Genomic DNA, 57,671 nt, shown 5'->3' with positions numbered 1-57,671 from the left:
AGTAAAACAAAGGGTTGAGTTGCGATAAGTGGTTTACCTTCATCACCTATTGATAATCGAGTAGCGGGTATCGCAAGTTTTTCAACAAAACGATGACAATTACCCGAGCGACTCGAAAAGTAGATTAATGATTGGTTTGTCATCTCAATTCCTAAGAAACTAGGCTGTTTATCATATCAGGACGAAAACCTGACCAATGTTGATCGCCAACAATGACCACTGGGACTTGCTGGTAGCCTAATCGCTTAACTAGTTCAAAGGCTTGAATATCTAAAGTAAGGTCAATAATTTGGTAAGGAATGCTTTTTCTGTCTAGGGCTTGATAGGTAGCATTACACTGAACGCAGTTGGGTTTACTATAAATGATAATCTGAGCCATGTTAGTCACCGTTTCATTTTTTGAAAGTATTAGGAAGAGTGTTACTTATGGATAAATACTATATATAGATTTAAAATTTATCAACCACACAATATATAGTGTGAATAAAATATTGAATGATAATTATTCTAATTATCAGCTAGGTTGTTATTAACATTGAGAATAAAAAATAATGCGCTTGATGGTGCAATTAATCACACTGAGAAAAAAGATTATTGCAAAGTAGAAATGACACAGTTTATAACTGTATATACATTCAGGTAATTGAATCCAACTAAGGAGATAATATGTTTCATCAATATTTAGCTTCACCGGAAAAATTTCCTAAACCGTGGATACATATTGCGGCTGATGATGTAGGGATAACCAGCCTCTATTTTGTGGATGAAAAAACGGAAAAAGAGCAAAAAAACGTGCATTCCAAGCTATGCGCTAAAGAATTAAAAGAATATTTTAGTCACAAAAGAAAATTTTTTACGGTGACATTAAATCCACAGGGAACTGAGTTTCAAAAAAAAGTCTGGCAACATCTTAGTGATATACCTTATGGCGAGCGTTGGAGCTATAAAGATTTGGCGCTAAAATTAGGTTCTGTTAATTATTGTCGTGCGGTTGGAATGGCTAATTCACGTAATCCAATTTCGCTAATTGTCCCTTGTCATCGAGTATTAGGGCACGATGGAAAGCTAGTGGGGTATACTGGAGGGTTAGATATTAAAGGTTGGTTGCTCAATCATGAGAAGTAATGTCTAAATAATTAACTCTTGACGATTTTAATGGGCGATAAAATGACCATCGATAAGAATAATTGGTCGATTTAAAGGCAATTAAACCTATAAATAATATTTTTTTGCATTTTTTATCAATTTTCGTGATCTAGGTTGTAGACAAGTTACTTAGATATCTGATGTACTGAGCATGATACATCGTGTGTCTATTTTATTTTAAAGGTAATATTTGATGTCTAAAGTTAAAGGTAACGTTAAGTGGTTCAACGAGTCTAAAGGTTTCGGTTTTATCACTCCAGAAGATGGTAGCAAAGATGTGTTCGTTCACTTTTCTGCTATTACAAGCGACGGTTTCAAAACCTTAGCTGAAGGTCAGAGAGTTGAATTTGAAATCACTGAAGGTGCTAAAGGCCCATCTGCTGTTAACGTTGTCGCTCTGTAATTTAAACAACTAAAACGAACAGCTATCAACTCGCTCTGGTTAATATCGGAGCGAGTTTTTTATTATCTAAAATTCAGTGCAAAAAGTTCGTTATTGGTAGGTAGTTAAAAAGCCTGAATGAACAGGCTTGCCCATTATTTAACTTCTTCACCCTTAGCTTGTAGATCAGCATGGTAAGAAGAGCGTACAAATGGCCCACAGGCTGCGTGGGTAAAACCCATAGCCATTGCTTCATCTTTCATTTCATCAAACTCAGCAGGGCTTACATAGCGTTTTACAGGCAGGTGGTGACGACTTGGCTGTAAATATTGTCCAAGTGTCAGCATGGTGACGCCATGGCGACGTAAATCGCGCATAACTTCGACAATTTCTGCGTTTGTTTCACCTAACCCAACCATAAGACCTGATTTGGTCGGAATGTCAGGGTGTGCTTCTTTGAATTTTTCCAGTAATTTTAATGACCAATCATAGTTTGCGCCGGGGCGGACTTGGCGATAAACCCGTGGGACATTTTCAAGGTTATGATTGAATACATCAGGTGGCGTTGCGGTTAATATTTCTAATGCACGATCCATTCGACCTCTGAAGTCGGGCACCAATGTTTCAATTTTGATATTAGGGCTTTTTTCACGAATAGCGCTAATGCAGTCAGCAAAGTGTTGAGCTCCACCATCACGAAGATCATCACGGTCAACAGAAGTGATAACAACGTAACGTAATGCCATATCTTTAATTGTTTGTGCAAGTTTTGCAGGTTCATTGGCATCTGGTGCGTTCGGGCGACCATGGGCAACGTCACAAAACGGGCAGCGGCGGGTACAAATCGCGCCTAAAATCATGAATGTGGCAGTACCATGATTAAAACATTCAGAAAGGTTAGGACATGAGGCTTCTTCACAAACAGAATGCAGGCCATTTTTACGCATGGCAGCTTTAATGCCTTGGATGCGAGTTGAGTCAGCAGGTAACCTAATTTTCATCCAGTCAGGTTTACGTAGAATCTCTTCACGTTCGGTAACGACGTTTTTGACTGGGATCAGCGCCATTTTATCGGCGTCACGATATTTAATTCCGCGTTCTATCAGAATGGGTTTACTCATAATATGCCGGTTCCAGTTATTTTTTGAGCTGATGGACAGGTTCTAATGCTTATATTTACCAGACTAGAATTATAGGTATTGATCATTCGAGTTTATAAGGATCTGTTACCTATCCATTAAAATTTATTTGAAAAATGTTAAAAAATTATAGCATTATTATTGAACAATATGAAATCCTAGTGTGTCACAGAATTGTTTAATTAGCACAGGTTGAACATCATTTAATGATGTTTCTGGAGCTAGAGCTTTAATCTGTGTCATTTTTAATTCGCTATAACCACAAGGATTTATACGATTAAAGGGTTCAAGATCCATATGGATATTTAATGCTAAACCATGAAATGAACAGCCTTGTCTTATGCGTAATCCTAAAGAACAAATTTTATCACCATTTACATAGACTCCTGGTGCATCGGGGCGCGGATAGGCTTCGATATGAAAATGAGCAAGGGTTTTCACTATAGTATTTTCAAGCGCAGTCACTAATTCACGAACGCCGATTTTATTGCGTTTTAAATCAATCATGACATACATCACTTGTTGACCAGGCCCATGATAGGTCACTTGTCCACCTCTATCACTTTGAATGACAGGGATATCACCGGGAGCGATGACATGCTCTGCTTTTCCAGCTTGGCCTTGGGTAAAAACGGGAGGGTGCTCAACGAGCCATACCTCATCACATGTATCTTGATGACGAGATTCCGTAAACTGGTGCATCGCATCAGAAACATCCTGATAAGGCGCAAGCCCTAATTGACGTATGATTATGTTTCTTTCTGACAAAGTTTTAACATCCAAGCGGTTTGTGATCCGTGATTTGTGGGCAGTATAACGCTGCAAAATTTATATCGCCAGTTTGTCTTGTTATAAATTTGTTATTTAGGTGCGGATGGCAAATTTAGATTGGACGATAATAACGAAAAAACCGAATAGCCAAGATGGTCTATTCGGTTTTTTTTAATGCCAACTAATTAAAGGACAACTTTAACGAGTTCTAATGCACCTAACTCAGTATATAAAGTTTCAACTTGTTCGATATGTGTCGCATTGATAGTTATCGATACAGAGTGATAAGTGCCTTTACTGCTCGGTTTAACTTCTGGGGAATAATCACCCGGAGCATGGCGTTGAACGACTTCTACAACCTGATCAACTAACTCAGGATGTGCCACACCCATTACTTTGTAAGTCAGCGGGCATGGGAAATCAAGCAGTTCACCTAATTTGGTTTTCATGGGCACTCCTAATTTTCGATAAATAGCGCCTGTCAGTTTAATGACAGGCTTTAAGATACCTTAATATATGGGGTTAACTTAATCTCAATTCAAGGGTTAGCTGAACCAGCGGTGGAACATCAGTTTAATGTAATCAATTAACCGACTGAAAAAGCCACCTTCTTCAACATTTTTTAAGACAGCTAACGGATGCTGCTCAACCGTTTTACCATCTAATTGGAAGCTAATCACGCCCACTTGTTGGCCTTTGGTGAGTGGAGCTTCTAATTCCGTGTTAGTTAATTCATAGCTAGCTTTCAAATCTTTCAAGCGGCCGCGAGGGATCGTCAGGAACAGATCTTCGGTCACGCCTAATTTCACTTCACTGTCATCACCAAACCATACGGGTGCTGTTGCAAATTCAACACCAGCTTGTAGTGGTTTTACTGTTTCATAGAAGCGAAAACCGTAAGTCAGCAATTTTTTACTTTCGGTATCGCGACCTTTGCTACTTTTTCCACCCATAACAACCGAAATTAAACGCATATCACCATCGGTAGCGGATGCAACTAAGTTATAACCCGCCGCATTGGTATGGCCTGTTTTGATGCCATCAACGGCTAGGCTCTTATCCCATAATAAACCATTGCGGTTGGTTTGACGGATATTGTTAAAGGTGAATTCTTTCTCTTTATAGATTTCGTATTCTTCGGGGACGTCACGAACAAGCGCTTGCCCAATCAATGCCATATCGCGAGCAGAGCTATATTGGCCATCAGCATCTAAGCCATGCACAGTTTCAAAATGGGTGTTTTTTAAACCAAGTTTGCCGACGTAGCCATTCATTAATTGAACAAAGTTAGTTTGATCCCCTGCAACATAATCTGCCATTGCGACGCAAGCATCGTTACCTGATTGCAAGTTAATGCCACGCGTCAGTTGCGCGACACTCACTCGGTCACCTGGTTTTAGGAACATCAATGAAGAGCCCTTAAAAACAGGATTGCCTGTTGCCCATGCATTTTCACTGACGGTAACCATATCATTGGCACCGATTTTTCCTGATTTGATAGCTTGGCCGATAACGTAACTTGTCATCATTTTAGTTAAGCTGGCGGGATCGCGACGTTGATCCGCATTATTTTCAGCGAGGACTTTCCCTGAATTATAATCAATTAAGATATAAGCTTCCGCATCAATATTAGGGACTGCGGGTATTGATGTATTTGGAAAAGCTTCATTTGCATTGGCAGTAGTGACAGTAACAAACAGCAGCGCAGAACCCAGTAAAGCCTGACGCGCGATGCGTGATGGGGAGACATTTTTCATGGTTGTATCATTACATCCGAAATTCGGTAAACACAAGGAGGCGCAGTGTAGCAAAAGTGCTGGGATGGATAAAAGAAGTACTTGCTTTGCGCCAATAATTTTACGTTAGTTTATACCTGTCATCTTTCAAGTTGTATGGTTTTATTGGTTATTGCCATACAACTTGAATTATGTAGAGTATATGACTCATTCTAAGGGGCAACCACCATGGATGCTTGATTTCTTTCAGATTGTAGGCGACCTTGGATTTCGACCGCTTTTTCTCTACTGGTAAATGGCCCTAATTGAACGCGATAAATACCGTTATAGGGTTGCAAACGTCCGGGTACACCAAATTGATTTTTCAAATCATTGAGCATTTTATTCGCATTATCTTGGCTGCTAATTGCACCTGCTTGGACTAAGAAACCACGTTCAGGCACTGTTTCAGTGGCTGCGGCTTGTGGTGCAGTCTCAGGCTCCGGTGTTTTCAGTGCCATATCAGGCATCGTCGGCTGCATAGGTTCACTAGGTTGTTGAACAGGCAATGCATTTTCTGGTGTAGGTAAATTTTCCATTACTGGGGTGCCCATTGGGCCTGCTCCGAGTTGTGGTCTACCTGGCAGCGCATAACTTTGCTTAATAAAATTAGAACCCACGGTTCCTGGCCCTGATAATGAACCATCTTGAGCAACTTGGATGGCATCAATTTTGATGCGTGTCGTCGGCATCAAATTTAAGCGATCAGCAGTAGCACGAGAAAGTGCAATGCTTTTACCTTGAACATAAGGGCCGCGGTCATTGACACGCACTACCATCATACGGCCATTCATCATATTGGTGATACGCACATAACTTGGTATTGGCAGTGTTGGGTGAGCGGCGGTTAGCTCAGCAGGATTAATTCGTTCACCGATAGCAGTCATATTTCCTGCGGATTCAGTGCCATAGATAGAGGCGTAACCAACTTGTGAAAACTGTGATGGGTCGCGAACAACTTGATATTGTTGACCATTACGTTGGTAGTCGCTATTTGCCGTTGGGTGATAAGGCTCATAATGAGGTTCTGCGCCAAGCACATCTTGTGTTTGCACATTTGTAGGTACATTTGTGGGTTGCTTGGGCTCTTCATTGACACAGCCCGCCAGTAGCGTGGCTGTGATGCCAAGTATAATCCATTGTAAACGCATACTAAGCCTCATATTATAAACTTTTAGAAAGAAATTTTCGGTGTGTATGGATAGACATGATAATACCGAACCCAGCCATTAACACAATCAAGGCCGATCCCCCATAACTTACAAGTGGAAGAGGAACGCCGACGACAGGTAATATACCACTGACCATACCAATATTGACAAACACGTAGACAAAAAGAATTAATATTAAGCCACCAACCATAACACGGCCAAATGTGTTTTGCGCACTTGCTGCAATATATAATCCTCTAATAATTAGAAGCATATATAGTGCAAGTAGAATTAATACACCTATCAGTCCGAGCTCTTCGGCTAATACTGCAAAAATAAAGTCGGTATGTCTTTCGGGCAAAAATTCTAGCTGTGATTGTGTTCCTTGTAACCAACCTTTCCCCATTAATCCACCAGAGCCAATTGCTATTTTAGATTGGATAATATGGTATCCGGCGCCTAACGGATCGGTTTCTGGGTCGAGTAACATCATGACGCGAGCTCTTTGATAGCCATGCATCAAGAAGAACCATAACAAAGGAATAAATGCGGCGAGCGCGACGGCCGCGACAGTGATCAATCGCCAACTCATACCGGCAAGAAAAAGAACAAACAGGCCTGAGGCTGCAACTAAAATAGACGTACCAAGATCGGGTTGTGCAGCGACGAGTAAAGTCGGTACGAAAATCAGCACTAGCGCTATCATCGTATTTTTGAATGAAGGAGGGCAAACATCTCGGTTCATAAATCGAGCAACCATGAGAGGAACGGCAATTTTTGCAATTTCAGATGGTTGAAAGCGAATAAAACCTAAATCAAGCCAGCGTTGTGCGCCTTTACTGATTTGCCCAAATACATCTACAAAAATCAATAAAATGACACAAAAAATAAATAAATGAGGTGCCCAATTTTCATACATACGTGGTGGAATTTGAGCCATAACAATCATGACAATAAAGCCAGTTGCGATTTGCCCTAACTTTCTTTCCATCATATCGACGTTTTGACCACTTGCACTCCACATAATAAAAGCACTGTAGGCGAGTAAGGCAAGTATGATCAATAACATAGGCAAATCAATGTGGAGACGCATTGATAGCGATATTTTTTTCTTATCGTCTGTCATATTATTTCATTTATCATCATAGAGTTAACGGTCTTCCTCAGCGCTAGCCTCTGAGCTTTTAACTTGCGTGGTATTATCACCTAAAAGTACATGGTCGAATATTTGACGAACAAGATCGCCTACAGCCGGACCCGCACCACCATTTTCAAGGATAATGGCTACAGCGATAGTCGGCTTGTCATAAGGTGCATAGGCAATCATTAGTTTATGGTCGCGTAAATGTTCCGAAAGCTTGCTCGCATTGTAGGTTTCATAGCTAAAGACTTGAGCGGTACCTGACTTGGCCGCAACTTTATAAGGCGTACCAATAAAGCTACGACGTCCGGTGCCGTTTGGTGCATTTGCAACGCCATACATGCCTTGTTTGGCCAGTTCCCAAAACCCAGAATGGATATCACCTATTTGCGTAGTTTCTTTATCTTCATATGGCACCATAGCATTACCTAATTTGGTACCATACAGTAAGTGAGGTGTTTTGACTTGCCCATCATTAATTAACGTCATCAATGCTTTAGACATTTGAATTGGCGTCGCAGTCCAATAGCCTTGTCCAATGCCTACAGGGATAGTATCACCTTGATACCAAGGCTTTTTATAGCGATTTTGTTTCCATTCACGAGTTGGCATTATGCCAGAATATTCTTCTAGTAGATCAATACCGGTATAGGTACCAAAGCCAAATCGCGTCATCCAGGCTGATAATCGGTCAATTCCCATGTCATAGGCGACTTGGTAAAAAAATGTATCCGCAGATTCAATGATGGATTTCATCACATTTAGTTTGCCATGTCCCCAACGTTTCCAGTCACGATAACGTTTCTCGGAGCCTGGAAGTTGCCACCAACCCGGGTCAAAAATAGTGGTGTTTGGCGTAATGACTTTTTCACTCAATGCAGCTACTGAAATAAACGGTTTAACGGTTGACGCAGGTGGATAGAGACCTTGAGTTGTTCTATTTATCAATGGCCTATCCGGGTTAGTTAGTAGTGCCTGATAATCTTTATTTGATATTCCATTGACGAACAGATTGGAGTCATAGCTAGGGTTAGAAACTAATGCAAGTATCTCACCATTACGGGGGTCTGTGACAACCACGGCGGCACGGCTGGTGGTGAGTAGTTTCTCGATATAAATTTGTAACTCAAGATCGATAGTTAAGTATATATCGCGTCCAGCCTGAGGGGGTTGCTCATGCAGCTGACGGATAACGCGACCGCGGCTGTTAACTTCAACTTCCTCATAACCTGTTTTACCATGCAATATATCTTCGTAATAGCGCTCGATACCTAATTTGCCAATATCATGGCTTGCCGCATAGTTAGGTAATAAACCTTCTTTATCAAGACGTTCAACATCTTTATCATTAATTTTAGCAACATAGCCGATAACATGGGTTAATGCAGAACCGTAAGGGTATGAGCGGCGTTGATAGCTTTTTACTTCAAGACCTGGGAAACGGTATTGATTGACAGCAAAACGAGCAACTTGTACTTCATCTAGCCGAGTTTTTAAGGCGATAGAGGTAAAGCGTCGGGAGCGTTTACGCTCTTTTTCAAAATTGGTGATATCTTCATCTGTGAGGCCAACTACATCCCTTAGTTTTTCTAAGGTATCTTGAAGGTTATCAACTTTTTCAGGGACAATTTCAAGCTGATAAAAGCTACTATTAAGAGCCAGTTGGGTGCCTTTTCTATCAAAAATAATTCCACGGCTAGGTGGGATAGGCACTAATTTTATACGATTGTCATTTGAACGAGTTTGGTAATCCTCATGACGTACGATTTGTAAGTGATACAAATTGGTGATGAGAATAGAGAGTAAAATGATAATAATGCCAAAAGCAATTAATGCCCGGCGAATAAATAAGACAGACTCAGCGGTATGGTCGCGAAAAGGGGTGTGTTGTGTTTTCATCCCATTACCATATTGAACATATTAAAACCTGACTATTCCCGATGATAAGGATGATTAGTCGTAATACTCCATGCCCGATAAAGACTTTCGGCAACAAGGACACGAACGAGAGGATGAGGTAGCGTTAGTTCAGATAGTGACCAGCTTTGTTCTGCTGCTGCTTTACAAGCAGGTGAGAGGCCTTCAGGACCACCGATCAACAAGCTAACATTACGGCCATCTTGCTTCCATTTATCTAACTGTACAGCAAGTTTTGGGGTATCCCACTTATCACCGGGAATATCGAGAGTAACGATTCGATTACCTTTACCTACCGCAGCGAGCATAAGCTCACCTTCTTTTTCTAGAATTCGCTTAATATCTGCATTTTTTCCCCGTTTCCCTGCTGGAATTTCCGTTAATTCAAACGGCATATCTTTGGGGAAACGATGGAGGTAATCCATAAAGCCGGTCTGTACCCAGTCCGGCATTTTTGTACCAACAGCAATGAGTTGTAATTTCAAACTCAGCTCCAAAGCTTTTCGAGTTCATACATGCGACGGCTTTCGTCTTGCATGATGTGCACGATAGCTTCGCCAAGATCAACAATAACCCAATCAGAAACGCCTTGTCCTTCAACGCCTAGAGGTATCAGACCATTTTTACGGCAAGCGTCAACTAATCTATCGGCTACAGACATTACATGGCGGCTTGATGTTCCTGAACAGATAATCATCTGGTCAGTAATACTTGATTTTTCATGAACATCAATAGTGATGATATCTTCAGCTTTAGCATCATCAAGTTGGTTGATTATAAATTTTTGGAGTTCAGTTCCTTGCAAAAGGTTCACCTTTTAATCAAATTGACAAAATATCATGTTAAATACAGCTTAAAGCAAAATATAGCTTATAGTAAGGCTGTGAGTGAGGGATTAGCCCCATTTAAAGCGCAGCCATTTTACCCTAGATTTTAATAAAAATCGGCTAAATTATTTTTTATTCGTCGTGGTTGGGAATTTATAGGGATATCTCGTCATTTGAGCAAGGAATTTGTATTAACTTTACAAAGTTAACCACTATTTTTATGCTCTAAACGTATTTTAGGATAAGAGGGACATTGTGCAATTAATAAAACAAAAAATTATTCTATTAGGTGAAATAAATTTTCCATCCGAACAAGTTCAGCAGTTAACAGCTTCATTTTTTGAATTAGTGCCTCAGGATATTTCGGTCGTCGGTAACGAGTTTGATGGTGTTGGTATTATTTGTAGCAGCGGTGTTTATGAGCAGCAGCGGGTAAGTTTTCCTGAAAATATGCCGATTTTGATTGATGATGAATGGCAGAGCCCTGAACATCTTGATCGATTTTTAATTCAGATTCACACCTTACTGCGATTAGCGCAATTATCACTCCATTTGACTCATCATGAAATCATTCAATTTCATAGCCGATACAAATATTTAATAATGGCATACTCGCCAAAAGGTTATCAATTAACGGGTAAAAGTGTTGCAAATATTAGCAGTAAAAGAAATGAACTTAGTCAGTTAAATAATTTTCTGATTGAATATAAAACTCAGCTAATGACCATTTTGTCGCAAACACCCGCAAGAAATATACAGATAAATGCACTGAGCCATATTCAAGGATATTTTAAACATAAGGCGACTAAAGATGAAAAAAAACACCTATTATGTTTGATTGATGAGTATAGAGAAGGGAATATATCCCTAAATTTACCTTTGGCTATGCTACGACAATTACTGAATCAATATCCAGATAATTATTTGAGTGCTCAATATTATTTTGAACCGTATCCAAACTGCGAACAGGTCAGAGAGTTACCCTATTTCTGATACAAATGTTGTTGCTTAATATAGTTCATGACCGCTTCTGGGATTAATTCATTACATGATTTCTCTGAATTCAAACCCGCGCTTAAATTTTGACGTATTTCAGTGGCTGAAATGTTGACGAGAGGTGTGTCGGCTAAAAAGATATAACCATGGGGAGTATGGCGTAATTGGTCTGGGTTTTCCGTTTTATGTTGCTGTAGCCAATTTTGCATAATGGGATCGGAAAAATGGGTCGCATAACCGGGGCGTGAACAAACCAATAAATGACAGTTATCTAATAACTTGTCCCACCCATACCATGTATGAATTGATAGTAACGAATCTTGACCAATAATGAAGGCAAGAGGTTGCCTTGGGCCCAATTCTTGGCGAAACGCAATTAAAGTTTCAAGGGTGTATGATGGCGAATTTTTTTCGAGTTCACGAGTGTCAATAGTAAATAAAGGATTGCCTTGAATCGCTAATCGCACCATTTCGAGCCGCTGTATTGGGCTAGCTTCAGGCTGGGGGCGATGAGGGGGGACATGATTTGGTAATAAAATGACTTTTTGCAAATTGACTTGCTTAGCAAGTGCTTCAACCGGACGTAAGTGCCCATAATGAATGGGGTCAAAAGTTCCACCAAATAACGCCTGAAGGCCTTGCTGATTATTTGTCATCATTAGTTTGCCAATCGTCTTATCTGTAGATTATGAAAGTGTACGAGTTATGACAGCTTATAAATTATGAATGAAGTTTTCTGCCAGTGCTTTGCCGCATAATAACATGGATAAAGTCTGAAGGTCGGGCCATGCAGAATGGCTGAAATCTTGTTTGATATGTATTTCAGCTTGGGTGAGTAATTTTAATGCTGATTGTAATTGTTGCAAACTCAAACGTTGCAATGCTTCACCTAATAGCCCACGACGGTTTTGCCAGACCTTGTGTTGATCAAACAAGGTTTTTAGCGGCGTGACCTTTGATTGACGTTTTAAGGTAATCAGTAATAGTAGTTCACGTTGAATAGAACGAAGAAGAATGACAGGCTCGACATCTTCTTGTCGAAGTTGTTCTAAAATGTGCCATGAACGACGAGATTTTCCGGCTAGCAGTGCATCAACCCAATGGAATGGGGTAAAATGAGCGGAGTCATTAACTGCATTTTCAACGCGGGGGTAGGTTAATTTACCATCGGGGTAAAGTAATGATAACCGTTCGAGTGCTTGAGCTAGCCCGAGTAGATTGCCTTCGTAGCAATAACATAATAGTTGATTTGCTTCAGTATCTATTGTTAGTTGCATGCTGTAAGCACGCTTAGATACCCACTGAGGTAGCCGTTGATATTCAGGTGTTAAACAACTGATATAAATACTATCTTGGCTAATGGCTTTAAACCAAGCACTATTTTCTTGTGCTTTAGTGAGTTTATGACCACGTAAGATTAACAGCAAATCAGGGTGAAGTAGCTGAGCTAATTGAATTAGCTTTTCCGCCATCGCTGCATTAGCCCCATTTTCAGGTAAAAATAAAGTGAGTGTTTGACGGCTAGTGAATAAGCTAAGTGCCTGACAGAGGCTAAAAATCTCATCCCAGTCAGTATTTTGCTCTAATGAAAAGACAAAATGTTCTTCAAAGCCTTGTAGTTGTGCCGCTTTACGAATGGCATCTTGGCTTTCTTGAATAAGAAGGGGCTCATTGCCCCAAATTAAATAGCGGCCTCTAAGAGACTCTTGCAACGAAGAGGCCAGCTGTTCAGGATAAATACGCGTCATTATGGTGTAGAAACTGGCTCAGCAGCTTTGGCTTTCGTTTTTTCAAGCTCGGCCGTATGAACAACCAACAATTTACGGACTAAGATACGTGCGGCTTGTTGCTGCATTTCTTGTTTAACCAATTCATTTTCAGCATCTTTTGCAAGCGCTTCTAATGGGTTATCAAAGAAGGTTCGTTCAACCTGACTTTGTATCGGATAAATTGAGCCATCTGGCATTAATACTTGCGCATTCATGACAAAAGTCAGTTGTTTCTCCGCAGCCTTACCATCTTGATAAATCGACACTGTTTCTGTTTTTTCAGATGACGTTGTAATTTTCAAAATAGGTACACTTGCACTACCATTTTCAAGGATTGTGACGTTATTTAGTCTAAGTTGTTCCCTTAATGCTCTGGTGAGATAGCTATAAGGATCACTTGAACTCAGTTGTAGCGTTTTCAATTCTTCAGGAATTTGCGTAGTTCCTTGTAGACGAAAACCGCAACCTGCGGTGACTAGCACCGACAGGCTTAATAGTAAAGTTATCAGATAACGCACCTGGCCTCCTTATCAGCCAACAACTAAGTTCAGTAATTTACCTGGAACATAAATAACTTTGCGAATATTAACGCCTTCGAGGTATTTTGTAACGCTGGCCTCTTGTGATGCCATTTCAAGAACGAAATCTTGATTAGCATCTGCAGGGACAGTGATACGGCCGCGAACTTTACCATTAACTTGGACAACAACCAGTTTGGTGTCATCAATCATGGCTTTTTCATCGGCAATAGGCCACTGAGCAAAATCAATATCTTCATTATGACCAAGTGCTTGCCACATTTCGAAACAAGCGTGTGGGATAATTGGTGATAGCATTAATGTAATTGCTTCAAGTGACTCTTGGATCAGGGCACGATCTTGCTCTGTTTCTTGAGGTGCACGGACTAATTTATTCATGAATTCCATGACAGCAGCAATCGCAGTGTTAAATGCATAGCGGCGACCCACATCGTCAGTCACTTTAGCGATAGTTTTATGTAGGTCACGACGTAAATCTTTTTGTTCAGCTGTCAATGTACTGATATCTAAAGGTTGTGTTACGCCTTTTTGTGAATGTTCATGGACTAGGCGCCAGACACGACGCACAAAGCGGTTTGCACCTTCAACGCTCGATTCTTGCCACTCAAGGGTTAACTCAGGTGGAGCTGCGAACATCATAAATAAGCGAACAGTATCAGCACCGTATTTTTCAACCATCAACTGTGGGTCAATACCATTGTTTTTAGATTTAGACATTTTGCTCATACCGGTATAAACCAGTTCATGGCCTTCACTGTCTACTGCCTTAATAACACGATTTTTTTCATCACGTTCAACGATAGCATCTGCCGGTGAAATCCAAACTCGATGACCATCACTGCCGGTATAGTAGAATGCATCCGCAAGTACCATGCCTTGGCACAGCAAGCGTTTTGCTGGCTCATCAGAGTTAACTAATCCTGCATCACGCATTAATTTGTGGAAGAAACGGAAATACATTAAGTGCATGATAGCGTGTTCGATACCACCAATATACTGATCTACTGGCAGCCAGTAGTTTGCAGCCGCAGGATCTAACATGCCTTCTTGATGTTGTGGACAAGTATAACGTGCATAGTACCAAGATGATTCCATGAAGGTATCAAAGGTATCTGTTTCACGTAGAGCCGGTTGTCCGTTAATCGTGGTTTTTGCCCACTCAGGATCGGCTTTAATTGGGCTAGTAATGCCGTTCATGGTGACATCTTCAGGCAGAATAACCGGAAGTTGGTCTTCTGGAACTGGAACGACAGTGCCGTCTTCCAATGTTGCCATTGGAATTGGTGCGCCCCAATAACGTTGACGTGAAACGCCCCAATCACGTAAGCGATAGTTAACTTTACGTTTGCCAACACCAATAGCGACCAGTTTATCGGCAATTGCATTAAAGCCCGCTTCATTGCTTAGTCCGCTAAACTCACCTGAATTGATCAGGGAATTTTTTTCTGTCATTGCTTCTTGTGACAAGTCTGGCTCATTGTCATTTGCATCCGCAATAACGCCTTTAATTGGCAGATTGTATTTATGCGCAAATTCCCAGTCACGTTGGTCGTGAGCAGGAACGGCCATTACCGCGCCAGTGCCGTATTCCATTAAGACAAAGTTTGCGACCCAGATAGGCAGTTTTTCTTGCGTTAATGGGTGGATAACATAAAGACCAGTCGCCATGCCTTTTTTATCCATCGTTGCCATTTCTGCTTCGGCAGTTTTGGTATTACGGCATTCATCAATAAATTTAGCAAGTTCAGGATTGTTAGCTGCACCTTCTTGTGCCAGAGGGTGGCCTGCGGCAACAGCAACATAAGTTGCGCCCATAAAGGTATCTGGACGAGTGGTATAAACGGTTAAAGTTTCATCACGATCGGCAACATTAAAGGTAATGTCAGTTCCTTCAGAACGACCAATCCAGTTGCGTTGCATCGTCTTAACTTGTTCAGGCCAATCTTCCAGTTTATCCAGATCGTTAAGTAGCTCTTCTGCATAATCGGTGATTTTAATGAACCACTGCGGAATTTCTTTACGCTCAACAGGGGTATCACAGCGCCAGCAGCAGCCGTCAACCACTTGTTCATTCGCTAAGACGGTCAGGTCGTGTGGACACCAGTTAACCGCTGAGGTTTTTTTATAAACTAAGCCTTTTTCATATAGTTTAGTAAAGAACCATTGTTCCCAGCGATAATACTCAGGTGTACAAGTCGTGACTTCACGGCTCCAATCATAACCAAAGCCCAACATTTTCAGTTGGCCTTTCATGTAATCGATATTGGCATAAGTCCAAGGTGCTGGTGCCGTATTATTTTTAACTGCGGCGCCTTCAGCAGGCAGGCCAAATGCATCCCAACCAATAGGTTGAAGTACATTTTTGCCTAACATTCGTTGGTAGCGAGAGATAACATCACCAATGGTGTAGTTACGCACATGGCCCATGTGTAGTCGGCCAGAAGGGTAAGGTAGCATGGACAGGCAGTAGTATTTCTCTTTGCTGTTGTCTTCAGTCACTTTAAATGTTTCTTTTTTATCCCAGTGACTCTGTACTTTAGGCTCTATATCTTCTGGACGATATTGTTCTTGCATGGCACCGATAATCCTATGGCGAGTAAAGGCTACAACAAAAGTAGCGTTAATTTCTTTTCTATGAATGAGATCGCTATAGCATAACGGATCATGCCCAATAACAACAAGCCTTAAGCAACGTTGCCTGTCATATTTTAATTATTGAATTATCTATTTATCATTTTATGGTCTAAACGACACAGTACCATAAACGTTAGATGATAGGGGGATGGATTGATATTATAGGCTTTTATGTTGTAGTGGTGTTTAAATAAACACCACTACAATGAATAATAATTAATTATAGTTAAAGATTAATTAATGCAAAATTTTAGCAAGGAAATCTTTGGCGCGGTCCGTTTTTGGATTAGCAAAAAAGTCTTCTTTTTTACTGTCTTCAACAATTTTGCCTTCATCCATAAAGATAACGCGATTAGCGACTTTTTTAGCAAAGCCCATTTCGTGAGTAACCACCATCATGGTCATTCCTTCATTCGCTAGCTCAACCATTACATCGAGTACTTCGTTGATCATTTCTGGATCAAGTGCCGAAGTTGGCTCATCAAATAGCATTGCAATAGGGTCCATGCACAGAGCACGAGCAATGGCGACACGTTGCTGCTGACCACCGGATAATTGTGAAGGGAATTTATTTGCATGGCTTGATAAGCCTACTCGCTCAAGTAGCTTTAACGCTTTTACTTCCGCTTCTTTTTTATTTCGATTTAACACCTTAACTTGTGCCAGTGTTAAATTTTCAATAATAGATAGGTGCGGAAAAAGTTCAAAGTGTTGGAACACCATGCCGACTTTAGAGCGGAGTTTTGCAAGGTCAGTCTTCTTACTATTGACTTGAATGTCATTAACAAAGATTTCACCCTGTTGAATGGGTTCTAAACCATTCACTGTTTTTATTAATGTGGATTTACCAGAACCAGATGGGCCACAAACAACCACAACTTCGCCTTTTTTGACTTCAGTTGTGCAATCAGTGAGCACCTGAAATTGGCCATACCATTTGGATACATTTTTCAGGGTTATCATGAAACAGTCCTTTTCTTAAGATAATTCACTAACATGGAAGCGCCAAAACTGAAAATAAAGTACACCAGACCCGCAAATAATACCATCTCTACCTGTGTCCCATCACGCTCACCTATATTGGTAGCGGTGCGGAAGAAATCAGTCAAACTCAATACATAGACGAGTGATGAATCCTGAAACAACACAATGCCTTGAGTTAGTAGTAACGGTACCATGGCTTTAAATGCCTGAGGTAACACAATCAGCCTCATGGTTTGCATATGTGTCATACCAAGTGCGAGTGCTGCTGAAGCTTGCCCTCTAGAGATACTTTGAATACCTGCACGAATAATTTCGGAGTAATAGGCTGCTTCAAAAAGGGAAAAGGCTATCATTGCTGAAATTAAACGAATATCATTTTTTGGAGATAAGCCTAGAACATTTTGTAATAAGGTAGGCACGATTAAATAAAACCATAGCAATACCATGACAAGAGGGATTGATCGGAAAGTGTTTACATACAGCGCTGCAAACCAACGAATAGGGGCAAAACGAGATAGTCTCATTACTGCAAGTACAGTTCCCCATAAAATCCCTACTACGATTGCAGTTATAGTAATTTTGGCAGTTACAATGAAGCCATCAATCAAAAATGGCATACTTGGTGCTATTGAGCTCCAATCAAAATCATAAATCATCTTATCGCCCTCCTAGTGTGCCAGGTAAGCGAACTTTACGCTCAAGCAAAGTCATTAAAATCATAATGACAACGTTGATACCGACATAACCTAATGTAATTGCAGTGAATGATTCCCATGCATGAGCGGAGTAATCAAGCAATTTTCCTGCTTGCGCAGCCATATCCACTAATCCAATTGTTGATGCAATGGCTGAGTTTTTGACTAAATTCAGCATTTCGGATGTCATAGGTGGCAAAATAACCCGATAGGCATTTGGCAGTAATACATAGCGATAAGTTTGAGGCAACGTTAACCCCATCGCTAAAGCTGCGTTTTTTTGCCCTCTAGGTAGAGATTGAATGGCAGCACGAACTTGTTCGGTCATTCGAGCAGCGGTGAACAAGCCAAGGCATAGCATCGATGAGAGGAAAAACTGGTAATTCGGGTCTAATTCCATCTTAAACCAATCGCCAATAGATTTTGGTAAAAGTTCAGGAACCACTAAATACCAAGTAAAGAATTGAACGATTAACGGGACATTACGGAATAGTTCAACGTAGGCGGTGCCTAAGAAAGATAAAAAGCGATTAGGTACGGTACGTAAAATACCAAAGAAAGAGCCGACTAAAAACGCAATAATCCATGCGCAAATAGAAAGCGTAACAGTAACTTCAAAGCCAGATATTAGCCACCCTAAGTAGGTGGTATTCCCAAACGGGGCTTCCTGTAGGAAAATCCCCCAATTCCAATCGATAGACATAATCTCACTTCCTGTGGGCAATTAGATTGTCCCGAATACTGTGAAGAGGATGCAAGGCGGGAACGACCGCCTTGCAACTCTTACTTCAGTAACACCCTGTTTGTCTTTTTATTAGTTTAATGCTTTGTCATTTGGTGATTTGAATAGCGCTTTCATTTCATCAGACAAGGTAAATTTCAAATTAAGATTTTTAGGTGGAATTGGTTGGTTAAACCAACGGTCAAAGGATTTTTCTGCTGTACCTGATGTTTGAGCTTTTGCAATGGTCTCATCGATAAGCGCTTTGAATTGCGGGTCGTCTTTACGCAACATACAGCCATAAGCTTCTTCTGTTTGCGGTTTTCCTACAATTTCCCACATTTCAGGTTTTTTCGCTTTAGCGCGCTCACCGGCAAGAAGTGCGTCATCCATCATAAATGCAACAGCACGACCTGATTCTAAAGTACGGAATGAATCGCCATGATCTTTCGCACTGATAATGCGCATTTTCATGTTCTTTTCATCGTTGAGTTGATTAAGCAGAATTTCAGAAGTGGTTCCTGAGGTAACAACCACATTTTTTCCGGCTAAATCAGCAAAGTCTTTAACACCAGAGTCATTTTTTGTTAGTAAGCGAGTACCTACTACAAATATGGTATTAGAGAATGCGGCTTGTTTTTGTCTCTCTAAGTTGTTTGTGGTTGAGCCACACTCGAAGTCAAAAGTTCCATTTTGAAGCAAAGGAATTCGATTTTGTGAGGTAATAGGAATAAGTTTGACGTCTAAGTCAGGCATGTTGAGTTTCTTTTTCACAGCATCAACGATTTCGTTTGAGTAATCCTGTGAATAACCGACAACTTTTTGGCTGTTATCGTAGTAAGAGAACGGAACTGATGACTCACGATGACCAACAACAATCACGCCATTGTCTTTAATTTTTTTCAAAGTACCGTTTAATTCGTCTGCTTGAACTGCGCAGGTAGCACCCAAAATCATCATTGATAATACAAGCTTACTTATACGCATAATTACTGCTCCTTTAGAACATCGGTGTATAACTGTTATATTTCAATTTGTAGCCTTTGGGGCCGCAATTTGAATTATTTTGGCTTTGTTATGTTGTGTTTGCTGATGTTTCGCAGATTTATAAATACTGCAGTCATCGGCTATATGTTTTATTATTGTTAAAAAGTAATTAAATTTGTTAAATAATGAAAATGAATTGTTTCAAATTCGGGAGCCATCTCGCATATTATTTGGGCAGTTTTTGAATTACTGCACTAATATGGTGAGTAAGTGCCTTAAATTGATAGTCATGCACTGACAAAGTGCAAATTATCCTCACTTTTTGTTTTCTAATGTTCATGTTGCAATTACTGTGCCTAAATTTAGATAAAGATAGGAATAAAACTAAATAAAAATAAGGCGTATTTGTAAAGTTAGATGATGCCACTTGTGCCTGGTGTTTTGCTGTGTAAGATGTAGCCTGTATTTAGCTTATAGATAAGTAACTTGCATAGATTGATGATTTGAAATAAAAAGCAACGAATGATTGTAATTTCAGGAAAGTAAATAGAAAAAACGCATGAACAGACATTTTAAATTAGGCAATGGATTAGTATTACTCGCCTGTCTGATGGTATTGGTTTGCATGAATCAACGAGCCGTCGGAGAACGTCTGTTCGCCCATTTTTTTGTAACAACGCCTGTTGTGCAAATGTCATCGACTGCTGAATCTTCTTTTTCCTATACTGAACAACAAAGTCAAAGTGACTCAAATCTTTCAACCTGTGAGCTCAGCGCTAAATCATTAATGACATTGATACCTGCGGTCATTGAACCTTTTTTCTTTGTGTTTCTTTCTTTGGCTGCATTAGCTATTTTTTGCACTAACCTATTTATACATAGAGCAAATCGTGAAGAGAAACATGCCCCTCCCAGAGTCCGGCGCCACTTACAGTTTTGTAATCTTCGGAATTAAAAAACCACGATTTTTAATTGGGTGGTATCATTTATTCTGGAGGAAACATGCGTTTTTTGATTAATACGTTATTTATTTTATTTGCTATTTTTTCGAGTGGCTTACACGCTGCCGATACGGGCTGGTTACAACCTGGAAATACAGGTTGGATGACCGAGAATAGCCCAAGGCATGTGGATGTTCGCTTACTAAGCTCGACACAAGAAAATGGCAAGATTGACATATTATTGGATGTAAAGTTAGAAGAGGGTTGGAAGACCTATTGGCGCTCACCGGGAGAAGGGGGCGTTGCGCCTGAAATTAAGTGGACATCACCTGTTAGCTCGGTAGATTGGCAATGGCCAGCACCGGGGCGCTTTGATGTTGCTGGTGTATCAACACAAGGCTACATGGGCGATATCGTTTTTCCTATTACCGTCACCAGTGACGAAAAGCTCGACAAGTTGTCAGGCATTTTAACACTGTCGACTTGCAGTAATGTCTGTATTTTGACCGACTATCCATTTGAACTCGATTTAACCGAACCCGTCTCTGCTGATTTTGCTTGGGCTTTCAATCAAGCCAAAGGTGGCGTACCGCCAACCAGTGGCCTTGTTGAACAAGTGTTAGCTGGGTTTTCGGGCAATAAGTTAATTGTTGAATTACAAAAGAGTACTGATGCGGAGTGGGGAAAACCCAATATTTTCACTGATGTTATTGACGGGGCAGCGCTTGGCGTACCCAAAATTAAAATATCAGGAAATAGTTTAATCGCATCAATAGAAGTGAATGATGATTGGGGTGGTGAATCACCTAATTTAATCGGTAAAGATATCTCTTTTGTTGTCACTGATGGCGATGTTTCTCAACAAATTACCGCCAAAGTTACACCTTATACTGGCTCAGGTATATCAGAGGGTGGGACATCTATTCCACTGTGGCAGATAATCGTATTTGCAATACTCGGTGGGCTTATTTTAAACCTGATGCCTTGCGTTTTACCTGTTCTCGCCATGAAACTTGGTTCTGTCTTGATGGTGCCTCAAGGTGAGCAAAAAACGATTCGTCGTCAATTCTTATTATCTTCATCCGGAATTCTTGTTTCTTTCTGGTTACTTGCTCTGTTAATGACGCTATTGAGAGTCGGTCAACAAGCGGTTGGTTGGGGGATTCAATTTCAAAACCCGTGGTTTATTGGATTTATGGTGTTAGTTACTGCACTCTTTACCGCTAATCTATTTGGCTTATTTGAAATTAATCTCGGAAGTAAGACGAATACGCGTTTAGCTACCGCGGGTGGTCATGGCAATAGTGGGCATTTCTGGCAAGGCGTTTTTGCGACCTTACTGGCAACACCGTGCTCAGCACCTTTTTTGGGAACGGCGGTAGCGTTCGCACTTGCGGCACCAATGAGTGAGCTATGGCTAATATTTACCGCTCTCGGGTTAGGGATGAGTTTACCTTGGTTATTGATAGCTGCTTTTCCTGCTATTGCAAAACTGTTACCAAAGCCTGGTGCTTGGATGAGTAAGCTACGCGCTGTACTTGGTATGATGATGTTGATATCAAGTTTATGGTTAATAAGCTTACTAATTCCTCATTTTGGTGCAACTTATACACTTGTTATCGCGATTGCCTTTTTAGTTTTATTAATCATATTTATCGCAAAAAATAATGGATTACGTAAAGCTATCCTTCCGTTCATTGTATTTGCATTGCTTGCGAGTGGTTTTAGCTGGATGGTCCTTGAGCAAAAAAGTGGAAGTCAGTCTATGGTTAAAGACAGTGTTAACTGGCAGCCATTAACTGAGCAAGCGATTGTGCAAGCGTTGTCTGACAATAAGCGTGTATTTATTGATGTTACTGCTGATTGGTGCGTAACCTGTAAGGCAAATAAATATAATGTATTGCTAAGAGATGAAGTTCAGCAAGCATTGAGTGCGCCCGACATTGTTGCATTAAGAGGTGATTGGACTAAACCATCACCTGAAATTACTGCATTTTTACAAAAGCGTGGGCAAGTCGCGGTTCCATTTAATCAAATTTATGGCCCTAATTTGACAGAGGGAAAAATACTGTCAACGATACTTGATCGTGAATCATTATTATCAATTATGAAAGAGGCCAAAGGAGCCGAAAAATGAAAAAAACAATTTTAGCTGTTCTATTCTCATCGCTAATGCTAGGTGCAACTGCGCATGCGGCTCCATTAACGGCAGATCAAGAAGCACAAGTTCGTAAATTGGTTCGTGATACCTTAGTTGAAAATCCAGAGATCCTCGAAGAAGCAATAGCAGCGTTACAAGCTAAGCAAGGTGAAAAGCAACAAGCTCAAATGAAAACAACGCTCAAAGAAGAGCACAATGCGTTATTTAATGATCCAACAAGTCCACGAATTGGCTCAAAGGATGCAAAGCTTGTTCTTGTTAACTTTACTGATTTTAACTGTCCATTCTGTAAGCGCTTTGATCCACAATTAATTGAGCTGGTGGAAAAGAATCCAGATGTTGCAGTGGTCATCAAATATTTGCCATTCAAAGGACAAACTTCTTTAGAGTCCTCTCAACTAGTAATGACCCTATGGCAAGAAAATCCAAAAGCGTTTGAAGCACTGCATCATAAGTTTATGCAAAAGCAAGGCATGCTAACGGATGCAAATATCAAAGAAGCGCTCAAAGCCACAGGCAATGAAAACCTCAAAGCTAGTGATAAGAGCCGTGAAGGCATTCGCAGTAATATGATGTTAGCAGAGAAACTGGGTGTAAACGGAACGCCAGCAACATTGGTGGGTGATGAGTTGATCCCCGGAGCGATTGATGCTCAGCAGTTTGAGAGCATAGTTAAGGAGCAGCTGGCTAAGCTCAAATAAATCCTCTTCATATTTCGAGCGGTAGGGGTGTTGGCTGCGTTTAACTAACCCTAGTCACATACTTATGTATGCTCCTAGGGCTTAGTTTCACTTGCCGCCTACCTACCACTCGAACTATTTCGAGAATTGAATCCTCTTCATATTTCGAGCGGTAGGGGTGTTGGCTGCGCTTAACTAACCCTAGTCACATACTTATGTATGCTCCTAGGGCTTAGTTTTACTTGCCGCCTACCTACCACTCGAACTATTTCGAGGATAAATTTATAGAGAACCCTACAACTCTAATTATTTAGAGGATAAATCTTAGAGGGTTGGAGCTTCGTTGCATTTCAAATATTAGTACAATATTCAAACATTCATTTTTTGAGATGTTTGGCTTTAGTGTATCTATGATTTGAATAATTTAATTTATTAATGGTTAATTATTATGATGACTAGACTAAAAAAGTGGTCTAAAGAACTCATTGTTTTAGCAATTATTTTATTTGTTGTTTTTACAGTGATGGATCTTTGGCGTAAACCGCAAAGCCTAGCCCCTGCATTATTGGAATCGCAAACATTGGCGAGTGGTGAAACGGTTTCGTTGGCTGAACTGAGTAAAGAAAAACCTATTTTGGTTTATTTTTGGGCAACGTGGTGTGGGATTTGTAAAATTACCTCGCCGACGGTTTCCGATTTAGCTAAATCAGGAGTGCCCGTTATTTCTATTGCTATTCGTTCGGGGGAAACTTCACGATTATTGGCTGGAATGGAAAAAAAGGATTTAGTATTCCCCGTTATTAATGACATCAATGGACAGCTTGCTAATATTGTTGGAGTGAGTGCAACACCGACATTTATGATTATCGATAACGGTGAGCTAGTGAGTTTTACATCAGGTTGGACAAGCTCATTAGGACTTAGAGCTCGCATGTGGATTGCATCATTCTAAAATAAAAAGGTGAGCAATCTTATGGTTGGACACTTTTTTGCATCAACTCAATGAATTACCCCCAATAGTTGGATAATTAATTATTGGGGGTAATTCCATAATGCTAATTTAGGCTTTAATTTTATCTAACCAATTATCAATTAAATCAATTCTATACTAACGTTTTTGGCGTCGATTAAATGCAAAACCAATAATACCAAAAATAACAACTACTCCCCACATAGGATAGTTACTCCAACGTGCATAAGGGGTTAGCCCCGTTGTTGGTGTAATTTCAGTGGCAAGTGTGGCGGCTTTAAACTGTGGCAGCATATCTTGAATGGTACCATCAGCACGAACTACTGCGGTTATGCCATTATTCGTTGAACGTAATAATGGACGACCAAGTTCTAGAGAGCGCATTCTCGCCATTTGAAAGTGCTGCCATGGACCGATTGATTGTCCAAACCACGCATCATTCGAAATTGTCAGTAAGTAATCGGTGTCGGGTTTAAAGTTATCTCTAACTTGGGAACCCAAAATAATTTCATAACAAATTGCGGCTGTGAGATGAATATTACCAACGGCTAGCTGAGCTTGCTCGTAATCACCGCGACTAAAACCTGACATTGGCAAGTTAAAGAAAGGCGCAATTGGTCTTAAAATATCCTCTAATGGTACAAACTCACCAAAAGGGACTAGGTGATGTTTGTTATAGCGATTTTTAGACGGATAGAGATACGGTTTCTTATCACCAAGTACAATGATAGTGTTATAAAATTCATACTCACCATCGATAGGCCTAGCATCGACGATCCCTGTAATTAATTGAGTATTCGATTCGAGTAGCAGCTTATCAAGAGATTTTAACCAAACTTGATTGTCTAATTCGACAGAAGGTACTGCCGATTCAGGCCAAATAATTAATGACGCTTTACCAATATAAGGCCTAGAAAGCGCCATATAGGTATCTTTGGTCTGCTGCAAGAATCCGGCTTCCCACTTCATTGATTGGGGAATATTACCTTGTACTAATGCAACTTGCATTTTGTTTGATTCAAGTGGGGTGAACCATTGAACATTTTTAAGAAGTAGCGGCGCAAATAAGATTACTGCGGCTGCTGCGAGCGGGATAAACTTCTTACGAACAATGGCGAGAGCCAAAAGTCCACTGGTGCTAAATAACAGTAAAGTCATCATTTCAACACCAAATATTGGTGCCAAACTTTTCATCGGTCCATCGATTTGACTATAACCAAATTGTAACCAAGGAAAACCGGTGAGAACCCAACCACGTAAAAATTCAGTTAATTGCCAAAGTGCGGGGGCAGCAAAGGCAAATCGCCAGATATTTGGGTTTGGTGATAAGCGAGCAAGTAATGCACCAAATAGCCCCGGATATAAAGCTAAATATGCCGCTAGTAAGATAACGATAAATATATTGACGGCTTCAGGCATGCCACCAAAGTCAGCGATACTGACGTAAACCCAATTAACACCACTACCGAATAAACCAAATCCCCACGCAAATGCGATAGCAAAAGATTGCTTCGCATTTCTTTGTAACGTTAATAGTTGGAGAAATAAAATGGACAGAAGCGCAGCAGGCCAGAGATCAAAAGGCGAAAAAGCCAGTGTTCCACTGGCCCCGAATAATAAAGCCAGAAGCAGTCGTAACCACTGGCTTTGATAGATTGACGGTAAGTTCATTAAGCCTGTTCTTCTTCCAAAGTAGGAATTGGGGCATCGTCAGGAATTTTCACATGCAATAGGAGAATTCGACGACTGTCAGCCATGGCGACTTTAAACTGATAATTGCCGATCGTGATGCTTTCACCTCGAGAAGGTAAATGTCCGAATGCTTGCATCACCAAACCACCAACAGTATCAACCTCATCATCACTAAAATTAGTGCCAAAAATATCATTAAAGTCTTCAATTTGCGTTAAGGCGCGAACTGAATATGAATGTTGGCTTAATTGACGTACATCGACGTCACCTTGGTCATCATATTCATCTTCAATTTCACCCACGATTAATTCAAGAATATCTTCGATGGTGACCAAGCCAGACACGCCACCAAACTCATCAATAACGATAGCCATGTGGTAGCGCTGGGAGCGAAATTCTTTGAGTAGACGGTCTACTCGTTTACTTTCAGGTACAACAACCGCTTGACGTAACACTTTATCAATACTGAAAGGTTCGGCATCTGTACGCATAAATGGCAGTAAATCTTTTGCCATCAATAGCCCTTCAATATGATCTTTATCTTCACTGATCACCGGAAAGCGTGAGTGTGCGGAATCGATAATGACATCAAGGCACTCATCAAGTGTTTGATTACGTTTTAAGGTAACAATTTGGGAGCGCGGGATCATGATGTCGCGTACGCGTTGATCCGCAATATCCATCACACCTTCAAGCATTTCTCGGGTATCAGGATCGATTAAATCGTTTTGTTCAGAGTCGCGAATGAATTCGACTAAGTCATCACGATTTTTAGGTTCACCGTGGAAAAGGTGATTTAAAAGTGCAAAGAACCCTTTCTTAGGGCCAGGGTTATCGTTACTCGAAGAGTTATCGTCGCTCATGGCGGTTAATTTCTTATTCCTCAGTTTATACTCGTCATACTTCAAACTGTAGCGTTGTTGGCTACTCTCAGCGTTATTGGCTACCTCAGCGTTTTTGCTGCGCTTAGATATATTATTGAAGTACTTAGAATATCGGTTAGTTAATAAAATAGTTTATATATACTTTTTAGCATAAAACTGACTGTTTATCATGAGAAATCCAGTCAGTTTTTTGTAAAAAAATGCTTTATTTTTAAAGCAGTTCTTGAAAAATTATAGTTAGATCATTCTTTTTCTGCAAGATAGGGGTCGGCATAGCCTAGTTCAGCGAGAATTTCAGTTTCTAATGTTTCCATTTCTTCTGCTTCATCATCTTCAATATGGTCATAGCCAAGCAAATGTAAACAACCATGCACCACCATATGAGCCCAATGCTCTTCGGTAGTTTTTTGTTGTTCCATTGCTTCTTTTTCAACGACCTGACGACAAATAATTAAATCACCTAATAAAGATAGCTCGATTTCAGGTGGTGCTTCAAAAGGAAATGAAAGCACATTTGTGGGCTTATCCATTCCTCGATATGTTAGATTTAAATGATGACTTTCTGCTTCATCAACTATGCGGATCGTAACTTCACTTTCTGCTTGAAATTTAGGCAAAACAGCTTCTAGCCAATGTTGAAACAAGGCTACGGAAGGTAAACCTTCCGTATCTTCACAAGCTATTTGTAAATCAAGAATAACGTTGCTCATTTAGTTAGTTTCCTGCCTTTCAAATTCTCTTTGTTCTTTTTCTTCTCTTAGCTGTTGACGGCGTTTATTGTCTTGTTCTTCCCATGCTTCATAGGCAATTACAACTTTCGCTACCACTGGATGGCGCACAACATCTTCACTATGGAAGAAATTAAAACTGAGGTCATCCACATCGGATAGCACTTCTATCGCGTGTTTTAGACCTGATTTACTGCCACGAGGTAAATCGACTTGTGTAATATCACCAGTAACAACCGCTTTTGAGTTAAAACCAATGCGGGTTAAAAACATTTTCATCTGTTCGATGGTGGTATTTTGGCTCTCATCTAAAATAATAAATGCATCATTGAGCGTACGACCACGCATATAAGCTAATGGCGCCACTTCGATAACATTGCGCTCGATGAGCTTTTCAACTTTTTCAAAACCAAGCATTTCAAACAGAGCATCGTAAAGTGGGCGCAAATAAGGGTCCACCTTTTGGCTTAAATCACCGGGTAGAAACCCGAGTTTCTCACCTGCTTCAACCGCTGGGCGGGTTAGCATAATACGACGTACTTCCTGACGCTCTAAAGCGTCGACTGCTGCGGCAACTGCAAGGTAGGTTTTACCCGTTCCCGCAGGACCAATACCGAAAGTAATATCGTGATCCAAAATATTAGCAATATACTGCGCCTGATTTGGAGTGCGTGGCTTGATGACACCACGTTTGGTCTTAATGTTGACTGCTTTACCATAATCAGGAACGCTATCGGCAGATTGCTCTAGTACTCGGCTGTCGACTACCGCTAAATGAATATTTTCAGTGGTAATGTTTGGTGTTACACCACGAACGGGTGCGGTATCAACATAAAGTTGACGCAAAATCTTGCTCGCAGCTTGGATATTAAGCGGCTTACCTGATAATTTGAAACGATTATCACGGCGATTAATTTCGATTGCGAGGCGACGTTCAAGCTGCTTGATATTATCGTCAAATGGCCCGCAAAGGCTCATTAAACGTTGATTATCTGCGGGCTCTAAAAAAATTTCTTGTGTTGCGATTTGCAACGTTTTTTGATTGGTCACTGAGTATCCTATCGTTAAGGCTGGTAGTTACTTACACCAAGCTCATCTTCTTTACGGGTACGTGCGATAACAGACGCCGGAGATTCTTGAGAGCGTAAATCCATCTCATCTTCTGTGCGGATAATTTTACCGCGTAGGGAGTTAGCAAAGGCATCGACAATCTCTACATCGACGAATTTACCTATCATATCCGGTGTGCCTTCAAAATTCACGACACGGCTGTTCTCGGTACGACCTGAGATTTCCATTACATTTTTACGTGAAATTCCTTCAACTAAAACACGTTGAACAGAACCTAGCATTGCACGGCTAAAGCTCAAGGCTTGCTGATTAATGCGAAGTTGTAGCAGGTGTAAACGCTGTTTTTTCTCTTCTTCGCTGACGTCATCAGGTAAGTCAGCTGCTGGCGTACCCGGGCGAGGTGAGTAAACAAAGCTGAAACTCATGTCGAAATTAACGTCTGCAATCAGTTTCATGGTTTTTTCAAAATCTTCAGTGGTTTCGCCGGGGAAGCCAACAATGAAGTCAGAACTAATCAGAATACCTGGGCGTGCTTCACGTAATTTACGAATGATGGCTTTAAATTCTAGCGCGGTATGTGCCCGTTTCATCATCGTTAAAATACGGTCTGAGCCACTTTGCACTGGAAGGTGTAAATAGCTGACAAGTTCTGGTGTGTCTCGGTAAACTTCAATGATATCGTCTGTAAATTCAATAGGATGGCTTGTCATAAAGCGGACACGGTCAATACCATCGATAGCGGCAACGAGACGTAGTAATTCTGCAAATGAGCAAATTTCACCGTCAAAAGTAGCACCACGATAGGCGTTAACATTTTGACCTAATAAATTGACTTCGCGTACGCCTTGCGCCGCTAATTGTGCAATTTCAAACAAAATATCATCACAAGGACGGCTGACTTCTTCACCACGAGTGTAAGGAACAACGCAGAATGTGCAGTATTTATTGCAGCCTTCCATAATGGATACGTAGGCGGTTGGGCCATCTGCTTTAGGTTCAGGTAGATTGTCGAATTTTTCAATTTCAGGGAAACTGATATCAATAATAGGACTACGAGTACCTTGAACTTGATTAATCATTTCAGGTAAGCGGTGAAGTGTCTGTGGGCCAAAGACGATATCTACACTGGGCGCACGTTGGCGAATAAAATCACCTTCTTGTGATGCGACACAGCCGCCAACACCGATAATAATATCGGGGTTTTTATCTTTGAAAAACTTCCAGCGGCCTAATTGATGAAAAACTTTTTCCTGCGCTTTTTCACGGATAGAGCAGGTGTTTAGCAACAAAAGGTCAGCTTCTTCTGGAATATCAGTTAACTGATATCCGTGGGTATTTTCTAATAAAGAAACCATTTTGGATGAGTCATACTCATTCATCTGGCAACCCCAAGTTTTAATATATAACTTTTTATTCGTCGACATGTCGTGTATCCGGTGTTTTCGAAGTGGCAAGTAATGGACTCCGAAACGCGTTGTAAATCCAAAGTCCTACCCTATTATGAGAGCTTGTATGCATTTATTTCATATACCCGTCATACTTCGAGTTGTAGGGGTGTTATCATTAGATGGTGCCTACACGCATCTTGAATTATTTCGTGTATAGACATCATGAAATGATGATGTAAATGCAACATTTACCCTGTAATCGCATTGTCTAAATAATATCATTACGAGGTATTTAAGGGCAGGCTATTCGCCTATTGTTTTAAACATTGACGAGTATTGTATTCATTTGCGGCATCAGTGACTAGCGTTCAGGCGCAGATATTCCCTGTGAGGGGAACAATTTTTCGGTACACTACATAAATCAAACAGTTAACAGTAGCTAACATGATGAATAAATTAACAGAATTTTATGATGTTGTCGTTGTTGGCGCAGGAATGACCGGCGCAGCGGCAGCATTGGGTTTTGCCCAAGAAGGACTGCGAGTCGCTTTACTTGAAAAAGCAAAACCTGGCGCCTTTGATTCACAAAGTGCGCCAGATGTTCGTATCTCAGCTATCAGCAGCTCATCAGTTGAATTACTTAAACAATTAGGTGCATGGCAACATGTTGAGTCGATGCGCAGTGCGCCTTATCGAGCACTCGAAACATGGGAAGAGCCGGGCAGTAATGTGATTTTTGATGCTCAAAGTTTAGGGTTACCCGAATTGGGCTTTATGGTTGAAAATCGCGTTTTGCAATTAGCCTTGTGGCAGGAATGTGAAAAATACAGCAATCTCGAGATTATTTGCCCTGCTCAGTTGATTAACTTGTCTCAACCGAAAGGGCAAAAAGAGTGGATGGTTGAGCTTGATGATAATCGGGTGCTACAGACAAAATTAGTCGTCGGCGCAGATGGTGCTAACTCTCAGGTTCGTAAATTGGCGGGTATTGGTAGCCGTGGTTGGCAGTATCGTCAGTCGTGTATGTTAATTACGATACAAACGGCACAACCGCAGCAAGATAAAACGTGGCAGCAATTTTTCCCTTCAGGGCCAAGAGCATTTCTACCACTATATGATAATTGGGCCTCATTGGTCTGGTATGACAGTCCAGCGAAAATCAGAAGATTACAGGCAATGACCGTAGAACAACTCAATGACGCCGTGTGTGGCGCGTTTCCTGAGCGTTTAGGTCCTGTCTCTGTAATTGCCTCAGGCGCATTCCCATTAACACGCCATCATGCTAATCGCTATGTTATTGATGGATTAGCATTGATAGGCGATGCAGCGCATACCATTAATCCACTTGCAGGACAGGGGGTTAATCTTGGTTATCGTGATGTGGATGCACTTTTAAGTGTAGTAAGCCGTGCGCGAGAATATCTTGAGCCGTGGTCTAGTTTGGACGTTTTAAAACGTTATCAGCGTCGACGTTTACCGGATAATTTAGTCATGCAAGCAGGTATGGATATTTTCTATATGGCATTTAGTGAAAATATACCGGGCTTGAAAATACTGAGAAACCTAGGATTGATGGCTGCGCAAAGAGCGGGCGAGGCAAAGAAACTTGCGCTGAAATATGCATTAGGTTTGTAGTTAATTGTTTTTTGATATAAAAAATAAGCCGCAATTGCGGCTTATTTTAGTTTAATAGATGTTATTTATTATTAGGAAGTTCAACAGTTGAAGTGTCTTTTACATTAGTACTGATGGTGCTTTCTTCAGTAAGAACTGAGTCGAGAGTTTCATTTTTAGCTGAAAATGCATGCGCTAATTTTTCAGTGTCTAACTCTTTTTCCCAACGAGCCACAACGATACACGCACAAGCGTTTCCGACTAAGTTGGTCAACGCACGACACTCAGACATGAAGCGGTCGATACCGAGTATCAGCGCCATACCTGCAACTGGGATACTTGGCACAACCATCAATGTAGCGGCTAAGGTGATAAAACCTGCGCCGGTGACACCTGCTGCACCCTTAGAACTTATCATTGCAACCAGTAACAATGAAACTTGTTCCCAGATAGTGAGCTCGATATTAGTCGCTTGCGCAATAAAAAGCGCCGCCATGGTCATGTAGATATTGGTACCATCGAGGTTAAATGAATATCCGGTTGGTATCACTAATCCAACAACCGATTTCTCACAACCTGCGTGTTCCATTTTTCTCATCAGACTTGGTAATGCCGCTTCCGAAGAAGAGGTTCCTAGCACAAGCCACAATTCATCTTTGATATATTTAATCAAATCAATAATTGAGAAACCGTTGTATTTCGCGACGGCGCCAAGGACAACCAAAATAAATAATAAAGAAGTGATGTAGAAAGTCATGATCAGCATCATTAAGTTGCCGATGGATGAAATTCCATATTTACCGATAGTAAAGGCCATCGCACCAAATGCCCCAATAGGTGCTAGTTTCATCAACATCGCAACCATTTTGAAGACTGGCTCAGAGAAGTTTTGCAGCAGTTGGACGATTGGCTCTCCGTGCTTACCCGTAGCTGCTAACGCTAATCCAAAAATAACCGCAATAAATAGAACTTGTAAAATATTACCATTCACCAATGGGCTGATAACCGTATCAGGAATGATATTCATCAAAAAGCCCACAATGGATGATTCGTGTGCTTTTGCTACATAGCCAGCAACCTTGCTGCTATCAAGTGTCGCGGGATCAATATTCAAACCTGAACCCGGCTGGATAATATTGGCAACGATAAGACCGATAACCAATGCAATCGTGGAGAAGGTAATGAAATAAAGCATTGATTTACCCGCAACGCTACCCACAGCCTTCATATTTGACATGCCAGATATGCCAGTAACAACAGTCAAAAAGATAACAGGTGCGATAATCATTTTAACGATTTTGATGAATGCATCACCAAGCGGTTTTAATGATTCTCCTATATCTGGGTAAAAGTGACCTAACGCGATACCCAGCGCGATGGCGACAATGACCTGCACATATAAGATTTTATATAATGGTTGTTTTATTATGTTTCGCATAAATTTTCTCTGTAAAAATATTGCGTGATGGCAATTTATAATTATTAGGTTTTTTAACTAATTTTATTTTAGCGCTTGAGATCTGATTTTAGGGAATGGAAGATTGGACAGAAATTTATAATGGTGAAAACGTTTTGGTTTTACTTACCACTAATCTTACCTAACTACAATTCGAGGGCAGATTACCATTTTAGCTCGTTAAATTGAAATGATTAAAGTCACATAATTGACAGAAAAGTTATGTAAAGGTAAATAATGTATGCGAAATGTTGATATGGAATGAAACAGGACGACAAAGGGCTAGCTAAATTATAATTGCAGTATTAAATAAAACAGATTATGAAAAGAGATTTACGCTATTTATATGAAATTAAGTGATAAAAATATAAAAGATAGATCGAGTTGGGGATCAAACCTGAGAAAGGACATTAAATATCGAATGGTTAAGTTTCAACAAGCTAACGTTATGAATAATGAATTTGTGGTTAACGGTGTATGAAAAGGTTAGTTAGAAATATATTTTATAAATTTGGGTGTTTTTTTAAAAGGGGAATATGTTTAGAAGATGGCTGGGGTACCAGGATTCGAACCTGGGGATGCTAGGATCAAAACCTAGTGCCTTACCGCTTGGCGATACCCCAATTTTAAAATTTCTACTTGCCTAGAAGGCGAAATGGTGCGGGAGGCGAGACTTGAACTCGCACACCTTGCGGCGCTAGAACCTAAATCTAGTGCGTCTACCAATTTCGCCACTCCCGCAATCATGGTGGCTATGACGGGATTCGAACCTGTGACCCCAACATTATGAGTGTTGTGCTCTAACCAGCTGAGCTACATAGCCATTCAATATTTTAAAACTTTAAGATATTTTTACTAAGACAACCCTAACAGGGAAGTAGTTGGCTGGGGTACCAGGATTCGAACCTGGGGATGCTAGGATCAAAACCTAGTGCCTTACCGCTTGGCGATACCCCATCCGAGGATACTCACAACTAATTAAATTAAAAATAGATAAGATTGGCTGGGGTACCAGGATTCGAACCTGGGAATGCTAGGATCAAAACCTAGTGCCTTACCGCTTGGCGATACCCCAATCTTAAAATCTATTTCACCGAGAAGGAAATGGTGCGGGAGGCGAGACTTGAACTCGCACACCTTGCGGCGCTAGAACCTAAATCTAGTGCGTCTACCAATTTCGCCACTCCCGCAAATATGGTGGCTATGACGGGATTCGAACCTGTGACCCCAACATTATGAGTGTTGTGCTCTAACCAGCTGAGCTACATAGCCAACTCTTTTGCATTACCTTCATCGGCGTTGCGGAGCGCATTATGCTAATTACAGGCAGGACAGTCAACAGCTTTTTGCACTATTTTTGAGAAAACCCGTCTGTTTGTTTGATGAATAATCACTTTGTCGATAAAGACAGCAAAAAAACAACCTGATAATTGATAAAAGGTGATTTTTGCTAATTCCCCCGTTTCTACTTGATAGCTTCGATATCACGTGCTGAAAAATAAAACGGATGTTATGAAGTCATAAAAAAATCCAAAAATATGAGATGTTAGATTAGGCCGAAAGTCATTTAAGATCAACTTTCGGCAAAAATAATCAATTTTTATTGGTCAAACAGTTTTTGTAATAACTCACCATTGAGCATGGCTCTTTTGGTGAGGGCAAAGGCACCGATTGCTGAATTATGAACGAGTTGAGAGGTCACAATGGGTAAGTTTTCACGAAACCCTTTTAGTGCTTGAGTATCAATGCAGCTTTGAATTGCAGGCAATAAAATCTGTTCGGCTTCTGTGATATCACCAGCAATAACAACCTTTTCAGGATTAAACAAGTTAATTGTAATCGCAATTGCTTTACCTATTTGTCGCCCAACGTGTTGAATGACTTCAGTTGCGAGTGAATCACTTTTATTCGCCGCCTGACAAATATGAGAAATGGTGCAAGTTTCAAGCGTTAGTGAGCTGGTATAACCCTGTTCTAAACGTTGTTTGACTCGATTTTCAATAGCTTGGTTGGATGCGATTGTTTCCAGGCAACCAAAATTACCGCAATGGCAAAGTTCACCAAGAGGATCGACTTGAATATGACCAATTTCACCTAAATTGCCGCGATGATTGAGAAGTATCTCTTTATTGATCACCAAACCGGCACCCGCACCACGATGAATACGCACGAGAAGTGAATCTTCACAATCACGAGTTGCCCCGAAATAGCTTTCCGCTAGCGCCAAACTGCGAATATCATGACCAACATAGCAAGTGATATTGAAGTAATCTTGTAAATTATCAATGAGATGCCAATTATCGACCTTGATATGTGGCATATAGTGAACAATGCCTCGATTGGGATTAACTAAGCCGGGGAGAATAACAGAAATGGCAATGAGCTCTTTAATACGTCGTTGGTTGATATCAATAAAATCTTCTATAGCCGCTACCAACTTTTGCTCTACAGCTTGCTGGGAGGGTTCTGTGATGGGGTAATGTCCATCGACAATCATCTTGCCACTTAGATCATAGAGCGCAATGGTTGCATCATAACGACCCAAACGAACACCAATGGTGTGAAAGTTTTTGTATTCAGAGACGATGGAGATGGCGCGACGGCCTCCAGTGGAGGCCTGCTGGTCAACTTCTTTAATTAAACCACGTTCGAGTAATTGACGTGTAATCTTAGTCACACTTGCAGGGGCAAGTTGGCTTTGTTCCGCTATTTGAATTCTTGATATTGGCCCATTTTGGTCTATTAGGCTATATACCACGGCACTATTTAGTTGTTTTACCAGATCAATATTACCAATTTGCTTTAGTGTGTGGCTTTGATTCATTAGCTATTTACTCATTTTTGTAGACTTCTTCTCCATTCACATAAGTGGCTAGGACTTTGAAGTCGTGGTTAAACGCAGTTAAGTTAGCAATTTTACCCGGGACGATGGAACCTAAAGAATCATCAACACCAATCGCTCTTGCGGGATACAGTGTTGCCATTCTTAATGTTTCATCTAATGCTATGCCTACGTGTTCTACACTATTTTTAACGGCATCGATCATGGTGAGTGATGAACCGCTGAGTGTGCCGTTTTCATCAACACACAATCCATCCCGGTAGTATATTGTTTTACCTGCAAAGATAAAATGATCCATTTCACCAGTTTGAGGATCAATTCCGGCAGGTGCTGTGGCATCTGTCACTAAAATTAACTTATCGCCTTTAAGTTGTTTACTGTTACGGATATTGGCCCATTGAACATGGAGGCCGTCAGCAATAATGCCAGCATAAACTTCAGGTGTATCATAAATCGCACCTACTAGGCCTGGTCCACGCCCTGAAATATAAGGCATTGCGTTGAAAAGGTGAGTAGAGAAACGAATACCTGCTTTGAAACCTTGCTTCGCTTCTTCGTAGGTCGCATTTGAATGCCCAGCAGAAATAATGATCCCCGCATCTTTTAATTGATGAATGAAATCATCGCTAACCATTTCTGGCGCCAATGTGATTTTAGTAATGGCTTCTGCATGTGCGGCCAAGTAATCGATCATCTGCGCTGAAGGTTGACGAATAAAGTCAGGATTGTGCGTCCCTTTTTTGATGACGTTTATATAAGGCCCTTCAAGGTGTAAACCAAGCGCCTGATTTTTATTATTTTTTAGATAATCAGTCATGACGTTGATGCCATGCTTCATGAGTTCATCTGAACACGTAATTAAAGTTGGAAGGTAGCTCGTACAGCCAGTGCGTTCATTGGCTTTTTGCATGATATCCAAATTTTTCAATGTTACATTTTCTTTATTATCATTGAATTGGACGCCACCACAACCATTGACTTGTAGGTCAATAAATCCAGGAGAAAGTATTGCTCCGTTTAGATCGTGTTGTTTAATCGTCGAAGGAAGCTCAGAGACAGGACAAACATGTTTGATGATTTCGCCATCAATGATAACAGCATGGTTATCCAGCCTTTCATGACCGGTATAAATAATGCAATTAGTGAGTGCATACATAAGTTAATAACTCCTGACCTCTGAAAGGAAAACAGTCACCGATCAGTTTGAGCTGATCGGTTAATCAATATAATTTTAGTTAAATTGCCCAAGAATTTCAGACTCAAGCTGTTTAAAATATTTCAGCGTTTTAACTTTGAGTTCGAGTGTTGCAGGTTCATCACAGACAATAAGTGCTTTTGGATGCATTTGTACGCAGCTTACAGTCCATAAATGATTTATAGGACCTTCAACCGCAGCATGCACTGCCATTGCTTTATTTGCGCCTGTTGCTAGTACCATCAATTCTTGTGCATCCATAAGCGTAGCAACGCCTACGGTGAGTGCAAATTTAGGAACTTGATTGATGTCGTTATCAAAAAAGCGTGAATTTGCTTGGCGAGTTTCTGGTGTTAACGTTTTAATACGTGTACGAGAATTTAGCGATGAACCCGGTTCGTTAAATGCAATATGACCATCATTACCTACGCCACCCATGAATAAATTCACACTACCGTAAGATTTCATTTTTTCTTCATAACGGAGGCATTCAGCATCAACATCCGCTGCATTACCGTTAAGCAAGTTGACATTTTCAGTTTGAATATCAACATGATTGAAAAAGTTTTCGTACATAAAAGTACGGTAACTTTGCGGGTGATCAGCTGGAATACCGATATATTCATCCATGTTGAATGTGACAACATGTTTAAAACTAACTTTACCTGCTTGATATAACGCGATTAATGCTTTGTAAGTCGCTAATGGTGTTCCACCCGTAGGTAGGCCAAGAACAAAAGGGCGATCAGCGGTAGGGTTGAATGCGTTAATTTTATCGGCAATAAATTGAGCAGACCAAACACCGACATCATATGCATTATTTAGTGGAAGAAGCCTCATGTAAGTTACCTTTAATAAACTTAAATTATGTAGAGTATATCGTAATCATACTTCAAGCTGCATGTGCGTTAGCAACATTCATCTAGCTAAACAACATACATCAGTATGCTATTAGAGCGCGTTTTGTTTGGTGTCTTTTTGCAACTTGAATTAACAGTATATCGTAATTTATACATTGAGTTGCAGGAGTATTAGCGACACCAATTGTTTGAATGTATCTTGACGTATATTAAAAATAGGCAGTCAAATTCACTGCAAAAGTTATTTTTAATCATAAAATAAGTTTTGCATAATAGCTACTAAATTAAGCAATGAACAGCTTCATTCGTTGACATTTATCACAAATCTCACCTATTTATTTTGTATCGCGAAAGAATTAATTTACACTATGAAATTGATATTATTATTCAGTTAAATTATTCTTTAATTGAATGAAAAATAAGATCCCGCGTATGGGGCAAAACAGGGTTATAAAGGGGGAGTTTGTGAATATTCTTAGCTACTTACAGCGGATTGGTAGGGCACTTATGGTGCCTGTGGCAGTATTACCAGCGGCCGCGATCCTTATGGGGATTGGTTATTGGATTGACCCAGATGGTTGGGGCTCTAATAGTGCAATCGCGGCATTACTACTCAAATCTGGTGCGGCGATTATTGAAAATATGTCCGTGCTGTTTGCGATTGGTGTTGCCTATGGGATGTCAAAAGATAAAGATGGTGCTGCTGCGTTAACCGGTTTTGTTGGCTTCTTAGTTGTTACAACACTGTGTTCTCCTGCATCTTATTCCATGATTATGAATGTGCCTGTGGAAACTGTACCAGCTGCATTCAATAAAATTAATAACCAGTTCGTCGGTATCTTAGTCGGTGTGTTGTCCGCTGAATTATATAACCGCTATAGTGGCGTTGAGCTACCTAAAGCGCTGTCATTCTTTAGTGGCCGTCGTCTTGTCCCTATTTTAGTTTCATTCCTAATGATCTTCTTGGCATTCATACTGATGTATGTTTGGCCTCTCGTATTTAATGGATTAGTTTCATTCGGTGAAAGCATTAAGGATATGGGTTCTGTGGGTGCTGGTATTTATGCATTCTTTAACCGTTTGCTTATCCCTGTTGGTTTACACCATGCTCTTAACTCTGTGTTCTGGTTTGATGTTGCGGGTATTAATGATATTCCTAACTTCCTTGGCGGCGCGAAGTCAATTGAGGCAGGTCTTGCTACTATAGGGGTTACTGGTCGCTATCAAGCTGGTTTCTTCCCAATCATGATGTTTGGTTTACCAGGTGCGGCATTAGCTATTTATCACTGTGCACGTCCTGAAAATAAAGCGAAAGTTGCGGGTATTATGATTGCCGGTGCTTTTGCTGCATTCTTTACAGGTATCACTGAACCACTTGAATTCTCATTCATGTTTGTTGCACCTGTTCTGTTTGTTATCCACGCATTATTGACAGGTATTTCTGTTTATATTGCCGCTTCGATGGAATGGATCTCAGGATTCGGTTTCAGTGCGGGTCTTGTGGATATGCTATTACAAACACGTAACCCACTTGCTGTTAAGTGGTTCATGTTGATTGTTCAAGGCTTAGTCTTCTTCTGTATTTACTATGTCATTTTCCGTTTCATGATCCTAAGATTCAACCTGTTAACCCCAGGTCGTGAACAAGATTCAGGTGATGAAACTATTGATGGCTATGATGAAAATCTAAGTCCAGAAAGCCACAACGATAGCGATATTCAAAAAGAAGCTCGCCAATATGTTTCAGCAGTTGGTGGCAGTGATAACATTGTTAATATTGACGCCTGCATTACACGTCTACGTTTAACGGTTAAAGACTCTGCGATTGTAAATGATGCAATGGCTAAACGTATTGGTGCATCTGGTGTTATTCGTTTGAATAAACAAAACGTACAAGTCATCGTGGGAACAAGAGCAGAGCTAGTTGCTAAAGCAATGGGTGATGTGATTGCAAAAGGTCCTATCGCAGCATCAGCGCCAACGGCTGCACCTACAGTGGCTAAAGTGGCGGAACCGACCAAAGCTAAAGGAAATACCATTCTGTCATTGGTGGCACCGGTAAGCGGTCAAGTTTATTCACTTGATGATGTACCTGATGAAGCGTTTTCTAGCCGTATTGTGGGTGATGGTATTGCTATCAAACCGACAAGTGACGAAGTTCTCGCCCCTGCATCGGGTACTGTTGTGAAAATCTTTGAAACTAATCATGCATTTTGCCTAGAAACTGAAAATGGTGTTGAGCTCATTGTTCATATGGGTATCGATACTGTGGCACTTAAAGGTGAAGGCTGTGCTCGTTTAGTTGAAGAAGGTGCTGAAGTTGAAGCCGGTACACCGATTCTAAAATTAGACCTTCCGTTCCTTGAAGCTAATGCTAAATCAATGATAAGCCCTGTAATTATCAGTAATATCGATGATTTTGCAGGTGTTGAGATTTTAGTTGAAGGCCAAGTGGTTGCGGGTGAAACGGTTATTTATAACGTGCTAAAATAATTTGAATTAGTGATGTTATTGATAAAGGGAGGCTTAGCCTCCCTTTTTTTAGTCATTTTTTAGTTTCTGGCAAAGTATTTTGCCTAAGATATTATTAGGCTTGTTTTAGGGCTTCAAACATACCTTGTGCTAAGTTATTTGTTGCAGATTGAACACCCGGTAACACGAAGTAATATCCACCACCAAATGGCTTAATATAGCGTTCTAAGGGTTCACCATTAAGGCGTTTTTGTGTATCAATAAATCCTGTTTTTAAGTTCTTTTGATAGGATACGAAAATTAATCCCATATCAAGTACTCCACTTTCGGTTAATCCGAGTGAATAACTGTAACTTCTACGCCTTAATTTTGCCGTATAACGTTCAGGGTTACGGGGTTCAGCACGGCGCATATGGGAGTCAAATAATATACGATCGCCATGAGGGTCTTTCTCAAAGCTAGGGTCGTCATTTTCATGTTTCATACCAATAGGCGCGCCGGTACTTTTGTGGCGGCCAAAATCATTTTCTTGATCTTCAAGCGGGGTTCTATCCCAGAATTCAAGGTTGAAACGTATTAAGCGCACTGCCTGATATGTGCCCCCTGCACACCATGCAGGTTCTTTATTTTCTGCGGTTATCCAAATGAGTTCATTCATAAGCGCCGCATCATTTGTTGGCGCGTTGCCTGTACCATCTTTAAAGCCAAAAAGATTAATGGGGGTAGTGCGTTGGTCGATATCTCGTGAGGGGAGAAAACCATCAATTTTCCACAATGGAAACCATAATTGCCCCGTATTTCGCAAAATATCTCGTAATGCATAAATGACACTTTCTTGGCTATTTGCACATATTTGCAGCACGATATCGCCACCACACCATTTTTCCTCTAGCCTATCATTGGGAAAACTGGTCATCTCAACCAGATAATGGGGCTTGATTTTATCTAATCCAAAACGTGAATCAAAAAGGCTATTACCTAGTGATACCGTAATAGTTAAAGAATCAGGTTGTAATAGCGTGCCGAGAATACCCGATTCAGCAGGTGGCATTTTATCATTTGAGGTTGAGGCCGCTTTTTGTACTTGAGTTAGATAGGCAATACGTTGTGTGAGTATTGTGAAGAGTGTTTGTAACTCTTCGATTGAAGTTGTTGTAACATTAAAGGCAATAAATGATGCATTTTTTTGCTCAGGTGTTAATACCCCTGCTTGATGTTCACCCAGAAAATTGATGGCTTTATCATAAGTGAGTTGGCAGTTATTGATTTGCTCTTTTGCTTTAAGTGCAGGCGCCGCAAAAATTGCGCTGCCGATAGCTAAGGTTTTTAATACGCTTCGTCTGGAAAAATTGACAGATTGTGGTTCACTTTTACGTTTAGCTCGCATAAGTATATGCCTTAATATTTATAATAAACATCAACATCTAGCTGCGCACGTAATGTTGCGAGTGCTTCAGCTTGTTGCGTTAGTAGCGAATATAGCCGCATTTTATTTTTTTGATTTAATTGGCTATAAGGTGAATAGCTACCTTTAGTGAGTTGATACGACTGTATTATTTTGTTTATGTGTTGGTCATTTTCTTTTATTTGGTCGAGCTCTTTAGATTGAATAAAAGGTGAAATGACCTCAATGATTTCTTGAGCACCTCTGAGGTTCGCCGCGATATCGGCTAAATCAGACTGACTATAAATATTCTCTTTTCCCGCAAGTTTTGTTTCGAGGATCATTTCAATAAAATCAGCGGAAGCTTGTACAAGTTTAGGTATTTCAATCGTTTCAGTCTGTACGCGTTTATAAAGATCACGTCCTTTGAGGAATAATTCTTCGGCAGCAGGTAACGCAGTTTTAACATCTTTTTGCTCAAATAAGCGGTATTCAACTAAATGGAATCCGGTGAAACGATAATCTTTTTCTTTATCAAGAAAATAATCAGCTCGTGGATTAATCGTCCTATCCGTATTACCAAATAGCATGATGATAGGACGAACCGCTTCATAATGTTGATGTGCTGTGATGTAAGCATTTTGCGCTTTTTGTAGGTCACCCTTTTTTAAGCTTTGATTTAGTATCTCTAATTGAGAAACCATCTCACCAAGTTCATTAGTTGCAAATAGCAAATAGGTTCGAATTGCTTGCTGATACTTTTCTGGGGTTGCGATATCACCTTTGGCTATCACAATATCGTCCCCTGTTTGCACAGGGGATCTTAGGGCTTTGGTATAGGCAGGCAGGGATACGATTGTCAGTAAAAGAAAGCTGAAAATTACGGTTATTGTTTTACGCATTTCTTTTGCTCCGCGTGAATAACGTAATAACGACAATCCAGTAAACAACAAAGGTAATAACACTTAACCAAATAGGCTGAGAGCGATACGCAAAAAATGAAGAGATGAAATTACCTGCAATATTTGAATCATCTAGAAATGCGGTGCTATCCCAAGCGGGGTAAATCAGAAACTCAGGAATTGAATAATCATATTCAATTAGCAAATTAGCGATTTCTTCTACGCCTTTTAGTAATAACGATAACGCAAGGAAGAGTAAAATAATTCCAGTTACTTTGAAGAAAATTCTCCAAGAAACAAAACGATTAGTTAAAAGGAAGGCATATAATGTTAACGCTGCAATAAGAATGCCACCGCCAGCCTCTAAGAAAAATTCACTTGCGTTTTCAGCATTGAGCGACATGATAAAGCTCGAGAGAAAGACGACGATTTCGCTGCCTTCACGTGCGATCGCGATGGCAATAATAATTGTGGCTCCCCACCAGTTATGGTGTTCAGCATTGCGGCTAATTCCAGTTTCAATTTCAGATTTCATGGAACTGCCATGTTTGTTCATCCAATAGACCATTTGGACAATCAAAATACAGGCGAGTATTTCCATAAATATCATAAACAGGGATTGGCCAGTATCATCAAGAACATTGAAGACACCATAAATAAGCAATGCGAGAACAATTGAGATAATAATTCCGAGTGCAACACCACCCCAGAGGAATTTCATACCATTACGTGCATCTGGATGACGTTTAATCCAAGCATAAATAATGCCGATGACTAAAAGTGCTTCAAAGCTTTCACGCCATACTACAAAGAGAACTTGCCCCATTTTAAATCCTACTATTTTGCAATGATCTCACCTTTAGGGTGAGAAAGGTGAAAGTCATCAAAGAAGGTATAAGTGCCAGGTTTGAGCGGTGCAATGACCACAACTGAGCTTGCGCCCGGGGCTAATACTTTTTCTTTTCGTAGTTGAAGACTTTCAAATTCGGCAGGCTCTGTACCTGTGTTGGTGATTTTGATGCGAATAATTGTTTTTGCAGGGACTTCAAGAACACGTGGAATTAAATCCCCATTTTTCATTTCTAATTCAACGGTAAATTTCTCAGCAGCAAATACAGTCTGAGGGGTTAATGCATAAATGATAACCAGTAAAAGGCTGAGTAATGTTTTCATTATGAGCTCGAATAATTAATCAATAACGACAAACAAAAAAGGCTTACGTGAGAAAATAGCCCACGGTAAGCCCTTTACTAATTTGAATTTAATTAGTAACTACCTTTACGACCTACACCTGCGTAGTCGAAATCCCAAGTAGTTTCAAAAGGCTGGAACCATGGAGCAACACCGGTTTCTTTATCAATATGGCGGCCAAATGCAGCTTGTTTATTATATGAAGGTGGGTAGATTTTGTAAGTCACACGGTATTTACCGTTGCCATCTAATTTGATGTTTTCCCCATAATGAGGACCATCGCTTGCCACCATAGGCATGAAAGTGCCCGTTTGAGTTTGTGGTTTATCACCCAGCTTAGTCACAGAATATTCGATAGTGAGGTAAGGGATCCAATCACCTTCTGCAAAGCCATTTGGATTATCTTCAACAGCATGAATGTCCGCTTCTAAGTGAATATCCGCTTTATCCGCTGCTAGGTGAGACATCGCATGATGCCCTTCTTCGGTATCCATCGTGATAGGTTGTAGATAGACACCTTGAATCTCCATTCCATTCTTAATAATAGGATGACCGAGTGGATATTCTTGAGCGAATGCAGTAACTGAAAATAATACTAGACCCGAAACAGCGGCTTGATAGGCGAGTTTCATTGATACGTCCTTACCATTATTTAATATAGAACTTTAATGATAATCATTACTATTCAATGAATACAAGTGAAAATTTTAGATAAAATTCGATATGGGTTATCTATTTATTAAAAAACTATAATAATCAATTTATTAGATGAAGTTATTAATTTAAACAAAATAACTTTATGAGAAGTGAGTTGTATGGGATTTTTATTATTTCTGCCGTGATATATTCGAATAAATATAATTAACTTATTTAAAATTCATCGACTCATGAAGGTATTGTAAATGCAAAAACGTTATCTTGATTGTTCAGCTTCTGAAATTTTACGATTAGGTAAAAAGGATTTATTAGAATCGATTAAAGGGAGTGAAGGGCGTCTATTAGTGTCAGAAACAATCGGCACATTACAACCCGTATTGATGACTGTCACAAATGCAGAGTTAGCGGCAAGTCAAGGCGCAGATATTTTATTGTTGAATGTATTTGATGTGAATAATCCTATTATGCAAGGTTTACCCGAAGGTATCCCTGCGAATGATATTATTCGGACATTAAAGCGTCTGACTGGTCGTGCTATTGGTGTCAATCTAGAGCCTGTCCCCGCAGGCTTTAATAATCCAACGCAAGATGTGCAATGGAAAATATCAGAAGGGCGGTTAGCGACGGTTAAAAATGCGATAAAATTAAAAGAAATGGGCGTTGATATCATTGTGTTAACCGGAAACCCGGGCAATGGCGTCACTAACCAAGAAATTAACCAAAGTTTGAAAGAGCTCAAAGCGGTTGTCGGCAATGATGTGGTGTTGATTACTGGAAAAATGCATGCGGCTGGAGTGTTAAATGCATCTGCTGAGCAATTAATTACTGAGGAAGATATTCGTACCTTTATTAGTAGCGGCGCAGATATTATTTTACTACCGGCACCAGGCACTGTTCCCGGGATTTCTTTAGAGTTTGTCCAAAAAATGGTGAGTTATTGTCACTCTCAAGGCGTGATGACGATGACGGCTATCGGGACCTCACAAGAAGGAGCTGATGTTCAAACTATTAGGCAAATTGCGCTGATGTGTAAAATGGCTGGAACCGATTTACATCATATTGGTGATTCGGGATATAACGGCATTGCATTACCCGAAAACATTTTAAATTATGGCATTGTTATTCGTGGTGTTAGACATACCTACTCACGTATTGCTCGCTCAATTAATCGTTAATAGTTTCAATTTACTCGGAAAATCATTTTTGTCGATAAATACAATTTTATTTATTCTTTAGGTAAAAATTGGCAAAAAATTGCTGATATGGTTTATTTCAATGGCGAACGTGTTGGCGAACAGGTGTTTGAGTTCAATCGGTATAGCTTAACAGTTTTACCCTTTTTTAATTCATTTTAAAACCCACTTATGTCTAAATAAGTGGGCTTTTTTTCGTCATTTTTATCGAATGTTTTCACTTCCAATATGTGAATATTGATTTAGATCAATAGTTAAAAATCTATCAAACAATACATTGATCTAGAATATGAAAATTAAATCCTAAGTAGACATAATCAAATAAGACTTACTCATTATAAGGGTGATTATGCTTCTCAATACAACGGGTTCCATTGTGGCCAACTTATCAGATAAAGCCTTAAATTCAATAACATCGGAATTATTAACTACACTTGCGAGTGTAACGATAATGGACGGCTTAGCATTGATTAAAAATGATATGCAAGTTGATGTTTCGTTGATGGAGCCACAAGGAAAAATACTCTGGTTAAGTCATTCTTGTGAAAAATCGTCCAATATTGCTGCTTCACTTTCGGAATATATCGCTAAAGAGACCCAAAGTCAGTTATTTATACATTCGATTGAACTGCTCGGTAGATTTTATTATTTAGCCCCAATTTATTTAGAGAAAAGTAATTTGCTTGCAGTTGTTGCACTATCCACGAATGAGATAAATAGCACTATATTACTGGCTTTAGCACATTCGTTGGGCAGAGAAGTGAGTGAAAAATTAAAATGTCATTTTTATTTACAACAATTAGCATGCGAGCCTAAAGTTAACCCTTTTTTTAAAGAGCTTAATATGCAAAAAGTTGAGAAAGCTTTAATTATTGAAGCTGCCAATTCTTGTAATGGAAAAGTTCAACAGATGCATCAAGTTTTGAATATGGGCAGAACGACATTGTGGCGCAAATTAAAGCAATATGAGATTAATATTAAAGATTATAAATAGGCTCATTTATTCATAATGAATGAATAGGGGATGAGCCATAATATCTTATTTATCAATAGATAAAGTGGATTTTTCAAGTGAAAGAATTAACTTACTTTTCGGTGGAATTTGATTTACCTTTTCACCAAGATTAACCAGCATAGGAATGCCCATCTTTGTCGCAATAATTGCTGTATGTGAATATGGCGATCCTTGCGCTAATACAATACCACGAAGCATGGGTTGAATATGTTGCATTAATTCTATTGGGCCAAGATCTTGGCTTATCAAAATGATTGGTTCAGCAAAAGCGTATTTCGTCGCTGTGTGCTGAGCCAATGTTTTTAATAATTGATTTTTTAAATCTTCAATATCAATAAATCTTGCTTTGAGATAAGGAGAAGAGAGTTGTTTGTATTGAGCTGCCATTTCATTAAAAACAGTTAATATCGCAGATTCGGCATGGGTAGAATTGCGCTTAATATGCTGCGTTAAATCCTCAAGTAGCGCTTCATCACTCAATAATAAACTATGACCGTGGAAGATATCTGCAATATTATTGTTCCTTATTTTTGCGGTCTCATCAGCTAAGGTGTCGAGATATGTGCATACTTGATTTAGCGCCTGCGTCATTCTTTGGATTTCTGTAGCATTGTCTTGTGGTGATTTATTATCGTGCCCAATACAAGTCGGTAGGTGATAGGCTAAGCCTGATACATTCGGCAGAAATACAACTTCTCCTACTAAATTTGAATTGCCAATAGTATTAATGTCATCGCCGAAATTTTCATCTGCTAATAGATTAAAAGCGTCAATTGCTGCTTGTGCATCTTCACCTTCAGCGATTAATTCAATTTTGTCACCCAGATAAGCTTGTAAGAGTGTAATTTGATTCATGCTTTTGGCATCGGCTATTTTGTTGCCATGGCGAAGTTGAATATTGGCTTTAAAAGCGCCCAGAGTTGATGAAATTTTAGCGGCTGGACGAAGATGTAAGCCTGCTGGGTTTTGTATTATACATTGGGTTTTTATTGCATACTTAGATGTAGGAGCTAGCTGGTTCGGCATTGAGGGAGTTAAATTAATATCTTCATTTAACTGCTGTTGCTTTGCCTGTAGGGCATTTTTTGCTTCTAATAAAATTGTATCTATTGGTGCGCCACCCGAAGCTGCGGCCGTCATTGCTATAGTACCTTCAACTAAAGGTGCAGAACAAAGATGTACTTTTTTAGCGAGCTCAGAATCAATAAGATCAAGGGCAGTTTCAGCACTGAGTATTGCACTTCCTAAATCCATTAAGAGGATGATGTGAGATGCATCTGCTAAGGATTCTATTGCTTCCATCACTTTAATTGCATCAGTGCCTATTGGGTGTTTATCATCATCGATACCCGCTGCAATCCTGATTTGACAATGTTGCGTATTTTGCATTTGGTTTGCTAACTGAAGTAATCCTTCGGCGAGCTGTTTGCTATGAGAAACAATAATTAAACCAATCACTTAGTTCTCCTTAGGAAAAGTAACGATATGTTATCATTATTTTTTGAAGCCATAGGAAACTTTACATGAAAAAAGGTACGCTTCTACTGATATTCTGCAATAATTTGAAAAATATTGTCAAAGCGTAAATGAGATAACCAACATCCAGAAATGTGTGTATTCCGATGTTGGCTTTCTTATAGATAGTAATTAAATATACAAACTAATAAGTAAAAAGAGATGAACAAGAGGGGGCATTATCAATGAAGATATTGGATAGTTATATCAAATATAGTCTTAAATTTTTAGAATGTAAAATTGATTAAAATCAAATAACATTAATTTAGAAAAGAGTTTAACTTAAGTTGGATCTTTTTAGTGTAGTAAGTTAAAAGTTAAATTTAGCATTTCATTTTACGCTGAATCTGTAAAAAACAGAGTGATTATTTCATAGGTGAAATATTAATGTACATAAGTTATATTGAGACTTTAGTTTACGACAAAGCATCGATATAAATCGATATAGTTACAGTACCTATAAACCTAAATAAACTAGTCATTAGTTGTTTCTTTAGAATTTTTATCTATATATGATTTTTTTCAGGTATAAAAACATTTATATATTTAAAATATCTGATGATTTAAGGTTAAACCATCAGAATATAATAACTATAGCAAAATAGGTAATGCATAATATAAATTACATGTTTTTAGGATAAGTATTAATATAATCATACTCTTGAATAAGTTGAGGTAATGACTTTATTCCTAATTTAGTGTAAATATTCGAACGATGAACTTCGACAGTTCTTGGTGATAATGAGAGCTTCTCGGCAGTTTCCTTACTTGTATTGCCATCAAGGATCATATCCATAATTTCGCGTTCGCGTATAGAAAGTCGATCAAATTTATTGGTTAAGTATATGTATTTTTTGTAATCTTCAAGCTCATGTGTAAAGCGTTCAGCCGCACAATTAATTGAGTTTGATATTTCTATATCTTTGAATGGGAAAGGAAAAAAATCAAAGGCACCTGATTTGAAACTCTCTCTACAAAGACTAATAGAAGGCTCATCTGATAAAATAATAATAGGAACTATACCAAAATTATTATTGATGTTATTTAATCTATTAATATGACTTCCATCATTGTTTAAAAATAATAAAATACATTCCTTTGCTCCCTCCTCTAAAGGGTAAGTATAATTACTAATATATACTTCTTCATTATTATAAAATTTAAAGATGTAATCAAAAGATTCCATCATTAATTTCAGCTTATTCTTAAAGACATTATCATTTTCTATAATTACATGAATGGTGCAATTCATCACCATACTCCTGTTAAACTGATTTGATATTCATATTAATTTGATAAAATAGGTAGATAAATAAAATGCCCAGTCAAATAGGCAGTAATATTTTCTACTAGACGTTGTTTTTTTTATTAATGTATTACTGACCATAATTTATATTAAATGTATCATCTAGTTAAAATTAATATAAAAATAGAAACAATGGTTAAAGTTGGTGTCAAAGCGTAAGAAACGATTACTGATTTGTAACAATGTAGGTGCTTTTACTTGTTTTCTGGTATTTTATTTTGCAAGTTTCTTATAAAATTATTTTATACAATAGCGTAATAATATATCAAAATGATAATCATAAAAAGCCTGAAACGTAGATTTTATGAAGTTTTATTAAGCAGTCACACTAAATTCGTTTGCGCACTAAGAGTGAGTGCTTTTTATCATTAACATGATAGAATTTATTTTTATGTCTTTATACTGAGTGAATATACTTACATGGCCTCTTTGAAAGATGTGGCGCGACTCGCGAGTGTTTCTTTAATGACAGTATCAAGGGCAATCAATAGTCCTGAGTTGTTGAAGCCAGAAACACTAAAACAGGTACAACAGGCCATTGATGCGCTTAATTATGTTCCTGATTTCTCTGCTCGAAAAATCAGAGGTAAAAGCTCGCGCATTTCTACTGTCGGGGTTTTAGCGCTTGATACTGCAACAACGCCATTTTCAGTTGAAATGATTTTATCAATAGAGCAAACCGCAAGGCAATTTGGTTGGAGTAGCTTTGTCGTTAATATTACATCGAATGATGATTATGATCGGGCTATTCGCCAATTATTATCCCAGAGGCCAGATGGTATTATTTATACGACAATGGGATTAAGGGAAGTTACTATTCCAGAATCGTTGCATAAAAGTCGTTTGGTATTAGCTAACTGCGTTAGTCAAAATAAACAATTTCCAACTTATATACCTGATGATTTTAATGGCCAATATAAAGCAGTCTGTCGTTTAATTGAGAAAGGGTATCGAAAGCCATTATGTCTCTATATTCCTAAAGATACCTTAGCGGGAAAAACGCGTCGAGAGGCTGTTCAAGCCGCTTGGTCAGAGGCAAATCTACCTCTTGAATCTTTAATGCAATATCATTTAGAGTCCGGTGATGAACATTATATTGATGTGATTGAGTTGATTGATTCCCATTGTCAAAATGGTCAACCTGATTTTGATGTGGTAATTTGCGGTAATGATCGAATTGCTTTTTTAGCTTATCAAGTATTATTGAGTAAGGGTCTCCGTATTCCTGAGGATATAGCGGTATTGGGCTATGATAATATGATTGGTGTGGGGGAGTTGTTTTATCCACCGTTAAGTACGGTTGTGTTACCACATTACCAATTAGGGCAAGAAGCGGCTTTACACATCATAGAAGAAAGGTCACATTGCGATACACAATATGTTGCTTGTGACTTACTCGAGCGCAAATCTTTTTAAGATTTAATCGCGTAAGGGCTACAAATTGTAACCCTTATTTGCGGTCGGTTATTTATTTAATTGCTTTCTTTAATGGCCAGTACGTAGCTTTGTCTAATTTTGCGTTCTGATTTATTGCGAATAACTTTAAACTACAATCATTTTCTGCCGGATAAATACGGCTACTAAAAGTTTGCTCTCCATCATTGATAAAAACTTCAAGACAAGACTTATCGATAAATGCGCGTATTTTAAGTTGTTTTGTTTGAGGAAGCGGTGCGCTTCGGCTATCACTAATAATATATTCGGGATAGTGACGAGATAATGTTAAGCGCTGATTTTGGTTATCGATATAAAATTGAATACCACTTCCAATCCAGAAGCCAAATTTTTCAGCTGGGCTATTTTGTAGATCCCAAACTAGTTCTATTTCACAGCTAGTCGCTTTTTTCTCAATGAGTTGCGTTGTATTTTTTGTCATAACGACGGCTGGAATATGGATGGGATCTTTACGTAATGTTTTGAGCTCAACAATTGGCTTAGCAATAATTTTACCTTGTTCATTAAGAGAAAGTTCTCTTGGTAAGGTAAAACAACCAGACCAACCATGTGCTTGTGATGGCATATGACTTTCCCACATATCCATCCATGCAATTGCAATACGACGTCCATCTTGCGCTAAAAAAGTTTGAGGCGCATAAAAATCTTGGCCAAAATCGAGTTCCGTAAATTGATGGGTTACCTCATAAGGTTGCCCTGGAGCCCAGTTTCCAACAAGGTAGCCATTTTGGTACAGGTTACGGTATTGATTACCCTGTGCTTTTTTTCCTTGGGGTGAAAATAAGGTGATAAAGTGATCGCCTAATGGGAAAAAATCGGGGCATTCCCACATATAGACGTTTTTATCGTCTGTTTTGGCTAAGATCTGGTAGTCATTATTCCAATTTAGCAAATCTGTAGTGTTAAACAGTAAAATTTGTCCTTGATCAAGGGTATCTCGAGCACCGACTACCATCCACCATTTTCCATCTTGATGCCAAACTTTAGGATCTCGGAAGTGCATATAGCCCTTAGGGGATGGGATAATAATGCCTTTCTTTTCGAAATGAATACCATCGTCACTAACCGCTAAGCACTGAGTTTGGTGTATTTGGCTATCGTCACCTTCTCCTGATAACCAAATATGCCCTGTATAGAATAAATATAATTTACCTTCATGGCTTATCGATGATCCCGAAAAACAGCCATCTTTATCGTATTCATCACCGGGGGCTAGGGCGATCGGCTGATGTTGCCAATGAACCATATCTTTACTGGTTGCGTGACCCCAGTGCATGGGGCCCCAAACAGCGCTATAAGGGTGATGTTGATAAAAAGCATGATATAAACCATTATGATAAATTAATCCATTTGGATCATTGAGCCAGCCGGTATAACTGGCGAGATGATAATTAGGATAAAATTGTTTATTTAATGATTTTCTTGAATTTTCAATTGGATTTTTCATTAATAGTTTTCCGTGTGGCTTAAGCTGTAGGGCTATCTAATTTATTTGGATTCTCGAATTATGCTTTAGGGAAATCACTATTAGCAGATAATTCGTGCGTTCTTATCGTGCTTTATTTATACTTTATGTTAACGTTAACAAAATAAATTTACCAGTCTTAATTTTTATATGGTTTATCATATTATCAATGAAAATTATTAGGGTTCAGTTAAACGACAATTAAAACGACAGTTAAAGGAAAATCTATGAAAGTCTGGTCATTAGGTGATGCAGTAGTAGACTTAATTCCCTTACAAAATATGCAATATGAAGCCTGTGCAGGAGGTGCTCCTGTCAATGTAGCTGCTGGTGTTGCAAAGTTAGGTCAGCCAAGTGGTTTTATTGGCCGAGTGGGGGAAGATGCTTTTGGGCATTTTATGCAGAAAACCTTATTCGATTTAAATGTTGATACCAGTGCGATGGAATTTGATGAGTTACATCGAACCAGTACCGTTTTAGTTTCTTTGCATGAAAACGGCGAGCGTGAGTTTTCTTTTCTTGTTTCACCTTCCGCGGATCAGTTTTTATCAAATAAAAATTTACCTGTATTTGATAAAGATATTTTACATTTTTGCTCATTAGCTTTAGTGCATACTGTATGCCGTGAGGCTTTAATACAAGCAATAGACAAAATGAAGCAGGCGGGTGGGTTATTGAGTTTTGATATTAATATCCGCCCTCAAATGTGGGCTGATCCTAATGAAATGCACAGTATTGTTGATGAATTTGCTTATAAAGCGGATATTTTAAAATTATCAGATGATGAATTGTTGTGGCTAACCAAAGAGATCTCTTTAGACAATGCTGTTGATAAACTTAAAAAATATCCAGCGCGTTTGAAAATAGTGACTCAGGGTGCAAAAGGTTGCTTGGTGATTACACCAAACAGTAAAGTGGCGATCAGCGCTTATCAGGTTGAAAGCGTTGATACTACTGGAGCTGGTGATGCTTTTATGGCGGGTTTGCTCGCAGCTATTGCTCAATATGGTGTTTCGGATAATGAAGATTATTTTATGACAATAGTGACTCAAGCCGCGGCTTGCGGTGCATTAGCTACAACTCGAAAAGGTGCGATTAGTGCAGCGCCAACCCAACAAGAGCTCATTGATTTTATTGCTCAACAGCCGCCGTTGCATCAAAGGGAATTATAACGCTAGTGGAACAAGGTGATATAAATATGTCACCTTGATTTAATCAGGCTGTTTATTGACTAATATTAAGCAAATATGTGATGTTTTATCATGACTGAAAGTTCTATTTTCTTGATATTAGCGTATGATATTGAATGTATTTCACTTGTTTATATTTATACTCTGACATTTGTACTATGGATAAACTATGTTACTGCGTTCGGGAGTAGCTTTAGCTATTTTTTCTTATATATTATGGGGGATTACCCCTTTGTTTTATCGCCTGCTTCCCGGCGCTCAGGCATTAGAACTTTTAGCCCAACGCCTGATATGGTCAATTCCTTTCCTATTTCTTATCCGCCTGATCATCAAAAATAAATCATTATGGAAGCAAGTTTGGGCTGACAAACGTTCGATTATTTTATGCTTATTCAGCTCATCAATTATGGCTGTCTCTTGGACTGCTTTTACTTATGCTTTGACGCATGGGCAGGTATTAGCGGCAAGCCTTGGATATTTTATCAATCCACTTTTTTCAATTCTATTAGGTGTGATATTCCTACGTGAGCGGCTAATCTTTGCAGAAAAACTAGCTGTGATTTTTATTTGTGCAGGAGTGGGATATCAAATTTGGCAGTATGGCGAACTACCTATTCTGGCTTTAATTATGGGAAGTGCTTTTGCAATTTATGGCCTAATTCGTAAGTTTATTCGTTTTGATGTCTTTACCTCATTACTACTAGAGGCACTTTGGTTATTTCCTGTTGCACTCGCCATTACATGGTGGTTATCTGCAAACGGAACGAGCGCTGTTATGAATGGCGACTGGCAAACCAAGTTACTTTATATGCTCGCAGCGCCCGTGACTATTATTCCACTGATCTTCTTCACGGCTGCAATTAAACGAACAACATTGACGGTTATTGGTCTTGCACAATATATCGAACCAACCATTCAATTTTTATTGGCAGTATTCTTATTTAATGAGCTTTTTGATTGGGTGAAAGGGGTTAGTTTCTCTCTCATTTGGCTTGGCTTATTATGTTGTATTCTTGCTCTGCTACATAAACGCTATAGTGAATTTCATCGTAGAGATCCATTTGTAACAGGGCGTGATGAAACCCCCAAACTCTGATTATCATGGCATAGTTATTGTTTTAAAAAGTTTCTGCATAGCGAAAGCAAACGATTGCGTATATAATCTACTTCATTATTTTCATCTGTCCGCATACAAAGGCCATCAATCATGAATCAATTAGGTACTGCTCTTTGCTCCTCTGCTACAAAAGTCATGCTTCTCGGTTCAGGAGAGCTAGGTAAAGAAGTGGCGATTGAATGCCAACGTTTAGGGATTGAGGTTATTGCGGTTGATCGTTATGAAAATGCACCTGCAATGCATGTTGCACATAGAAGCTATACGATAAATATGCTTGATGGTGAAGCGCTACGTCAGTTAGTTTTAGCAGAAAAACCAGATTTTATCGTACCTGAAATTGAAGCTATCGCGACTCAGACCCTTGTTGAGTTAGAACAACAAGGACAAAAAGTTGTGCCTTGCGCAAAGGCGGTATCTTTAACGATGAACAGAGAAGGTATCCGTCGTCTTGCTTCTGAAGAGCTTGGCTTACCGACCTCTGAATACTTTTTCGTTGAAAATAAAGCAGATTTTATCCGTGCAGCAACTGAAATTGGTTTTCCTTGCATTGTAAAACCGGTGATGAGTTCATCAGGTAAAGGGCAAAGTATTATTCGTTCACAGGAACAACTTGAACAAGCTTGGAATTACTCTCAAGAAGGTGGTCGAGCAGGACAAGGTCGCGTTATTGTTGAAAAAATGGTTAATTTTGATTTTGAAATTACGTTACTTACTATTAGTGCTGTTGACGGTATTCATTTTTGTTCACCTGTCGGGCATCGCCAAGAAAAGGGGGATTATCGTGAGTCTTGGCAGCCGCAGCGAATGAATGATATCGCCCTGAAAAAAGCACAGGAAGTGGCTGCGAAAATAGTCACTGCGCTTGGCGGCTATGGTTTATTTGGGGTGGAATTGTTTGTTTGTGGCGATGAAATTATTTTTAATGAAGTTTCTCCTCGCCCTCATGATACCGGAATGGTGACGCTAATTTCTCAAAATCTATCTGAATTTGCTTTGCATGTTCGGGCTTTTTTGGGTTTGCCTATTGGTAATATTCGCCAATATGGTCCAAGCGCTTCAGCCGTTATTTTACCTGAGTTACATAGTTGTGACGTGGTTTTTTCAGGTATTGGTGAGGCATTATCAAATGATGTTCAATTACGACTATTTGGTAAACCGGAAATTGCCGGAACGCGTCGATTAGGCGTGGCACTTGCTATTGGTGATACAATCGAAAAAGCTTTAGATATGGCAAAATTATCGGCAAATACAGTAAAAGTGACAGGTTAATTTTCAATTATTAATTGACTAAGTGAGCCCATTAAAATAACGATGGGCTTATTTATTTCATTTGGTATTTCATCTTTTGTTATTTAATATTATATCGATGATTTTTCAGAGTGAATAAATACAGCAAAATGATAAAGCTAAAGGGTGATAAATGATCCGATTTTTAATCTGCGCGGTGTCATTAATTTTTATGTCGAGTAGTTCGCTTAGCGATAATCTTGAAAAGCAATTTGAAAATTGGGTTGAAGGTAAGCAAAGTCACTGTTTCGAGCCTAAATCGCCTTACTTATATTGCCTACTTGATATTCCTAATGAAAAATTTTCAATCGTCGATATTAATGGCGATGAAATGTATCAAATTTATTATTTTGATAATTGGCCAGATGCAGTTAAGGATGGGGTGTATCGCATTATTAAGAACAATAAAATTGGCTATGCCGATGCAATAACAGGCAAAATTGTGATTGAAGCTCAGTATGATTGTGCTCATCCCTTTGAAAACAGCAAAGCGCATGTTGGTATTGGGTGCAAAATAGAAACGGATGGCGAACACAGTTGGTGGGTTGGTGGTAATTGGCAATGGATTTCTTTGAAAGGGGAAGTTATCAATGAATAACCACTACATTATTAGTTTTTGTAATCACTTTATTAATTAACAGTAATAATTCACTTTTTTCTCTATATTTATTAACAATAATGACAATTTTAACTAGATTGATGTAATTGTTTAACTTATTGAAATGCTGTTATTATTGTTATCTACATCACGTTTTTCATCCGCTCATGTCACGCTCAAAACCATTCGCGTCAAAAATCTAACCGCTTAATTCTTTATGCCACCGCTTAGTCCAACTTTCGCCTTTTAGGGTGAGTTATTTCTTACCATATACACTATGGCAGAGTTCATTTTTTACTTACTACAAGTCAACCGCTGCCAATAATAAAGTCATTAGTTATTCATTCAAAGTAATAAAAGCAGATTCAATGTGTTTTTAACTAATGGTAAATCAGGGATTAATGGCATGTTCGTTCTACCTCAGAAAGGTGTTCTATGAACAAGAATGGTATTTTAAAGCACGTTCCTTGGATGATCCTTGGGATAATTGGTGCAGTTTGTTTGGGCGTTGTCGCTCTCAGACGTGGTGAGAACATCAGTGCGCTATGGATAGTGGTCGCATCGGTGTCAGTTTATCTAATTGCATATCGCTACTATAGCTTATATATAGCGACTAAAGTGATGAAGCTCGATGAAACTCGGGCAACACCTGCGGTCATTAATAATGACGGTTTAAACTATGTACCGACAAATAAAAATGTTTTATTTGGTCACCACTTTGCTGCGATTGCAGGTGCTGGCCCATTAGTCGGGCCAGTATTAGCGGCACAGGTTGGTTATCTTCCCGGAACATTATGGCTACTTGCCGGTGTTGTTGTTGCCGGTGCGGTACAAGATTTTATGGTGCTGTTTATTTCATCACGCCGTA

Annotated in this window: 53 protein-coding genes and 7 tRNA genes (2 of these 60 running past the window's edge); 17 read left to right on the top strand and 43 right to left on the bottom strand. The window is 39.4% G+C overall.

Annotated elements, in window-relative coordinates; translation table 11 throughout:
* Window positions 1–143, bottom strand: the 5' portion of a protein-coding gene (nrdI, locus tag AAZR93_RS09130) for a class Ib ribonucleoside-diphosphate reductase assembly flavoprotein NrdI (protein WP_434719604.1). 271 nt of this gene lie to the left of the window's left edge; only the first 143 of its 414 coding nucleotides appear in the window; its start codon is at window positions 141–143; its stop codon lies beyond the left edge, outside the window.
* 8 nt (window positions 144–151) lie between these two features.
* On the bottom strand, window positions 152–379 hold the full coding sequence (gene nrdH, locus AAZR93_RS09125) for a glutaredoxin-like protein NrdH (RefSeq protein WP_294105042.1): 228 nt from the start codon (window positions 377–379) through the stop codon (window positions 152–154).
* 287 nt (window positions 380–666) lie between these two features.
* Here nrdH and AAZR93_RS09120 point away from each other — a divergent pair, with 287 nt between their 5' ends.
* Together AAZR93_RS09120 and cspE are read left to right on the top strand one after the other, a co-directional pair.
* Window positions 667–1,125: a methylated-DNA--[protein]-cysteine S-methyltransferase gene (locus AAZR93_RS09120; protein WP_434719603.1), complete on the top strand. Its 459-nt coding sequence runs from the start codon at window positions 667–669 to the stop codon at window positions 1,123–1,125.
* Between the two features lie 214 nt (window positions 1,126–1,339).
* A complete protein-coding gene (gene cspE / locus AAZR93_RS09115; protein WP_294105038.1) occupies window positions 1,340–1,549 on the top strand; it encodes a transcription antiterminator/RNA stability regulator CspE in 210 nt (69 codons plus the stop codon).
* A 134-nt stretch (window positions 1,550–1,683) separates the two neighbouring features.
* Here cspE and lipA read toward each other — a convergent pair whose 3' ends face one another.
* The 9 genes from lipA to rsfS form a co-directional block, all read right to left on the bottom strand.
* Window positions 1,684–2,649 (bottom strand): lipoyl synthase, encoded by a 966-nt coding sequence (lipA, locus tag AAZR93_RS09110; protein ID WP_294105036.1) that lies wholly within the window; start codon window positions 2,647–2,649, stop codon window positions 1,684–1,686.
* A gap of 156 nt (window positions 2,650–2,805) precedes the next feature.
* The gene (gene lipB, locus AAZR93_RS09105) at window positions 2,806–3,369 is read right to left on the bottom strand and encodes a lipoyl(octanoyl) transferase LipB (protein WP_434719657.1); all 564 of its coding nucleotides are present in this window, start codon (window positions 3,367–3,369) and stop codon (window positions 2,806–2,808) included.
* A gap of 254 nt (window positions 3,370–3,623) precedes the next feature.
* Window positions 3,624–3,887 carry a DUF493 family protein YbeD gene (gene ybeD, locus AAZR93_RS09100; RefSeq protein ID WP_294105031.1) on the bottom strand — a complete coding sequence of 88 codons (264 nt, stop codon included), beginning with the start codon at window positions 3,885–3,887 and terminating at the stop codon, window positions 3,624–3,626.
* A gap of 96 nt (window positions 3,888–3,983) precedes the next feature.
* Window positions 3,984–5,195 (bottom strand): D-alanyl-D-alanine carboxypeptidase DacA, encoded by a 1,212-nt coding sequence (gene dacA / locus AAZR93_RS09095; RefSeq protein ID WP_294105030.1) that lies wholly within the window; start codon window positions 5,193–5,195, stop codon window positions 3,984–3,986.
* A gap of 191 nt (window positions 5,196–5,386) precedes the next feature.
* Entirely contained in the window at window positions 5,387–6,364 is a 978-nt protein-coding gene (gene rlpA, locus AAZR93_RS09090; RefSeq protein WP_294105029.1) for an endolytic peptidoglycan transglycosylase RlpA, read from the bottom strand.
* Window positions 6,365–6,377: 13 nt separating this feature from the next.
* Entirely contained in the window at window positions 6,378–7,490 is a 1,113-nt protein-coding gene (gene mrdB / locus AAZR93_RS09085) for a peptidoglycan glycosyltransferase MrdB (RefSeq protein WP_434719602.1), read from the bottom strand.
* A 24-nt stretch (window positions 7,491–7,514) separates the two neighbouring features.
* Window positions 7,515–9,404 (bottom strand): peptidoglycan DD-transpeptidase MrdA, encoded by a 1,890-nt coding sequence (gene mrdA, locus AAZR93_RS09080; RefSeq protein WP_434719601.1) that lies wholly within the window; start codon window positions 9,402–9,404, stop codon window positions 7,515–7,517.
* A 32-nt stretch (window positions 9,405–9,436) separates the two neighbouring features.
* On the bottom strand, window positions 9,437–9,907 hold the full coding sequence (gene rlmH / locus AAZR93_RS09075; RefSeq protein WP_294105023.1) for a 23S rRNA (pseudouridine(1915)-N(3))-methyltransferase RlmH: 471 nt from the start codon (window positions 9,905–9,907) through the stop codon (window positions 9,437–9,439).
* A 2-nt stretch (window positions 9,908–9,909) separates the two neighbouring features.
* Complete coding sequence (gene rsfS, locus AAZR93_RS09070; protein WP_336429695.1) at window positions 9,910–10,236, bottom strand: ribosome silencing factor; 327 nt, start codon at window positions 10,234–10,236, stop codon at window positions 9,910–9,912.
* Window positions 10,237–10,504: 268 nt separating this feature from the next.
* Between rsfS and AAZR93_RS09065 the strand changes: the two genes are divergently transcribed.
* Window positions 10,505–11,242: a YbgA family protein gene (locus tag AAZR93_RS09065; protein ID WP_434719600.1), complete on the top strand. Its 738-nt coding sequence runs from the start codon at window positions 10,505–10,507 to the stop codon at window positions 11,240–11,242.
* Here the strand turns inward: AAZR93_RS09065 and nadD are convergent.
* The 8 genes from nadD to AAZR93_RS09025 form a co-directional block, all read right to left on the bottom strand.
* Window positions 11,233–11,901, bottom strand: coding sequence for a nicotinate-nucleotide adenylyltransferase (gene nadD / locus AAZR93_RS09060; protein WP_434719656.1), 669 nt, complete (start codon window positions 11,899–11,901; stop codon window positions 11,233–11,235). The two genes, AAZR93_RS09065 and nadD, sit on opposite strands and share 10 nt — an antisense overlap.
* A gap of 57 nt (window positions 11,902–11,958) precedes the next feature.
* Window positions 11,959–12,993 (bottom strand): DNA polymerase III subunit delta, encoded by a 1,035-nt coding sequence (gene holA / locus AAZR93_RS09055; protein WP_434719599.1) that lies wholly within the window; start codon window positions 12,991–12,993, stop codon window positions 11,959–11,961.
* Window positions 12,993–13,532: an LPS assembly lipoprotein LptE gene (gene lptE, locus AAZR93_RS09050; RefSeq protein ID WP_434719598.1), complete on the bottom strand. Its 540-nt coding sequence runs from the start codon at window positions 13,530–13,532 to the stop codon at window positions 12,993–12,995. Before lptE ends, holA begins: the two co-directional genes overlap by 1 nt.
* 12 nt (window positions 13,533–13,544) lie before the next feature.
* Window positions 13,545–16,127, bottom strand: coding sequence for a leucine--tRNA ligase (leuS, locus tag AAZR93_RS09045; protein WP_434719597.1), 2,583 nt, complete (start codon window positions 16,125–16,127; stop codon window positions 13,545–13,547).
* A 297-nt stretch (window positions 16,128–16,424) separates the two neighbouring features.
* A complete protein-coding gene (locus AAZR93_RS09040; protein ID WP_294105015.1) occupies window positions 16,425–17,150 on the bottom strand; it encodes an amino acid ABC transporter ATP-binding protein in 726 nt (241 codons plus the stop codon).
* Entirely contained in the window at window positions 17,147–17,824 is a 678-nt protein-coding gene (gene gltK, locus AAZR93_RS09035) for a glutamate/aspartate ABC transporter permease GltK (protein ID WP_336429712.1), read from the bottom strand. Before gltK ends, AAZR93_RS09040 begins: the two co-directional genes overlap by 4 nt.
* A gap of 4 nt (window positions 17,825–17,828) precedes the next feature.
* Window positions 17,829–18,569 (bottom strand): amino acid ABC transporter permease, encoded by a 741-nt coding sequence (locus AAZR93_RS09030; RefSeq protein WP_434719596.1) that lies wholly within the window; start codon window positions 18,567–18,569, stop codon window positions 17,829–17,831.
* 111 nt (window positions 18,570–18,680) lie between these two features.
* Window positions 18,681–19,574, bottom strand: a complete 894-nt coding sequence (locus tag AAZR93_RS09025) for an amino acid ABC transporter substrate-binding protein (protein WP_434719595.1) — start codon at window positions 19,572–19,574, stop codon at window positions 18,681–18,683.
* 559 nt (window positions 19,575–20,133) lie between these two features.
* On the opposite strand from AAZR93_RS09025, the gene AAZR93_RS09020 reads away from it, so the two are divergent.
* The 4 genes from AAZR93_RS09020 to AAZR93_RS09005 all read left to right on the top strand — a co-directional run bounded on the left by AAZR93_RS09020 (window position 20,134) and on the right by AAZR93_RS09005 (window position 24,308).
* Complete coding sequence (locus tag AAZR93_RS09020; protein WP_294105012.1) at window positions 20,134–20,529, top strand: metal resistance protein; 396 nt, start codon at window positions 20,134–20,136, stop codon at window positions 20,527–20,529.
* Window positions 20,530–20,576: 47 nt separating this feature from the next.
* Complete coding sequence (locus AAZR93_RS09015; RefSeq protein ID WP_434719594.1) at window positions 20,577–22,652, top strand: protein-disulfide reductase DsbD family protein; 2,076 nt, start codon at window positions 20,577–20,579, stop codon at window positions 22,650–22,652.
* Window positions 22,649–23,377 carry a DsbA family protein gene (locus AAZR93_RS09010; RefSeq protein WP_294105010.1) on the top strand — a complete coding sequence of 243 codons (729 nt, stop codon included), beginning with the start codon at window positions 22,649–22,651 and terminating at the stop codon, window positions 23,375–23,377. The genes AAZR93_RS09015 and AAZR93_RS09010 overlap by 4 nt, the downstream gene beginning before the upstream one ends.
* Before the next feature lie 430 nt (window positions 23,378–23,807).
* Window positions 23,808–24,308, top strand: a complete 501-nt coding sequence (locus AAZR93_RS09005) for a protein disulfide oxidoreductase (RefSeq protein ID WP_294105084.1) — start codon at window positions 23,808–23,810, stop codon at window positions 24,306–24,308.
* A 156-nt stretch (window positions 24,309–24,464) separates the two neighbouring features.
* On the opposite strand, the gene lnt is transcribed toward AAZR93_RS09005, so the two are convergent.
* The 5 genes from lnt to miaB all read right to left on the bottom strand — a co-directional run bounded on the left by lnt (window position 24,465) and on the right by miaB (window position 30,125).
* Entirely contained in the window at window positions 24,465–25,997 is a 1,533-nt protein-coding gene (lnt, locus tag AAZR93_RS09000; protein ID WP_434719593.1) for an apolipoprotein N-acyltransferase, read from the bottom strand.
* Window positions 25,997–26,881 (bottom strand): CNNM family magnesium/cobalt transport protein CorC, encoded by an 885-nt coding sequence (corC, locus tag AAZR93_RS08995; protein ID WP_294105007.1) that lies wholly within the window; start codon window positions 26,879–26,881, stop codon window positions 25,997–25,999. Before corC ends, lnt begins: the two co-directional genes overlap by 1 nt.
* A 263-nt stretch (window positions 26,882–27,144) precedes the next feature.
* Complete coding sequence (gene ybeY, locus AAZR93_RS08990; protein WP_434719592.1) at window positions 27,145–27,612, bottom strand: rRNA maturation RNase YbeY; 468 nt, start codon at window positions 27,610–27,612, stop codon at window positions 27,145–27,147.
* Window positions 27,613–28,608, bottom strand: coding sequence for a PhoH family protein (locus AAZR93_RS08985; RefSeq protein ID WP_294105082.1), 996 nt, complete (start codon window positions 28,606–28,608; stop codon window positions 27,613–27,615).
* 86 nt (window positions 28,609–28,694) lie between these two features.
* Window positions 28,695–30,125 (bottom strand): tRNA (N6-isopentenyl adenosine(37)-C2)-methylthiotransferase MiaB, encoded by a 1,431-nt coding sequence (gene miaB, locus AAZR93_RS08980; protein ID WP_434719591.1) that lies wholly within the window; start codon window positions 30,123–30,125, stop codon window positions 28,695–28,697.
* A 411-nt stretch (window positions 30,126–30,536) separates the two neighbouring features.
* On the opposite strand from miaB, the gene ubiF reads away from it, so the two are divergent.
* Window positions 30,537–31,724: a 3-demethoxyubiquinol 3-hydroxylase gene (gene ubiF / locus AAZR93_RS08975; RefSeq protein WP_434719655.1), complete on the top strand. Its 1,188-nt coding sequence runs from the start codon at window positions 30,537–30,539 to the stop codon at window positions 31,722–31,724.
* 61 nt (window positions 31,725–31,785) lie between these two features.
* On the opposite strand, the gene AAZR93_RS08970 is transcribed toward ubiF, so the two are convergent.
* The 11 genes from AAZR93_RS08970 to nagB form a co-directional block, all read right to left on the bottom strand.
* Window positions 31,786–33,141, bottom strand: coding sequence for a dicarboxylate/amino acid:cation symporter (locus AAZR93_RS08970; RefSeq protein ID WP_434719590.1), 1,356 nt, complete (start codon window positions 33,139–33,141; stop codon window positions 31,786–31,788).
* A gap of 566 nt (window positions 33,142–33,707) precedes the next feature.
* Window positions 33,708–33,782: transfer RNA gene (locus AAZR93_RS08965), tRNA-Gln, on the bottom strand.
* 33 nt (window positions 33,783–33,815) lie between these two features.
* Window positions 33,816–33,900: transfer RNA gene (locus AAZR93_RS08960), tRNA-Leu, on the bottom strand.
* Window positions 33,901–33,905: 5 nt separating this feature from the next.
* Window positions 33,906–33,982 (bottom strand) — tRNA-Met (locus AAZR93_RS08955).
* A 59-nt stretch (window positions 33,983–34,041) separates the two neighbouring features.
* Window positions 34,042–34,116 (bottom strand) — tRNA-Gln (locus AAZR93_RS08950).
* Window positions 34,117–34,159: 43 nt separating this feature from the next.
* Window positions 34,160–34,234: transfer RNA gene (locus tag AAZR93_RS08945), tRNA-Gln, on the bottom strand.
* Window positions 34,235–34,264: 30 nt separating this feature from the next.
* A tRNA-Leu gene (locus AAZR93_RS08940) sits at window positions 34,265–34,349 on the bottom strand.
* A gap of 5 nt (window positions 34,350–34,354) precedes the next feature.
* Window positions 34,355–34,431: transfer RNA gene (locus AAZR93_RS08935), tRNA-Met, on the bottom strand.
* Between the two features lie 328 nt (window positions 34,432–34,759).
* Window positions 34,760–35,983: a DNA-binding transcriptional regulator NagC gene (gene nagC / locus AAZR93_RS08930; RefSeq protein ID WP_434719589.1), complete on the bottom strand. Its 1,224-nt coding sequence runs from the start codon at window positions 35,981–35,983 to the stop codon at window positions 34,760–34,762.
* Window positions 35,984–35,990: 7 nt separating this feature from the next.
* The gene (gene nagA / locus AAZR93_RS08925; protein ID WP_434719588.1) at window positions 35,991–37,157 is read right to left on the bottom strand and encodes an N-acetylglucosamine-6-phosphate deacetylase; all 1,167 of its coding nucleotides are present in this window, start codon (window positions 37,155–37,157) and stop codon (window positions 35,991–35,993) included.
* 75 nt (window positions 37,158–37,232) lie between these two features.
* On the bottom strand, window positions 37,233–38,036 hold the full coding sequence (gene nagB / locus AAZR93_RS08920; RefSeq protein ID WP_434719587.1) for a glucosamine-6-phosphate deaminase: 804 nt from the start codon (window positions 38,034–38,036) through the stop codon (window positions 37,233–37,235).
* 485 nt (window positions 38,037–38,521) lie between these two features.
* On the opposite strand from nagB, the gene nagE reads away from it, so the two are divergent.
* Complete coding sequence (gene nagE / locus AAZR93_RS08915; RefSeq protein WP_434719586.1) at window positions 38,522–40,549, top strand: N-acetylglucosamine-specific PTS transporter subunit IIBC; 2,028 nt, start codon at window positions 38,522–38,524, stop codon at window positions 40,547–40,549.
* A 94-nt stretch (window positions 40,550–40,643) separates the two neighbouring features.
* Here the strand turns inward: nagE and efeB are convergent, their stop codons facing one another.
* The 5 genes from efeB to AAZR93_RS08890 all read right to left on the bottom strand — a co-directional run bounded on the left by efeB (window position 40,644) and on the right by AAZR93_RS08890 (window position 44,637).
* The gene (gene efeB, locus AAZR93_RS08910; RefSeq protein WP_434719585.1) at window positions 40,644–41,915 is read right to left on the bottom strand and encodes an iron uptake transporter deferrochelatase/peroxidase subunit; all 1,272 of its coding nucleotides are present in this window, start codon (window positions 41,913–41,915) and stop codon (window positions 40,644–40,646) included.
* Between the two features lie 11 nt (window positions 41,916–41,926).
* Window positions 41,927–42,814 carry an EfeM/EfeO family lipoprotein gene (locus AAZR93_RS08905; protein WP_434719584.1) on the bottom strand — a complete coding sequence of 296 codons (888 nt, stop codon included), beginning with the start codon at window positions 42,812–42,814 and terminating at the stop codon, window positions 41,927–41,929.
* Complete coding sequence (locus tag AAZR93_RS08900; RefSeq protein ID WP_434719583.1) at window positions 42,807–43,640, bottom strand: FTR1 family iron permease; 834 nt, start codon at window positions 43,638–43,640, stop codon at window positions 42,807–42,809. The genes AAZR93_RS08905 and AAZR93_RS08900 overlap by 8 nt, the downstream gene beginning before the upstream one ends.
* A gap of 11 nt (window positions 43,641–43,651) precedes the next feature.
* On the bottom strand, window positions 43,652–43,987 hold the full coding sequence (locus AAZR93_RS08895) for a cupredoxin domain-containing protein (protein ID WP_294104986.1): 336 nt from the start codon (window positions 43,985–43,987) through the stop codon (window positions 43,652–43,654).
* Between the two features lie 92 nt (window positions 43,988–44,079).
* Entirely contained in the window at window positions 44,080–44,637 is a 558-nt protein-coding gene (locus tag AAZR93_RS08890; RefSeq protein WP_294104984.1) for an iron transporter, read from the bottom strand.
* 270 nt (window positions 44,638–44,907) lie between these two features.
* Here AAZR93_RS08890 and AAZR93_RS08885 point away from each other — a divergent pair, with 270 nt between their 5' ends.
* Window positions 44,908–45,837: a haloacid dehalogenase-like hydrolase gene (locus AAZR93_RS08885; protein WP_294104982.1), complete on the top strand. Its 930-nt coding sequence runs from the start codon at window positions 44,908–44,910 to the stop codon at window positions 45,835–45,837.
* A gap of 394 nt (window positions 45,838–46,231) precedes the next feature.
* A complete protein-coding gene (locus AAZR93_RS08880; RefSeq protein ID WP_434719582.1) occupies window positions 46,232–46,849 on the top strand; it encodes a helix-turn-helix domain-containing protein in 618 nt (205 codons plus the stop codon).
* A gap of 45 nt (window positions 46,850–46,894) precedes the next feature.
* Here the strand turns inward: AAZR93_RS08880 and dhaM are convergent, their stop codons facing one another.
* Window positions 46,895–48,328 carry a dihydroxyacetone kinase phosphoryl donor subunit DhaM gene (gene dhaM / locus AAZR93_RS08875; protein WP_434719581.1) on the bottom strand — a complete coding sequence of 478 codons (1,434 nt, stop codon included), beginning with the start codon at window positions 48,326–48,328 and terminating at the stop codon, window positions 46,895–46,897.
* 679 nt (window positions 48,329–49,007) lie between these two features.
* A complete protein-coding gene (locus tag AAZR93_RS08870) occupies window positions 49,008–49,637 on the bottom strand; it encodes a response regulator transcription factor (RefSeq protein ID WP_434719580.1) in 630 nt (209 codons plus the stop codon).
* 474 nt (window positions 49,638–50,111) lie between these two features.
* Between AAZR93_RS08870 and AAZR93_RS08865 the strand changes: the two genes are divergently transcribed.
* Window positions 50,112–51,107: a LacI family DNA-binding transcriptional regulator gene (locus AAZR93_RS08865; protein ID WP_434719579.1), complete on the top strand. Its 996-nt coding sequence runs from the start codon at window positions 50,112–50,114 to the stop codon at window positions 51,105–51,107.
* A 52-nt stretch (window positions 51,108–51,159) separates the two neighbouring features.
* Here the strand turns inward: AAZR93_RS08865 and AAZR93_RS08860 are convergent, their stop codons facing one another.
* Entirely contained in the window at window positions 51,160–52,593 is a 1,434-nt protein-coding gene (locus AAZR93_RS08860; RefSeq protein WP_434719578.1) for a glycoside hydrolase family 32 protein, read from the bottom strand.
* Window positions 52,594–52,838: 245 nt separating this feature from the next.
* Between AAZR93_RS08860 and AAZR93_RS08855 the strand changes: the two genes are divergently transcribed.
* The 5 genes from AAZR93_RS08855 to AAZR93_RS08835 form a co-directional block, all read left to right on the top strand.
* Complete coding sequence (locus tag AAZR93_RS08855; RefSeq protein WP_434719577.1) at window positions 52,839–53,783, top strand: aminoimidazole riboside kinase; 945 nt, start codon at window positions 52,839–52,841, stop codon at window positions 53,781–53,783.
* Between the two features lie 187 nt (window positions 53,784–53,970).
* A complete protein-coding gene (gene rarD, locus AAZR93_RS08850; RefSeq protein WP_336429667.1) occupies window positions 53,971–54,897 on the top strand; it encodes an EamA family transporter RarD in 927 nt (308 codons plus the stop codon).
* A 111-nt stretch (window positions 54,898–55,008) separates the two neighbouring features.
* On the top strand, window positions 55,009–56,187 hold the full coding sequence (gene purT / locus AAZR93_RS08845; protein ID WP_434719576.1) for a formate-dependent phosphoribosylglycinamide formyltransferase: 1,179 nt from the start codon (window positions 55,009–55,011) through the stop codon (window positions 56,185–56,187).
* Window positions 56,188–56,338: 151 nt separating this feature from the next.
* Window positions 56,339–56,803, top strand: coding sequence for a WG repeat-containing protein (locus AAZR93_RS08840; protein WP_434719575.1), 465 nt, complete (start codon window positions 56,339–56,341; stop codon window positions 56,801–56,803).
* A gap of 435 nt (window positions 56,804–57,238) precedes the next feature.
* Window positions 57,239–57,671: the 5' portion of a carbon starvation CstA family protein gene (locus tag AAZR93_RS08835; RefSeq protein ID WP_294104960.1), read on the top strand. It continues 1,721 nt past the right edge of the window; the window shows 433 of its 2,154 coding nt (coding positions 1–433); it begins with the start codon at window positions 57,239–57,241; its stop codon lies beyond the right edge, outside the window.

The sequence above is a fragment of the Providencia sp. Je.9.19 genome, assembly GCF_051129765.1.
Classification (GTDB): domain Bacteria; phylum Pseudomonadota; class Gammaproteobacteria; order Enterobacterales; family Enterobacteriaceae; genus Providencia.
This window is presented reverse-complemented; position numbering and strand designations above follow the sequence as displayed.

Bases quoted from the DNA above. Each gene is read 5' to 3' on its own strand.
- nrdH (WP_294105042.1), bottom strand. From the start codon at position 379: ATGGCTCAGATTATCATTTATAGTAAACCCAACTGCGTTCAGTGTAAT.
- AAZR93_RS09120 (WP_434719603.1), top strand. From the start codon at position 667: ATGTTTCATCAATATTTAGCTTCACCGGAAAAATTTCCTAAACCGTGG.
- cspE (WP_294105038.1), top strand. From the start codon at position 1,340: ATGTCTAAAGTTAAAGGTAACGTTAAGTGGTTCAACGAGTCTAAAGGT.
- lipA (WP_294105036.1), bottom strand. From the start codon at position 2,649: ATGAGTAAACCCATTCTGATAGAACGCGGAATTAAATATCGTGACGCC.
- lipB (WP_434719657.1), bottom strand. From the start codon at position 3,369: ATGCACCAGTTTACGGAATCTCGTCATCAAGATACATGTGATGAGGTA.
- ybeD (WP_294105031.1), bottom strand. From the start codon at position 3,887: ATGAAAACCAAATTAGGTGAACTGCTTGATTTCCCATGCCCGCTGACT.
- dacA (WP_294105030.1), bottom strand. From the start codon at position 5,195: ATGAAAAATGTCTCCCCATCACGCATCGCGCGTCAGGCTTTACTGGGT.
- rlpA (WP_294105029.1), bottom strand. From the start codon at position 6,364: ATGCGTTTACAATGGATTATACTTGGCATCACAGCCACGCTACTGGCG.
- mrdB (WP_434719602.1), bottom strand. From the start codon at position 7,490: ATGACAGACGATAAGAAAAAAATATCGCTATCAATGCGTCTCCACATT.
- mrdA (WP_434719601.1), bottom strand. From the start codon at position 9,404: ATGAAAACACAACACACCCCTTTTCGCGACCATACCGCTGAGTCTGTC.
- nadD (WP_434719656.1), bottom strand. From the start codon at position 11,901: ATGACAAATAATCAGCAAGGCCTTCAGGCGTTATTTGGTGGAACTTTT.
- holA (WP_434719599.1), bottom strand. From the start codon at position 12,993: ATGACGCGTATTTATCCTGAACAGCTGGCCTCTTCGTTGCAAGAGTCT.
- leuS (WP_434719597.1), bottom strand. From the start codon at position 16,127: ATGCAAGAACAATATCGTCCAGAAGATATAGAGCCTAAAGTACAGAGT.
- AAZR93_RS09040 (WP_294105015.1), bottom strand. From the start codon at position 17,150: ATGATAACCCTGAAAAATGTATCCAAATGGTATGGCCAATTTCAGGTG.
- AAZR93_RS09030 (WP_434719596.1), bottom strand. From the start codon at position 18,569: ATGTCTATCGATTGGAATTGGGGGATTTTCCTACAGGAAGCCCCGTTT.
- AAZR93_RS09025 (WP_434719595.1), bottom strand. From the start codon at position 19,574: ATGCGTATAAGTAAGCTTGTATTATCAATGATGATTTTGGGTGCTACC.
- AAZR93_RS09020 (WP_294105012.1), top strand. From the start codon at position 20,134: ATGAACAGACATTTTAAATTAGGCAATGGATTAGTATTACTCGCCTGT.
- AAZR93_RS09015 (WP_434719594.1), top strand. From the start codon at position 20,577: ATGCGTTTTTTGATTAATACGTTATTTATTTTATTTGCTATTTTTTCG.
- AAZR93_RS09010 (WP_294105010.1), top strand. From the start codon at position 22,649: ATGAAAAAAACAATTTTAGCTGTTCTATTCTCATCGCTAATGCTAGGT.
- AAZR93_RS09005 (WP_294105084.1), top strand. From the start codon at position 23,808: ATGACTAGACTAAAAAAGTGGTCTAAAGAACTCATTGTTTTAGCAATT.
- lnt (WP_434719593.1), bottom strand. From the start codon at position 25,997: ATGAACTTACCGTCAATCTATCAAAGCCAGTGGTTACGACTGCTTCTG.
- corC (WP_294105007.1), bottom strand. From the start codon at position 26,881: ATGAGCGACGATAACTCTTCGAGTAACGATAACCCTGGCCCTAAGAAA.
- ybeY (WP_434719592.1), bottom strand. From the start codon at position 27,612: ATGAGCAACGTTATTCTTGATTTACAAATAGCTTGTGAAGATACGGAA.
- AAZR93_RS08985 (WP_294105082.1), bottom strand. From the start codon at position 28,608: ATGAGCCTTTGCGGGCCATTTGACGATAATATCAAGCAGCTTGAACGT.
- miaB (WP_434719591.1), bottom strand. From the start codon at position 30,125: ATGTCGACGAATAAAAAGTTATATATTAAAACTTGGGGTTGCCAGATG.
- ubiF (WP_434719655.1), top strand. From the start codon at position 30,537: ATGAATAAATTAACAGAATTTTATGATGTTGTCGTTGTTGGCGCAGGA.
- AAZR93_RS08970 (WP_434719590.1), bottom strand. From the start codon at position 33,141: ATGCGAAACATAATAAAACAACCATTATATAAAATCTTATATGTGCAG.
- nagC (WP_434719589.1), bottom strand. From the start codon at position 35,983: ATGAATCAAAGCCACACACTAAAGCAAATTGGTAATATTGATCTGGTA.
- nagA (WP_434719588.1), bottom strand. From the start codon at position 37,157: ATGTATGCACTCACTAATTGCATTATTTATACCGGTCATGAAAGGCTG.
- nagB (WP_434719587.1), bottom strand. From the start codon at position 38,036: ATGAGGCTTCTTCCACTAAATAATGCATATGATGTCGGTGTTTGGTCT.
- efeB (WP_434719585.1), bottom strand. From the start codon at position 41,915: ATGCGAGCTAAACGTAAAAGTGAACCACAATCTGTCAATTTTTCCAGA.
- AAZR93_RS08905 (WP_434719584.1), bottom strand. From the start codon at position 42,814: ATGCGTAAAACAATAACCGTAATTTTCAGCTTTCTTTTACTGACAATC.
- AAZR93_RS08900 (WP_434719583.1), bottom strand. From the start codon at position 43,640: ATGGGGCAAGTTCTCTTTGTAGTATGGCGTGAAAGCTTTGAAGCACTT.
- AAZR93_RS08895 (WP_294104986.1), bottom strand. From the start codon at position 43,987: ATGAAAACATTACTCAGCCTTTTACTGGTTATCATTTATGCATTAACC.
- AAZR93_RS08890 (WP_294104984.1), bottom strand. From the start codon at position 44,637: ATGAAACTCGCCTATCAAGCCGCTGTTTCGGGTCTAGTATTATTTTCA.
- AAZR93_RS08885 (WP_294104982.1), top strand. From the start codon at position 44,908: ATGCAAAAACGTTATCTTGATTGTTCAGCTTCTGAAATTTTACGATTA.
- AAZR93_RS08870 (WP_434719580.1), bottom strand. From the start codon at position 49,637: ATGAATTGCACCATTCATGTAATTATAGAAAATGATAATGTCTTTAAG.
- AAZR93_RS08865 (WP_434719579.1), top strand. From the start codon at position 50,112: ATGGCCTCTTTGAAAGATGTGGCGCGACTCGCGAGTGTTTCTTTAATG.
- AAZR93_RS08860 (WP_434719578.1), bottom strand. From the start codon at position 52,593: ATGAAAAATCCAATTGAAAATTCAAGAAAATCATTAAATAAACAATTT.
- AAZR93_RS08855 (WP_434719577.1), top strand. From the start codon at position 52,839: ATGAAAGTCTGGTCATTAGGTGATGCAGTAGTAGACTTAATTCCCTTA.
- rarD (WP_336429667.1), top strand. From the start codon at position 53,971: ATGTTACTGCGTTCGGGAGTAGCTTTAGCTATTTTTTCTTATATATTA.
- purT (WP_434719576.1), top strand. From the start codon at position 55,009: ATGAATCAATTAGGTACTGCTCTTTGCTCCTCTGCTACAAAAGTCATG.
- AAZR93_RS08840 (WP_434719575.1), top strand. From the start codon at position 56,339: ATGATCCGATTTTTAATCTGCGCGGTGTCATTAATTTTTATGTCGAGT.